Genomic DNA, 57,671 nt, shown 5'->3' on the forward strand with positions numbered 1-57,671 from the left:
GTACCCACCGGCGTGAAGTTCTTCAACTGGATCGGCACCATGTGGAAGGGGTCACTGAGCTTCGAGACCCCGATGCTCTGGGCGACCGGCTTCCTCGTGACGTTCCTCTTCGGTGGACTGACGGGCGTGATGCTCGCTTCGCCGCCCATCGACCTCCATCTCTCGGACTCGTACTTCGTCGTCGCGCACTTCCACTACGTCGTCTTCGGCACGGTCGTCTTCGCGATGTTCTCCGGATTCCACTTCTGGTGGCCCAAGTTCACCGGCAAGATGCTCGACGAGCGCCTCGGCAAAATGACGTTCTGGATGCTGTTCATCGGCTTCCACGGCACCTTCCTGGTCCAGCACTGGCTGGGCGCGAACGGTATGCAGCGGCGGATTCCCGACTACCTGGCGGCGGAGGGCCTGACGACACTCAACACCGTGTCGTCGATCTTCTCGTTCCTCCTCGGATCGTCGCTCCTCCCCTTCTTCTACAACGTCTGGAAGACCGCGAAGTACGGCAAGAAGGTCGAAGCCGACGACCCCTGGGGCTACGGCCGTTCGCTGGAGTGGGCGACGTCCTGCCCACCCCCGCGTCACAACTTCACGGCACTCCCCCGCATCCGCAGCGAGTCCCCGGCGTTCGACCTGCACCATCCACAAGTGGCCGCTTCGGAGCGGGAGTTGACGTCGACATGAGCAATGAGGACGCGCAGGTGCTCCTGACCGAGATCGAGGGGCACCTGCTGATCGCCGCCGCCCGCGAGGAGGGCCGCACGGCCGCCGCGCGGTTCAGCGCGCCGTTCGGCTGGCTCACCGAGGCTCAACGGGAGGAAGTGGAGCGCCGGTTCGAGACGGAGTACCTCGTACTCGCCCGCGTCTCGTGGCAGTACACGGCGGAGCGTGCCCGCGAGGTGCGGGGCGAGTACGAGGAGGTCTACCGCGGCCTGCGGCGGCGCTTGCTGGCCGGCTGGCTGCTGGCGTGCGCCGCGGTCGTGGCGGCCGGCGTCCTGCTGCTGCCGCTCGCCTAGGCCGGCGCTACGGCAGCGTCCACTTCTGGTTGGCCTGGCCGTTGCAGCTCCACAGCACCATGTCGGTTCCGTTGGCCGTGCCGTTGTCGTAGGCGTCCAGGCAGAGCCCGGCGTGGACGTTGGTGATCGTGCCGTCGCTGTTGACGTTCCACTTCTGGTTGTCCTGGCCGTTGCAGTCCCAGATGACGACCTTGGTGCCGTTCGCCGTGCCGAGGTTGTAGGCGTCGAGGCACTTGTCGCCGTAGACCACCAGCTCCTTGCGGGAGGTGTGCGTCCAGGTCTGGTTCTGGCCGCCGTTGCAGTCCCAGAGCTCGGCCTGGGTGCCGTTGGAGACGGTGTTGTCGTAGATGTCCAGGCAGCGGCCGGACTGGGTGCCGACGACCTGGTTGCCGTCGGCTCCCGGCAGCGGGCGGACCGTGATGCCGGCCAGGGTCGGCGCACCGGAGAAGGTCAGCGTGTTCGTGGAGCCCTTGGCCAGGCCGGCCATGACCGAGATCGTGCCCGGCGAGGAGCCGGTGGGCGGGAAGGAGACGGCCGTCGAGCCCTGCCCGTCGACCTTCAGGGTCGCGGTGCGGGCGCTGGAGGTGTCGTTGGTGTAGGTGACGTCCACGACCTTGACGCCGGTGCTGCCGGCGGCCACGCCGGAGAAGACCGACGTGCCGGTGTAGCTGCTGCCCGACACTTCGGTGCCGCCGGTGACCGTCAGCATGACCGAGCCGCCCGCCGGGACGCTCGTCGTGTAACCGGTGCCGTAGGAACCGATGTTGGAGCGTGTCCACAGGTCGCGCACGGTCGCCGGGGCGTTGGTCAGGCCGAGGTCGGACCAGCGGACGGTGATGTTCTGGGCGGAGGAGGTGCGGTTGAGCAGGACGACGGCACGGTTGCCGGTGCCGGACAGCACCTTGCCGTAGACCTGGAGTCCGCCGGCGTCCTCGGCGACCTTGACGCCCTGGAGGCCGCGCGGGTCCTGGTCGACGGCGACGACCTCGGGGTTCTTGAGGATGCCGGCGGTCTCGCTCGTCATCGTGGAGAGGTCGTTGCCTGCGAGGAGCGGTGCGCCGGAGATCGCCCACAGGTTCATGTGGGTGCGGTTCTGGGCCGCCGTGAAGCCGTTCATGCCGACCATCAGCATGTCCGGGTCGTTGTAGTAGCCGGTGTGCTGGGCGAGCGGGTGCAGGGTCTGGTCGAAGTTGGACAGCAGGTTCGTCATCGACGGCGAGTTGCCGTAGTAGATGATGTCCGTGCTGGTCCGCCACATCGGGGCCTGGCCGGGCGCCCAGTTCCACGGGTTCTGCTTGCCCCAGTTGCAGACGGAGAGCGTCAGCGGACGGCCGGTGGCGGCGGAGGCCTTCGCGACCGCGGCGCTGATCGACCCATAGGTCGTCGCCGCGTCGAGACCTTCGGCGTCGCCGCCGCACCAGTCGACCTTGACGAAGTCGAAGCCCCACTTCGAGAACTGGAGCATGTCCTGGTCGTAGTGGCCCTCGCTGCCGCTGCCCGGGGCGGCGGGGCGGCCGGTCGGGTAGTAGTAGCCGCAGCCGTCCTTGCCGGCGTCGGTGTAGATGCCGGCCTTGAGGCCCTTGCTGTGGATGTAGTCGGCGATGGCGCTCATGCCGCCGGGCCACTCACCCGTGTCGACGGTGATGTTGCCCGCGCTGTCGCGGGTGCCCTGCCACCAGCCCTCGTCGATGTTGATGTACTTGTATCCGGCCGCCGGCAGCCCGGCCGCGACGAACGCGTCGACCTGCTGCTTGATGACGCTGTAGTCGATCTTGGCGGCGAAGCTGTTCCATGAGGCCCAGCCCATGGGGGCCGTGGGCACGGCGATCTGACGGGTCGTCGTCGCCGCCTGTGCGGGGGCGGGCGTCGCGAAGAGGAACGCGGCCGCCGCGGTCAGGACGAGGGCGAGCAGACGTACGGCGGTGGCTCCGCAGTAGGGGGCGAGTCTTCTGCGAGGCAAGCGCGGAGGGGGGTTCATACGACTCCTTCATGGGGGGAACTCCCGCACGGACAGCGGCTGTTATTCGATATCCCGAACACAGATCGGTGAACCGAACACATCGCGCGCCGAAAGTAGAGCGCCCCGGAGAGGGAAGTCAACGGAAGCGACAGGCGCGAAGCGGCCGACGGTCAGGGGCGCGCCGCACGGTCGGCCCGGAGGCCGGGCCGTGGCGTCAGCGGCCGGTCACCTCTCCCCCCACCCCGCGGGCCGCATGATGGCCAGCAACTGCCGGACCAGTTCGTCCACCACTTCGTCCAGCGTCGCGTTCACCCACCCCGCGCTCCAGTCGTGCAGGAGGCCGTTGACACTGCCGATGAAGGCCGTCGCGGCGATGCGGTAGTCGCGGGGGGCCGCTTCGCCGCGGGCGGCTGCCGCGTCCGCCTCGGCGCATATGAGGTCCACCCAGCGGGAACGGCGGGCGAGGCGCTGTTCCTCGAGGCGGGCGCTCACACCGATGATCTCGACGAAGGTGATGCGGATCCGGCGCGTATCGCCCGCGACGTTGGCGGCGTAGGCGCGGAAGATGTCGGTGACGCGCTCGGCGAGCGGCCGGCCCTCCACCGCGGCGAAGGCGGTGAGGACGGCCTCCTCGGCCCAGTCGTTGACCTGGAGGTGCAGCGCGGCCAGCACGTCTTCGAGGGTGCGGAACTCCTCGTAGAACTGCCGGGTGGACAGACCGGCGGCCTCGCTCAGCGCGGCGACCGTGGTGGCCCGGTAGCCGGGGTCGGCGCCGAACAGTTCGAGCGCGGCGTCCAGGAACCTCCCGCGCCGCTCGGCCTGTCGTTCCGCGGCGGTCCTGCCCCCGTACCGCCCGGTCGGCGCCTTGAGCCTGCCCGCCACTGAACCTCCCTCGTCGCCCTCCGCCAATTTTGTCGTGTACGCAGTCTTGTGGAGAAGGGCGCCTCTTCCTTACTTTCCAGTAAGTAGGAATCTGAAGGCATCTCACTTCAGATTCGCGTTCTTCGTTTGGCATGCACCGATCACGTCAGCACGCGCACCTCCGCTTCCGCCTGCCCGCCCCACCTTCCAGAGGAGAGAGCACTCATGCCTGCCTTCAGACCCAGGCACCTTTGCTCCATGGCCGCCGCCCTCGTCCTGACCGTCACCGCTCCCGCGACCGCCGCCACTGCCACTGCCACTGCCACTGCCACCGACTCGGCCTCCGCCACCGCCCTGCGCGAGGTGATGTTCGTCGGCAACAACTGGGACGGCACCGCGGACGTCATCAAGTCCAGCGGCGACTTCGCGAAGGTCGGCCGTCTCAACGTCGTCCCGGACAAGGACCAGCGGATGGCCGAGATCAACGCCGACCCGGTCAAGTGGATCTACTTCATGGCGATCCGCAACGGCGTCGGCGAGGGCCACGACCAGTTCGTCGACGACATGTACTCCACGCCGGACGGCAGGTCGGTGGTGGTCTCGCGGCCGAGCTTCGCCGACGTCGTCTCGATCGACCTCGCCACCGGCAGCATCAACTGGCGCTTCCCCGTGTCGGGTTACCGCTCCGACCACATGGCCGTCTCCCCCGACGGCACCCGCGTGGCGGTGTCCGCCTCGACCTCGAACACCGTGCATGTGCTGGACATCGACACGGGAAAGCAGCTGGGCTCGTTCGCGACGGGCGACAAGCCGCACGAGAACATCTTCACCAAGGACGGCAAGTACATCTGGAACATGGCCATCGGGGACGTCAACACCTCCCTCGACGACCCGGCCTGGGACTGGACGAAGGGCGACCGGCACATCACGGTCGTGGACGCGACGACGTACAAGCAGGTCAGGACGATCGACATGCGGCAGCGGCTCGACGCGTTCGGTCTGAAGGACTTCTCCGACGCCGTCCGCCCGGCCGTCTTCTCACCCGACGAGTCGAAGCTCTACTTCCAGGTGTCCTTCTTCAACGGCTTCTTCGAGTACGACGTCGCCGCCGACAAGATCACCCGGATGAAGACGCTGCCGAAGAACCCGGCGACCAGCGAGGACCGCACCACCTGGGTCAACGACTCGCGCCACCACGGCATTTCGATGAACCCCGACGGCACCAAGCTGTGCGTCGCGGGCACGATGGACGACTACGCGACCGTCGTCGACCGCGCCACGCTCCAGGAGGGACCGCTGATCACCGCGTCCAAGCCCTACTGGGCCACGGTCAGCGGTGACGGCAAGGACTGCATCATCTCGGAGAGCGGCGCCGACCAGGTCACCGCCATCGACTTCGCGACCGGGCAGAAGGTCACGTCCGTCGCGGTCGGCGACCACCCCCAGCGGGTGCGGCTCGGACATGTGCAGGCCGACTGGACGGGGCCGTCCGGTCGCTGACCCCCTGCCGGACGGCGCCGGACCACAGTGTCCGGCGCCGTTCGCGCGGTCTCCCGGCGGGCCCGCCTCCGAGATGCGGACCCGCCGGGCACCGCAAATGATGAGGGGCGTCGTGGGAGATCGGACGGCCCCGGAGCCGCCGTCGGCCGCCGGGTGCCCGGCACGGCGAAGCTGGAGCATGCTCATGACCGGCCGCATCAGCGACCACAAGACCGCCCCGCAGTGATCCGGGAACCGCACCGGGCCGGCCGCCCGCCGCGGCCTGGCGCAACCTCGTGGTCGCGACCCTCGGCTTCACCCTCACCTTCTGGGCCTGGAACCTCGTCGCCCCGCCGGCCGGCAACTTCGACGAGCGCCTGCACATGAGCTCCTCCGCGCAGTCCCTGCTCGTCGCGGTCCCGGTGCTGGTCGGCTCGGTCGGGCGGGTACCGGTGGGCGCGCTCACCGACCGCTATGGGGCGCGGCTGATGTTCCCGCTGGTGAGCGCCCTGACCATCGTGCCGGTGCGGCTGCTCATCCCGGCGAAGGGTTCCTACGGCGCGCTGATCGTGGTGGGCTTCTTCCTCGGCCTCGGCGGAGAAGGTGCCGGGCTAGCGCGCTCCGGCGGTTCACGGCGGCCCAGCGCCCACGTCTCCACCCCTCGGTCGCGCCCTCCTCTCCGCCCCTCGGCCGCGCCCTCCTCTCCGCCCCTCGGCCGCGCCCTCGTATCCCCCCCGTCAGAAGTGCCCCGCCGCCCAGGCCGACAGCTCCGACCTGGCCGCGTTCAGCAGGGTGGCCGGCGGGGACGTCGCGCCGTTCGTCACCAGGGCGTAGTGCAGGACGCCCGAGTCCGAGTCGGTGAGCAGGAGACGGCGGCTGCCTGTGCCGCCCGGTTCGGGGGCCGCGGCGATCGGGGCCGACGGGGTGTAGGCGGGCGGGGCGTACGCCGTGCCGAGGTCGGAGACCACCGTGGTGGTCGAGGTCGGGAAGGAGGCGGGCAGGTGGAGTTCGGTGGGGGCTGAGCCTGAGCCCGAGCGCCAGACGAGCAGGCCGTACTGGCCGGAGCCGACCAGCTGCGACACGTTCGGCAGTGAACTCGGCACCGGGTTCCAGGTCAGGGTCGTGGAACCGTCGCGCGAGCGGTCCTCGTACGTGAAGGCGAGCGTCGTCCCGGCGGTGGCGCTCGGGTAGACGCGGTCCAGCAGCCGGGCGTCCTGACGCAGTGCCACCGCGCCGGAGTCGTCGAGCCGCACGGCGGAGAGGTCCTCGTCGTTCCAGGCGTCCCCCGACGTCCGCACCTTGTCGGGGTTGTCGTTCATCAGCTCGTGATGGCGCCCGCTGTAGATGTCCCACTGCCACTGGCTGCCGCTGAGCACCGGCCCGGAGGCCGACGGGCCGGTCCACCAACTCGCCCCGGGAACACGGGAGTCCAGTGCCTGGTACATGGCCTTGTCGACCGTCGGCGCCTTCCCGGAGACCGTACCGGACAGCGGGTGCCCGAACTCGCTCACGACCGCGGCCGTGCCGGCCGCCGAGGCGCGGTCGCGGATCGTCCCGAAGTCGGTGGCGTACTGGCCGTCTGAGGCGTTGCCCCACATCAGGATGCCGGAGATGGCTTTCTGGTCGTAGAAGTGTGTGTTGAAGACGTAGCGGGGGCCGAGCGTGCCCGCGTCGAGGAGGCCGCCCTCCTGCTTCTGCGTGTCGATGTTGGCGTTCCAGAAGAGGTTCGGCTCGACGAAGGCGGGCTTGTCCTGCCAGCCGGCCGCGTCCATCCGTGCCCGGAACCTCTCGTAGAACGGCCACAGCAGGCTCTGCTCCCAACTGCGGCTACCCTGGCCCGAGTCGTAGCTGCCGGCGTAGGGCTCGTTGTACGGGTCGAATCCGACGATGCCCGCGAACTCGGCCTCGCTCAGGTGCTGTCCGACGTACGCCATCGTCTTCTGCGCGGTGTCGAGGAAGGAGTCCTGAAGGCCGTAGGTGTTGTGCCAGAAGTCGTACTGGGCTTTGGTCACAGCCTGGTTCTGGGTGATGTTCTGGCCCCAGAACAGGCAGATCCCGCACGACTCCTGCGGATAACTGCCCAGCGCCACGGCCCACTTGGGGGCACCGTCACCCGTGTACCAGCTGCCCGGGTTGAAGAGGTGGCGTGAGTACAGGTCCTGATGGAAGTCGGGGTACACGCGAATGCCGGCGTCGAGGAAGGCGCGCATCTGGGCGGTGACGGCGGCCAGGTAGGCCGGGTCGACCGCTCCCCGGGTGGGCTCGGCATGGGCCCAGGAGAGCAGGAAGCGGACCGAGTTTCCGCCTCCCAGCGCGCGCAACGCGGTCGCCGACTTCTTCGCGTCGGTCACCGAGGCGAAGGGCAGGCCGCTGTTCTCCTCCAGCTTGGTCTCGCCGGAGACGTTGTAGCCGCGCAGCACGACCTCGCGGCCGTCGCCGTCGACGAATCGGCCGTTCCGCACGGTGAGCGGCGTTTCGTCGAACCAGAGGGAGCCGGGGAGAGTGGCGGCGGTGGCGGGCGGCGCACCCGCCACCGTCAGGGATCCGAGGAGGACAACCAGAACAACGAGCAGACGGGCCCGGATATTCGGCATGTCCACTACAGTCCGGCGATGTCCTGACACCGTCAATAGTTCTGACTCCTGAGTAAGTATCAGGATTTTGGCGGCATCCCCTACCGGTCCCGGCTCAACTCCCCACCCGGCGGGTGACGTTCAACAGATACTCCTTGCGGTTGAGGGGGTTGTGGTCGGTGCGCGGACGTTCGGGAACCACTCCGTGCGCGACCGGTGCGTAGTGATCGAAAGCGCTCTCCAACTCGCCCTCGCCGCGCGTCAGTCCGGGCAGCCGCTGCTCCAGTTCGTGCACCCGGCCCGCCGGGACCGCGCCCTCCAGCACACAGGCGGCGCCCCGCGTCTCGGTCGCCTGCGGCACCGCTCGCAGCGCTGCGAGCACCGGCAGCAGGGCGCCCAGCGTGTCGGCCGGGGCCTCCAGCCGGAAGCGGTGCATCGGCTCGTACACCTGGGTGCCCGCCCGCCGCAGCGCCTCGATCAGGACCAGCGGGGTCACCCCGCGGAAGTCCGCGCCCGTGCTGGACATGCTCTTGTCGAAACCCTGGTGGGCATGACTCTGCCGGGGCGAGTAACCCGAGTGGGTCATCGTGACGGTGCAGTCGGTGACCTGCCAGCCGTGCAGACCCTGCCCGAGGGCCTCCCTGACGGTGTCCTCGACGGCCTTGAAGAAGGCGTACGGCATGGCGCCCAGTTCCACCTCCAGGCGGAAGCCGACGCCGGAGCCGGCCGGGGCGGGGTCGACGCGCAGCCCGACGGTGGCCAGGAAGGGATTCTCGTCCTTCTTGTTGAACTCCGCCGCCGCTCCCGTCCCGGCCGGCCGCTCGATGCAGATCGTCGTGGTCTCACGGAAGGTGACGTCGAGCCCGAAGTCCTCGGCGAGGGTGGCCTCGATGACCTCCTTCTGCACCTCGCCGTACAGCGACACGGCCGTCTCCTGCCGCACCTCGTCGTGGCGCAGGTCGATCAGCGGGTCCTGTTCGGCGAGCCGGACCAGCGCGAGATGCAACTTCCGGCCGTCCACGCCCGGGCCAGGGACGACCACCGTCTCCAGTGTCGGCGGGGCGAAGAAGTGCTCGTACGCCTTACGCGGCTCGCCGATCGCGTCGCCGATCCTGATGTCGGTCAGGCCCCACAGCCGGGCGATCCGGCCCGCGGGCACCGCGTCGGCCCGGGCGTCGGCGCCCTGGTCGAAGACGCTGATCGCGGTGACCCTGCCTTCCTGGCGGGTCTCCCCGAACGGGATACGGTCACGGGTACGCAGCGTCCCGGAGAACATCCGCGCGTACGCCACCTTCTCCCCCGCCGGGCCCCGCTCGACCTTGAAGACGGTGCCCGAGACCGGCCCGTCGGGGTCACCGCCGGCCGGGGGCAGGAGCTCCTTGATCCCGGTGATCAGCTCCGCCACGCCGGCGCCCGTGATGGCGGAGCCGAAGTAGACGGGGTGGACGAGGGCCTGGCGGGTCTGGGGGATCAGGGCTGCGTGCAAGGCGTGAGGGGTGACACGGGATACCCCGCCCCCGGTGTCATGTGACATACCACTGGCGGCGCCATGTGACATACCACCCGCGTCCACCTGCACAAGCCCATCACCCCCTTGCACCCCACCGCCCGTGCCATGTGACCTACCACCACCCGTGGCATGTGACATACCACTGGCCTCCACCTGCGAGAGCCCATCTCCCCCCACCACCCCACCCCCCTCCACATACGCGGCCAACAGCTCATCGTCATGATCGGCCAGCACTTCCAGCGCCTGCGCCCCGAGCCCCGGCCGGAACCAGGCGCCGGCCGTGCCCAGCGCCCCCGTCGACCCCATCACCACGGCCGCCGGCGTGAGCCGCTCAGAGATCTGGCGCAGGACTCCCTCGTAGCGGGCGCCGCGGCGGTCGATCTTGTTGACGAACAGCAGGGTCGGGATGCGCAGCCGCTGGAGGGTCCGCATCAGGATGCGGGTCTGCGCCTGGACGCCCTCGACGGCCGAGACGACCAGGACGGCGCCGTCGAGCACGCCGAGCACCCGCTCCACCTCGGCGATGAAATCAGGGTGGCCGGGGGTGTCGATGAGGTTGACCGTGACGTCGTCGATCGCGAACGACACGACCGCGGACTTGATGGTGATGCCGCGCCGGCGCTCCAGCGCGAGGGTGTCGGTGCGGGTGCTGCCGGCGTCGACGCTGCCGATCTCGTCGGTGATGCCGACCGTGTGCAGCAGCCGCTCGGTGAGGCTGGTCTTACCTGCGTCTACGTGAGCGAGGATGCCGAGGTTGAGCATGTGCACGGAGCTTCATGTCCTTAAGAGAGGGGATCGTTCCTTCCTGGGTGGACATGAGCGGTGTGCGCATTGCTTCTCCTGGATCGCGTGACGGCGGGACTCGGGAAAGTCCAGCAGAGCCGGACCCACGGCGGCAATGGATTAACGCTCAACGAACTGCGCCACAGCACTCGCCGTCGTCCCTGCTCGGTCATAGAGTGACGAACATCACGTCCCCGTGGTCCTGGGAGGGCCAATGACCCACATCTCGGTGAAGGTGGACGGAACGACGTACGAGGACGACGTGGAACCTCGTCTCCTCCTGGTCCACTACCTGCGCGAACGCCTCGGTCTGACCGGCACCCCGATCGGGTGCGACACCTCCAACTGCGGGGCCTGCACGGTCGAACTGGACGGCATGAGCGTGAAGAGCTGCTCCGTCCTCGCCGTACAGGCCGACGGAGGCGAGGTGACCACCGTCCAGGGGCTCGCCCGCGACGGTGAGCTGACCACCCTCCAGCGTGCCTTCCACGAGAAACACGCCCTCCAGTGCGGCTACTGCACCCCGGGGATGCTGATGGCCGCCCGCGACCTGCTCCGCGAGCACCCGCACCCCACCGCGGACGAGATCCGCCACGCCCTGGAGGGCAACCTCTGCCGCTGCACCGGCTACCAGAACATCGTGCGGGCCGTACAGGCCGCCTCCGAAGAGGAGGTCCCGGCATGACCGACCAGGCCGTGGAACCCGAGGTCGGCCGCGCCCGGGCCCGCAAGGAGGACGCCCGGCTGATCACCGGCCAGACCAACTGGACCGACAACATCAGCGTCAACGGACTGCTCCACATGGCGATCCTGCGCAGCCCGATGGCGCACGCCCGCATCACCCGCGTCGACGTCTCGCCCGCGCTCGAACGCCCGGGCGTCATCGCGGCGTTCAGCGGCGCCGACCTCGCCGAGGGCCTGGGCTCGCTGCCCTGCGCCTGGCCGGTCACCGAGGACATCGTGCTGCCCGACCACCCGCCGATGGCCGTCGACGAGGTGCGCTACGCGGGAGACCCGGTCGCGCTCGTGGTGGCCCGTGACCGCTATGCGGCCGCCGACGCCCTCGAGGCGATCGAGGTCGACTACGAGCCGCTGCCCCCGGTCCTGGACCTGGAGGCCGCGCTCGCCGAGGGCTCCCCCCTGGTCCACTCGGACAAGGGCACCAACCGCAGCTACGTCTGGCCGCTGAAGACGGGCGAGGACTTCGACTCCGTACGGCAGCGCGCCGAGGTCACCCTCAAGCGGCGCTACCACCACCAGCGGCTCATCCCCAACGCGATGGAGCCGCGCGCGGTCGTCGCCACCCCGCTCGCCGCATCCGGCGAGTACACGCTGTACTCCGCCACCCAGATCCCGCACATCCTGCGCGTCATGATGGCCGTGGTCACCGGCATCCCCGAGCACAAGATCCGGGTGATCGCCCCCGACGTCGGCGGCGGCTTCGGCTCCAAGCTCCAGGTGTACGGCGAGGAGGCCCTCGCCCTCGCCGTCGCGCGGAAGATCGGCCGGCCGGTGAAGTGGACCGAGTCCCGTTCCGAGGGTTTCCTGGCCACCCACCACGGCCGCGGGATGATCCAGGACCTTGAGATCGCCGCGAACCGGGACGGCAAGCTGCTCGGCCTCAAGGTCGACCTGCTGACCGACATGGGCGCGTACCTGATGCTCGTCACCCCGGGCATCCCGATCCTGGGCGCCTTCATGTACCCGGCCATCTACAAGATGGACTCCTACGACTTCACCTGCACCGGCGTCTTCACCACGCGCACGCCCACCGACGCCTACCGCGGCGCCGGGCGCCCGGAGGCGACGTACGCCATCGAACGCATCATGGACGACCTGGCCGCGGAACTCGGCCTGGATCCGGTGGAGTTGCGGCGCCGGAACTGGATCGGGCACGAGGAGTTCCCGTACACCTCGATCGCGGGTCTGACGTACGACAGCGGGAACTACGAGGCCGCCACGGAGAAGTCCCTCGCGCTGTTCGACTACGACAAGCTGCGCGCGGAGCAGGCCGACCGCAATCGCCGGGGCGACGCCGTCCGCCTGGGGATCGGCGTGTCGACGTACACCGAGATGTGCGGGCTCGCACCGAGCCGGGTGCTGCGCGACCTCAGGTACGCGGCCGGCGGCTGGGAGGCGGCGAGCATCCGGATGCTGCCGACCGGCAAGGTCGAGGTCGTCACCGGCACCAGCCCGCACGGCCAGGGCCATGTGACCTGCTGGAGCCAGATCGCCGCCGACGTGCTGGGCGTGCCGTTCGAGGACGTCGAGGTGGTGCACGGCGACACCAAGGCGTCCCCGCAGGGCATGGACACCTACGGGTCGCGGTCGCTGGTCGTGGGCGGGTCCGCCGTCCACCACGCCGCGCAGAAGGTGGTCGACAAGGCGCGGAAGGTGGCCGCCCATCTCCTCGAGGCGAGCGAGCAGGACCTGGACTTCACGGACGGCGTGTTCTCCGTGAAGGGCTCCCCGGAGGCCCGCAAGACGATCCAGGAGATCGCCTTCGAGACCTTCACCTCGCACGACCTGCCGGACGGCATCGAACCCAGCATCAACGCCGAGCACCTGCTCGATCCGGACAACTTCTCCTACCCGCACGGCACCCATCTGTGCGCCGTGGAGGTCGACACCGAGACGGGGCAGACGCACATCCGCTCCTACGTCTGCGTCGACGACGTGGGCAAGGTCGTCAACCCGATGATCGTCGAGGGACAGGTGCACGGCGGTCTCGCGCAGGGCATCGCACAGGCGCTGTACGAGGAGGCCGTGTACGACGACGAGGGCAACCTGGTCTCCGGCACGATGGCGGACTACTTCGTGCCGTCGGCGGCGGACCTGCCCGAGTTCACCACCGACCGGACCGAGACGCCGGCCACCTCGAATCCCCTGGGCGTCAAGGGAGTCGGCGAGGCCGGGACCATCGCGTCGACGCCGGCCGTGGTCAACGCGATCGTGGACGCGCTGCGTCCCCTGGGGGTCGACGACATCAAGATGCCCTGCACCCCCGAGCGGGTCTGGCGAGCGGTGAGGGAGGCCCAGGCATGATTCCCCCGGCATTCGACTACACCCGGCCGGCCACGGTCGACGAGGCGGTGCGCACGCTCGCCGACGCCGGCGAGGAGGCGAAGGTACTGGCCGGCGGGCAGAGCCTGCTGCCGCTGATGAGGCTGCGGCTGGCCTTTCCCGAACTGGTCGTGGACGTCGGCCGCATCGCCGAGCTGCGCGGGGTGCGCGAGGACGGCGCCACGCTCGTCATCGGCGCGATGACCACGCACCACGACGTCATCCACGACCCGCTGGTGCGCCGGCACGCGGCCCTGCTGGCGTCCGCCACGGCGACCGTCGCGGATCCCGCCGTACGCCACCGGGGCACCCTCGGCGGCTCGCTCGCGCACGCCGACCCGGCCGCGGACCTGCCCGCGGTGGTGCTGGCTCTCGACGGCGAGCTGGTGGCGCAGGGACCGGGCGGCAGGCGCACGATCCCCGCACGTGAGTTCTTCGTCGACTACCTGCAGTCCGCGCTGGCGCCCGACGAACTCCTGGTGGAGGTGCGGGTGCCGAAGGCGGACGGCTGGGGCTTCCACTACGAGAAGTTCCACCGGGTGGCACAGGCCTACGCGATCGTCGGCGTGGCCGCGCTGGTACGGCGCGACGACGGGCACATCGCCGAGGCGCGGATCGGCCTGACCAACATGGGCTCGACTCCCGTGCGCGCCTCGGCCGCCGAGGAGGCCCTGACCGGAGCCGGGGACGCCGAGGCCGTGCAGCGGGCCACCGAGGCGGCCGCCGAGGGGACGCACCCGTCGCAGGACATGTCGGCCTCCCCCGAGTACCGCGAGCACCTGGCGCGGGTGCTCACCAGGCGGGCGGTGCTGACCGCCGCCGGAATGGGGTGAGGACCGATCACGCACAAGCACGACCCGAGCGCGGACATCGACGGCCCGGAGCAGGTCCGGGCCCGCCTGGAGGAGACGGGATACCTCGTCGACGACGGGCTGGCGACGGCCTGCTTCCTGGCCGTGCGGCTGCACCGGCCGATCTTCTGCGAGGGCGACGCGGGCGTGGGCAAGACCGCGCTGGCGTCCGCCCTCGCCGAGGCGCTCGGCGCGCCGCTGATCCGGTTGCAGTGCCACGAGGGCATCGACGCCTCACAGGCCCTGTACGACTGGGACTTCCCCCGTCAGCTGCTGCACCTGCGGGCCGCGGAGGCGGCAGGTGTCACGGACGCCGACCGTCTGGAGGGCGAGCTGTACGACCGGCGTTTCCTGGTCGCCCGGCCGCTGCTCAAGGCGCTGGAGACGCAGCCGTCGGTGCTGCTGGTCGACGAGATCGACCGTGCCGACGACGAGTTCGAGGCGTTCCTGCTGGAGCTGCTGTCGGAGTTCTCGGTCACGATCCCGGAGCTGGGCACCCTGCGCGCCGAGGTGCCCCCGGTGGTGGTGCTGACCTCCAACCGCACCCGCGAGGTGCACGACGCGCTGAAGCGGCGCTGCCTGTACCACTGGTTCGACCACCCGGGCTTCGCCCGCGAACTGGCCATCGTACGACGGCGGTTGCCCGGTGTGTCGGCGCGGCTGGCGGAGCAGGTGACCACGCTGGTGCAGGCGTTGCGCTCCCAGGACCTGCTCAAGCCGCCGGGGGTCGCCGAGACGATCGACTGGACGGAGGCTCTGGACGCGCTGGGCGCGACCGAGGTGGACGCCGAACTGGCCGTGGCGACGCTGGGTTCGGTCCTGAAGTACCGCGAGGACGCGGAGCGGGCCAAAGGGCTCGATCTGGCGGCGGTGCTCGCGGCGCGAGGGGCGTGAGCGTTGTGGCGCACGGCACCGGGTGGGTGGAGAGCGGGAGTCGGGGGCGCGGCGGCGGGCACGGTCCGGGCCGTGGGCAGGGTCCGGACAGCGGGCAGGTTCCGGACTGCGGGCACGCCGACGCCGTCCTGCTCGGCTTCGCGCGCGCCCTGCGGGCCGCCGGGGTCGATGCGAGCGCCGAGCGGGTGCACGCCTTCCTGCGGGCGGTGGACGAGTTGCGGCCCGGGATGCGGGCCGACGTGTACTGGGCGGGACGGCTCACGCTGTGCGGCGGACGGGACGACCTGGAGCGCTTCGAGCGGGTGTTCGCCGCCTACTTCGGGGGCGGGCTGCCGGCCGGGCGGACGGCGCCCGGCACTCCCCCGCCGCGGCTGCGGCTGGTCATGCGGGAGAGTCCCGAACCCGGAGCGGCCGACCGGGAGGAGGACCCGCAGGGACCGCCCGCGGCCGCGCTGGCCAGTGCCTCCGAGGTCCTGCGCCACCGTGACGTCGCCGACCTGGACTCCGCCGAACGTGAGCAACTGCGCCGTCTTTTGGCCGCGTTGGCGTTGCGCGGCGAGGTGCGGCGCACCGCGCGCCGGCGGCCGGCCCGGCGCGGGGACGTCGATCCGCACCGCACGGTGCGCGAACTGCTGCGGCTCGGCGGGGAGCCCGCCCGGCTGCGCCGGCACACCCGGGCCGATCGGCCGCGGCGGGTCGTGCTGCTCGTGGACATCAGCGGTTCGATGGCGCCGTACGCGGACGCGCTGCTGCGCTTCGCGCACGCGGCCGCCCGTGGCAGCCGTACGGAGGTCTTCACGATCGGCACCCGGCTGACCCGCGTGACCCGCGAACTGTCGCACCGCGACCCTGATTTGGCGATGACCGCCCTCGCGGCGGCCGTGCCCGACTGGCGCGGGGGCACCCGGCTCGGGGAGCTGCTGCGCGAGTTCCTGAACCGCTGGGGGCAGCGGGGCATGGCGCGCGGGGCGGTCGTGGTGCTGCTGTCCGACGGCTGGGAACGCGGCGACCCGGAGCTGCTCGGCATCCAGATGCGCCGCCTGCACCGGCTGGCGCACCGGGTGATCTGGGCCAACCCCCTCAAGGCACGCCCCGGTTACGCGCCCCTCGCCGCCGGGATGGCGGCGGCGCTGCCGAGCGTGGACGCCTTCGTCGCGGGCCACAGCCTGGCGGCGCTGGAACAGCTGGCAGCAGTGGTACGCGGGGCCGAGCGGGCCCTCGTGGAAGGAGCCGATCGTGCGTGACATCCTCCCGGCCCTCGGTCAGTGGTACACGGCGGGCGCTCCCTTCGGACTCGCCACCGTCGTCACCGTCAGCCGCAGCGCACCGCGCGATCCCGGCGCGGCCATGGCGGTGGGTCCCGGCGACGAGGTCGTGGGGAGTGTCTCGGGCGGCTGCGTCGAGGGCGCGGTGTTCGAGCTCGCCAAGGAGGTCGTGGAGAGCGGCGAGGCACGGCTGGAGACCTTCGGATACAGCGACGAGGACGCCTTCGCGGTCGGCCTCACCTGCGGAGGCGAGATCACGCTGCTGATCCGGCCCGTCACGGGGGCGACCGATCCGGGCTTCACGGAGGTCGCGGAGTCCGTCGCGGCGGGCCGCCCGGTGACCGTGGCGACGGTGACGGACGGGCCCGCGCCGATCGGGGCCACCCTCTCCGTCTGGCCCGACAAGGTCTCCGGCACGCTCGGGTCGACCGGCCTGGACGTGGCCGTCACCGCCGACGCGCGCGGCGAACTCGCCCTCGGCGCAACGGGCTTGCGCCACTACGGCCCTCACGGCGAGCGCCGCGAGGACGCGGTCACCGTCTTCCTGCACTCCTTCGCCCCGCCGCCGCGCATGCTGGTCTTCGGCGCGATCGACTACGCGGCCGCCGTCGCCCGCATCGGCACCTTCCTCGGCTACCGGGTCACGGTCTGCGACGCGCGCCCGGTGTTCGCCACGCCCAAGCGCTTCCCGGACGCCGTGGAGGTGATCGTCGACTGGCCGCACCGCTACCTCCGCGGGACCTACACCGACGAGCGCACGGTGATCTGCGTCCTGACCCACGACCCCAAGTTCGACGTGCCGCTGCTGGAGGAGGCGCTGCGCCGGCCGGCCGCCTACATCGGGGCGATGGGCAGCCGCCGTACGCACGACGACCGTATGAAACGCCTGGTCGAGGCGGGTCTCACCGAGGCCGAGCTGGCCGGGCTGCGCTCACCGGTCGGTCTCGACCTCGGCGCCCGTACGCCCGAGGAGGTCGCCGTGTCCGTCGCCGCGGAGATCATCTCGCTGCGCTGGGGCGGCACCGGAGCGCCGCTGGCGGCCACCGGTGGCGCCATCCATCCGTCGACGCAACGCCCGTAGGAGGCAAGTCATGGAACTGCACCACGAGTTCACCGTGCCGGTCCCGGTCGACGACGCCTGGGGGACGCTCCTCGACATCGAGCGCGTGGCGCCGTGCATGCCCGGGGCGACCGTCGAGGACTACGACGGCAAGACCGTCACCGGCTCGGTGAAGGTCAAGGTGGGTCCGGTGACCGTCACCTACAAGGGCACCGCGGTCTTCGACGAGCAGGACGAGGCGGCGCGCCGGATGGTGCTGACCGCCAGTGGCCGGGAGACCCGCGGTCAGGGCACCGCGCGCGCCAGGGTGACCGCCACGATGGCCGAGCGCGACGGCGGTACGGCCGTGTCGGTGCAGACCGATCTGACGGTGACCGGGCGGCCGGCGCAGTTCGGGCGCGGTGTGATGGCGGAGGTCGGCGACCGGATCATCGGTCAGTTCGCCGACTGCCTGTCGGAGCGGATCGGCGCACCCGCGGCGGAGGAGGAGCCCGCGGCGGGCGAGCAGACGGCAGAGGGCGGGAAGGCGGCCCCGGTCAGGCAGCCGCCCGCGGAGGCGGAGCCCATCGACCTGCTCCGTACGGCCGGACTGCCGGTGGCCAAACGGGCGGCGGTCGGAGCCGTGGCTGCTCTCGTGGTGGCGGTGGTTGTCCTGGGGCTGCGGCGGAGGCGGCGGCACTGACGGCCGGCGGGCCGGTATGTCAGGGGGCGCTCCCCCGATGGTCGGCGATGATCTGCTCCAGGTGGTGCAGAGCCGCGGTGGTCCGCGCCGGGTGATCCCGGAAGTAGGGATCGTCCGGCACCGGCAGCGAACCGGCGAGCGCCCAGCCGCGGCCCCGTGCCCAGGTCGCGTCGTCCGCGCCGACCCGTTCGCGGAAGACGTCCCGTGCCTGTGCGGGCAGCACCTTCCAGGCCGGGACCAGATCCACGGCGGGGTCGGCCACGGCCAGCGTGCCGAAGTCGATGACCGCGCTGAGCCTGCCGTTCCGGGTCAGGAAGTTGCCCGCGTCCAGGTCGCCGTGGATCCATACCGGCGGCTTCTCCCAGGCGGGCGCCGCGAGTGCCTCCTCCCACACCTCGGTGACCGCGTCGGTGTCGACGAGTCCCGTGCCCTTCAGCGCCTCGATCTTGGGCCGGACGCGGGCCTCCACGGCGATCGAGTCACGAGAGTCGCCGAGGGGCACGCCCCGGAAGGCGTTGCTCTGCTCCGGGCCGGGCCCGCCGGCGGCGTCGACGGCCTGCAGCGCGGTGAGAAATCCGGCGAGGTCGAGGGCGGTGCGGACCGGGTCCGCCAGGCCGTCGGGCGTCATCGTCGTGCCGTCCAGCCACCGGTAGACGGACCAGGGGTACGGGTAGCCCTCGCCGGGCTCGCCCTTGGCCAGCGGCCGGGAGACGGGCAGCGGCAGGTGCGGGGCCAGGCGCGGCAGCCAGCGGTGCTCGCGCTCCACCTGGCCGGCCCAGTGGGCGTAGCGCGGCAGACGGACGGACAGTTCTTCGCCGAGCCGGAAGGTGGCGTTGTCCATGCCGGACTGCGGCACCGGGGCGACCGGAAGGTGGGCCCATTGCGGGAACTGGGAAGCGAGCAGACGGCGTACGAGCGTTTCGTCGATCAGCACGCGGTCCAGTTCACCGGGACCGCGGGCTCAGATCCACCGAATTTCGATGTGTGAGCCGTAGGGAAAGGGGTAGTCGCCGCTCAACGGAGGCGAAAGGGACTCCGCGCACACAGCACCTTCTGCGGGAAGGAGGTCCGTGACAACGCACACTCGCAGCGCCCGGGCCGCTTCCATTCGCATGAAGCGGCCCGGATCCTGCTGAGTCGTAGCGTCCGGATCACCTCTCGCCGCCGCCCGGGAAGAGCACTCCGGGCAGGATGACCAGCGCGAGCACCGCGGCGGCCGCGTAAAGGCCCGCGGCTCCCAGCGCCACCGTGTGGAATCCCCGTACGAAACGCGCCCCGTCGCCGGGCTCACCCGCGACCGCGCCCGCCACCGCGATGCCTATCGCGCCGCCCGTCTGACGTGCGGTGTTGTTCATCGCGGAGGCCAGTCCCGCGCGCTCGGCGGGGACGGCCCCGATGGCCGCGGCGACGACCGCCGGGGTCAGGAGGCCCATGCCCGCGCCCCACAGCAGGAAGGCGGGCAGCAGGACCGGATACGACGAGTGCGGTCCGGCCAGGACCAGGAGCGCGAGCCCCGCCGTGCCCATGAGCAGCCCCACGGTGGCCGGCAGACGTGCCCCGATCCGGCTCGTGATGCGCCCGCCGAACGGCGCGACGACGGCGAGCGGGGCGAACAGCGGTATCACCGTCGCGCCCGCGAGCAGCGCGGAGCGGCCCTGTACCGACTGAAGGAACAGCATCAGCACGAACAGCGTTCCGAGCGTGCCCAGGTTCATGATCCCGGCCACCACGTTCGCCGTGTCGAAGACCGGGCGCCGCAGCAGCGCCACGGGCAGCATCGCGTCGTCCCCGCGGCGCAGTTCGACCGCGGCCAGCGCGGGCACGGCGAGGATCGCGACCACGGCCGCCACGAGCACCTGCGGCGCGCCGGCGCCCGCGCGGCCGCCCTCGATGAAGGCGTACGTCGTCGCCAGCAGCAGCACACCGGCGAGCAGCAGTCCGGGCACGTCGGGTCGGCGGGCGTTTTTGTCCCTGCTCTCGCGCACGATCGCCGCGGCCCACACCAGGGCCACCAGCACGATCGGCACGTTCAGCAGGAAGATCGCCCGCCAGCCCAGGGCCTCGACGAGCGCGCCCCCGAGCAGCGGTCCCGCGGGCAGGGCGAGGCTCCCGATGCCGGCCCAGACGCCGATGGCCCGTGCCCGTGCGGCATCGCCCGGGAACGCGCGGCTGATGATGGCCAGGGTGCCCGGGAGCAGCAGTGCCGCGCCGACGCCCTGGATCACGCGGGCCGCGACGAGGACCGGGACGTCCGGCGCGATTCCGCAGGCGAGCGAGCCGGCGCCGAAGACGACGAGTCCGGCGAGCACCACCCTGCGGTGCCCGTAGAGATCTCCGGCCGTCCCGCTGGTCAGCATCAGCGCGGCCAGCGCCAGCGCGTAGCCGTCCACCACCCACTGCAGGCCGCCGACGTCGGTGCCCAGGCCCGAACCTATGTCGGGCAGCGCGACGTTGACGATGGTGACGTCGAGCAGCACCAGGAAGTACCCGGTGCACATGACGAGCAGGACGGTGCGCGGCGAGCCCTGGTGCCGTACCGGGTTCACTGCGCGCCGCAGGAGCGTTGCCGGTGATCCAGTCATGGTTCCTTGGTAACAGGCGGGTCTGACAACGCCACCGCGCACCGGCGGCCACGTGCGGGCGCCGCTGCCGGGTGCCCCCGCTGCCGCGCGCCGGAACAGGCGGCTAACCGCGGGGCAGCCGGTGCAGTTCCACGTCCGTGAGCAGGCCGTCGGCGACGGTGGCGGTCATGTACGTGCAGTGGGGCTGGCGGCGGCGGTCCGTCGGTGAGCCGGGGTTGAGCAGCCGCAGGCCGCCCGGGGCGGTGGTGTCCCACGGGATGTGGCTGTGCCCGAAGACCAGGACGTCGAGGTCCGGGAACCGGGCGGCGCAGCGCGCCTCGCGGCCCTGCGCCGCGCCCGTCTCGTGCACGCATCCGAAGCGCAGGCCGCCGAGTTCGGCGTACGCCACCTCGGGCAACCGGGCCCGCAGCGCCGGACCGTCGTTGTTGCCGTGGACGCCGACGAGTCTGCGGCAGCGGGCCTCCAGCAGGTCGAGGGTGTCGGTGTCGACCCAGTCCCCGGCGTGGAACACGACGTCGGCGCGCGGTAGTTCGGCCAGGAGCGGGGCAGGCAGCTCCTTGGCGCGCTTGGGGAGGTGGGTGTCGGTCGTCAGCAGAAGGCGCACGACGGCAGCCTAGGCAGGGCGCCGGCGCCGCGGGGTGAGCCGGCCCTCCGGTGCGTCGGCCGAACCCAAGTTGAGGGCACTTCCGGAAATCTACAGGTGAAACTGTTCAGGCTGGGCTGGACAGTTTTGCTGCACGGTTTTACGGTGGACCCATGAACGGAAAGGCCGCCGACCCCGCCGAGGGCATCTCCGACTCCGCCGCCCGTGCCGCGCGCGATCTGCGGGTCGTGTTCAGCCGGCTGCGCCGCCGCATCAGGGAGGTCGCGGAGAGCGAGGAGCTGACACCGCCCCAGGTCTCCGCCCTCACCCTGGTCGCCAAGCACGGCGCCGCGACGGCGAGCGCGCTGGCCGTCGCCGAGGGCGTACGGCCGCAGTCGATGGCCACCACGCTCGCCGCACTCGACCGGCACGGGCTGATCCGGCGCAGTCCCGACCCGGACGACGGCCGCCGCCAGCTCGTCACGCTGACCGACGCGGGGCGGCAACGGGTCGAGGGCGACCGGCAGGCGCGCGAGGAGTGGCTGGCCCGCGCCCTCCAGGACCGTTTCACCGAGGAAGAGCGGCAGGCGGTGCTGGAGGGGCTGACACTGCTGGAGCGGCTCACCCGGCCCTGACACTCCCCCGCTCCCGGCTCCCGGCTCTCGCCTCCCGGCGTCTGCGGACCGACCGTTCACCGAGCAGCACACCCGCACCCTTCGAAAGGCCCCCCATGACCGTCACCGCCCTCGACCCGCGCACCGCCCTCGTCGTGATCGACCTCCAGGCCGGCATCGTCGCCGCGCCCGCCCAGCCGTACACCACCACCGAGGTCGTCACGCGTACGGCCGGGCTCGCCGACGCCTTCCGCGCCCGGGACCTGCCCGTCGTCCTGGTGCGGGTCTCCTTCGCCGACGACGGCGCGGACGCCGTCCCCGGCCGCAACGAGGCGTCCCGCCCGGGCGGGACCCGCCCCGACGGCTGGGACGCCATAGTCGGCGAACTGGCCGGTCACCCCGGCGACATCACCGTCACCAAGCGCAACTGGGGTGCCTTCCACGGCACCGACCTCGACGTCCAGCTGCGGCGCCGCGGTGTCACGCAGATCGTCCTGACGGGTGTCGCCACCAGCATCGGCGTGGAGTCCACCGCCCGCGCGGCCCACGAGCACGGCTACCACGTCACCCTCGCCACCGACGCCATGACCGACCTGGACCCCGAGGCCCACCGCAACAGCGTCGAGCGGATCTTCCCGCGCCTGGGCGAGCGGGGCACCACGGCGGAGATCCTGGAACTTCTCGCCAAGACGCACACCTGACCGACCCGCCGAGACGCGGCGGAAGGCCCCGGAGTGGGACGAAGCCCCCGGCGGAGATAGCATCTGGCCACCCGCATCCACACGGCGAGCGACCCGAGGGGGCCCGGAGCACGATGCCGGTAAAGGTCAGCGTCATCGTCCCCGTCTACAATCCGGGGCCGTACATCGAGGACTGCATCGCCTCGCTGCTCAGGCAGTCCCTCCCGCCCGACGAGTACGAAGTGATCTTCGTCGACGACGGATCCACCGACGAGACCCCGGCCCGGCTCGACGCGCTGGCAGCGGACGAGCCCCGGGTCAGGGTGATCCACCAGGAGAACTCCGGCTGGTCGGGCAAGCCCCGCAACGTCGGAATCGCCGCCGCACAGGGCGAGTTCGTCATGTTCGTCGACAACGACGACCACCTCGGCGACGAGGCCCTGGAGCGGATGTACGGCTACGGCGTGGCGAACGGCGCCGACGTCGTCGTCGGCAAGATGGCCGGCCAGGGCCGCCAGGTGCCCGTGGAGCTGTTCCGCAGCAACCGGCCGCGCGCGAGCGTCGAGGACGCCCCGCTCATCGACAGCCTCACCCCGCACAAGATGTTCCGCCGGGCCTTCCTCGACGAGATCGGCCTGCGCTTCCCCGAGGGCAGAAGGCGGCTCGAGGACCATGTCTTCGTGGTGGAGGCCTATCTGCGCGCCGCCAACGTCTCCGTCATCGGCGACTACGTCTGCTACTACCACGTCCGCCGCGACGACTCCTCCAACGCGGGCTTCCAACGCTTCGATCCCGTCGGGTACTTCAAGAACTTGCGGGAGGCGCTCGACGTCGTCGAGCGGTACACCGAGCCGGGCCCGCTCCGCGACAGCCTCTTCCGGCGCTGGCTGCGCGTCGAGATGGTCGAGCGGATGCGCGCCAAGCGCTTCCTCGCCATGCCCGACGACTACCGGCGCAAGCAGTTCGAGGAGATCCACCACGTCGTCACCGAGCGCTTCGGCCCCGCCGTCGCCGCCGGACTGCCGCCCACGCAGCAGGTCGTGGCCTCACTGATCAGCGCCTACCGGTACGACGACCTCGTGGCCTTCGCCGAGTGGGAGGCCGGGCTCACGCTGCGCGCCCGGCCCGGCGCGCTCGAGTGGCGGGAGGGCAGGCTGAAGTTCGACTACGCCGCCGAACTCACCTCTGGCGGCGCGCCGTTGACGTTCCCCGGCAGCAGTGTCCCCACCCCGCTGGACGGCCCGCCCGCAAGCGCCGACGAGGCGATCGCCTGGGTGGGCGCCGACACCGTCGCCCAGTTCGGGCAGGCGACGTTGGACCTGCTGGTGCGCGAACGCTCCAGCGGCGCCCAGTACTTCCAGCCGGTCGAGGTCACCCGCGAGATCGTGCCGGTGGAGGACAGCGGGCGCGTCCGCCTGGTGCTGCGCGCGACGGTCACCTTCGACCCCGCCGGCGCGGTGGAAGGCGCACCGCTGCGCATCGGGCTGTGGGACACCTACGCCCGTGCCAGGGTGGGCGGTTGGAGCAAGGAGGCCCGCATCGGACCGGGCCCGCGCAAGGCCCGCGCCGCCACCTCCGCCGCCGTCGTGGCCGGGCACGTGGTCCTGCCGTACTGGACGGACCAGCACGGTCATCTCTCCCTGGACGTCGACCGCGCGAGCAAGCGGCTGGGGCTGGCCGGCGTCTCGCCCGACGCCGTGGACCTGTCGGGGAACCGGTTGCGCGTGCCGCTGCCGCTGCACGTGCCGGCCGGCACGGCGGTGCTGCTGCGGCTCACCTCGCCCGCCCGGTCGGTCGAGACGCCCGGCACGCTCTCCCCGGCCGGGGACGGAGCCGTGCTGGAGGCCGGCCTGCCCGTCGCCGACCTCAGCGGCGCGACCTGGCGGACCGCCCTGTGCGCGGCCCCCGACGCCGCCGAACGGCGCTTCCTGCCGCTGCCGCTCTCCCTGCGCGCGAACTCCCACTCGGTCGCGGTGGCACGGGCTCCACAGCCCTCGGCCCTGCGACGGCTGGCCCGCAGGGTGCGGCGGAAGCTCGCCGTGGTACTCGGCCGACGCACCGATTCGAAGACCAAAGCCGGAAAGGCGTGACAGAGTGCGATCACTGGGGATTGAGGGCGCCTGGGCGCTCGAGCCGAAGGCCTTCCCGGACGAGCGGGGCAGCTTCCACGAGTGGTACCGCGGCACGGAGTTCCGCGAGGCCACCGGGTACGACCTGGCGCTGAAGCAGGCCAACTGCTCGGTCTCCCGATGGGGCGTCGTGCGCGGGCTGCACTTCGCCGACGTGCCGCCCGGGCAGGCCAAGTACGTCACCTGCGTGCGCGGCGCGATCCTCGACGTGGTGGTCGACCTGCGCGTCGGCTCGCCCACGTTCGCGCAGTGGGAGGCGGTGCGCCTCGACGACGACAACCGGCACGCGCTGTTCATCGCGGAGGGGCTCGGGCACGCCTTCATGGCCCTGACCGACGACGCCACCGTGGTGTACCTGACGTCGGAGGGCTACGCGCCCGAGCGCGAGCGCTGTGTGCATGCCCTGGACCCGGAGCTGGGGATCACCTGGCCCGAGGGCATCCGCCCGCTGCTGTCGCCGAAGGACGCCGAGGCCCCGTCGCTGGCCGAGGCGCAGCGGGACGGACTGCTGCCGTCGTACGGGGCCTGCACCGCCTACTACGAGAAGCTGCGCAGCGGGGTCAGCGACTGACCGCGTACGGCTCCAGGGCCGAGCTCAGCGCCTTCCAGCCGCGGGCCCTGCTCAGGCCGAGATTGCGGGCACGGACCATGGCCTTCCAGAAGTCGGCGCCCATCAGCTCCTCGGGCTTGACCGCCTTGACCCGCTCCAGGACCGCCTCGGGCACCTTCTGCGGGTCCGGCACGTCGAACTCGGCCATGATCTCGTCGTACTTGTCCGTCAGCACGGTGTTCTTGGGGTCCGCGCCGAAGATGACGAGCTGGCCGGTGGGCTGGGTGTCGACGAGGACCAGCTTGAGGTCCGGCCGGTAGCGGGTCAGGATCTCGATGACCTTGTAGACGTCGCCGGTCCACGCCGTGGTGTGCCGGTCGCGGGCCGCCTCGTCGATGCTGCGCGGCAGCATGTCGTCGAAGACGATCACGCTTCCCCAGTCGGCGTACTTCTCGATGTTCATGAAGTCGCGCAGCGCGAACTCGAAGAGGTGCATGCCGTCGATGAACGCCAGGTCCAGCGTGGTGCGCCGCCAGTACCCGACGGGGCTGCGGCCCCGGCGCAGGTTGCGCACGGGGTGCCGGCCGCCGCGCAGGTACTGCAGCGGGTTTTCGCGGGCGAAGAAGTCGTCACTGGTGGCCTTCACCAGGTGGACGTCGCACTTGATCTCCGTGACCACCTTGAAGGCGGGGTCGACCGCGACACTGGGGACGCGCGACAACGTGAGGCTGCGGCCGTCGTTGACTCCGATCTCCAGGTAGTTGCGGTTTGCGGTGACCTTGTGCAGTTCCCGCAGGAACTCATGGCGTTTCACGAAGGGACTCCTTGCGGATCAGTGGAAGAGCTTCGTGCAGGGCGGCCTGCCAGTCGCGCAGAGGCGGCAGGCCGAGCTCCTGCCAGCGGCCGTGGGCCAGGACGCTGTAGGCGGGCCGGGGCGCGGGCCGGACAAAGGCCTCACTGCCCACGGGCCGCACCCGGTCGGGATCGGCGCCCAGGCCCCTGAAGACCTCGCGGGCCAGCTCGTACCAGCTGGCCTCGCCGGAGCTGGTGGCATGGAAGACACCGCTCGCGCCGCGCCCCAGGTGCGGGCCCAGGTCGGCGAGGCGTGCGGCGACGTCCGCGCTCCACGTGGGCTGTCCGCGCTGGTCTTCGACGACGTCGAGGGTGTCGCGGCGTGACTCCAGATCGATCATCGTGCGGACGAAACTACGCCCGTGGACCCCGTAGAGCCAAGCGGTTCGCACGATTGCGCTCGATGTGGGGAGCTCCTTCGCCACGGCCTGCTCCCCGGCGAGCTTCGTACGGCCGTAGGCGGTGTGCGGCGCGGTGGGGTGGTCCTCCGGGTACGGGGTGCCTGCGTCGCCCGCGAAGACGTAGTCGGTGGAGACGTGGATCATGCGGGCGCCGTTCGCCGCGCAGGCGCGGGCGAGGTGGCGGGGGCCGTCGCCGTTGATCAGCAGGGCCCGTTCCTCGTCGGTCTCGGCGTCGTCCACCGCCGTGTACGCGGCGCAGTTGACCACCAGGTCGGGGCGCTGTTCGGCCAACACCTCGTCGACAGCCGCCTGTTGGGTGATGTCGAGGGCGGCGCGGTCCAGGCCCACCACGTCCTCGCCGCGCCGGGCCAGCTCGTCGACCGTGTCCCGGCCGAGCATGCCGCCGGCCCCCGTCACCAGCCACCTCATGCCGACCGCCCCTTCAGGGGCTCCCACCAGGCGCGGTTGTCCCTGTACCAGGCGACGGTGTCGGCGAGGCCGGTGGTGAAGTCGTGGCGCGGGCGGTAGCCCAGCTCGTCCCGGGCCTTGCTCCAGTCGACCGAGTAGCGCAGGTCGTGGCCCTTGCGGTCCTCGACGTACTCCACGCGGTCCCAGCCCGCCCCGCAGGCTTCCAGCAGCAGGCCGGTGAGCTCCTTGTTGCTGAGCTCGGTGCCGCCGCCGATGTTGTACACCTCCCCCGGCCGGCCCTTGGTGCGGACGAGTTCGATGCCCCGGCAGTGGTCCTCGACGTGCAGCCAGTCGCGGACGTTGAGGCCCTCGCCGTAGAGCGGGACCTTCTTGCCGTCCAGGAGGTTGCTGACGAACAGCGGGATGACCTTCTCGGGGTACTGGTGCGGCCCGTAGTTGTTGGAGCAGCGGGTCACGCGCACGTCCAGGCCGTGGGTGCGGTGGTAGGCCAGGGCGAGGAGGTCGGAGGACGCCTTGGAGGCGGAGTACGGCGAGTTGGGGCTCAGCGGATGGTCCTCCGGCCAGGAGCCCGACTCGATCGAGCCGTAGACCTCGTCGGTGGAGATGTGCACGAAGGGGCCCACCCGGTGGCGCAGGGCCGCGTCCAGCAGGATCTGGGTGCCCACGACGTTGGTCAGCACGAAGTCGGTCGCGCCGGCGATCGAGCGGTCCACATGGGACTCGGCGGCGAAGTGCACCACCTGGTCCGCCTCGCCCATCAGCTTGTCGACGAGTTCGGCGTCGCGGATGTCGCCCTGGACGAACTGGAGTTGGGGGTGTTCGAGATCGAGGTTGTCGAGGTTCCCGGCGTAGGTGAGCTTGTCCAGCACGGTGATCCGGAGCCCCTCGGGCGCGCCGGAGGCCAGCAGGGTGCGGACGTAGCAGGAGCCGATGAATCCGGCGGCGCCGGTGACGAGGAGGTTCATGTATGGATCTGCACCTTGCTGTGGTCTCCGAGGACGAGGCGGTGGGCGCTGGGCACGTTGGGCGCCGGTGTCACCTCGGCGTGCCTGCCGATCAGGGAGTTCTCGATCCGGCCCACTCCGAGGATCGAGGAGTCGCGCAGGACGATGGAGAACTCGAGCTCGCTGTCGGTGATCCGGCAGTTCTCCGCGACGGAGGTGAACGGGCCGACGTAGGAGTCCTGCACCACCGTGCCCGCGCCGATCACGACGGGACCGACGACGCGTGAGCGCACGATGCGCGCGCCCTCCTCCAGGACCACGCGCCCGATCGCCTCGGAGGCCTCGTCGATCTCACCGTCGATGCGGCGGTCGAGGGTCTCCAGGACCGTGCGGTTGACCTCCAGCATGTCGACGACGTTGCCGGTGTCCTTCCAGTAGCCCTTGATGACGGTGCAGCGCACGTCGGCATGCTCGTCGATCAGCTGCTGGATGGCGTGGGTGATCTCCAGCTCGCCCCGCCAGGACGGCCGGATGGCGCGCACCGCGTCGTGGATGCGGGGCGTGAACAGGTAGACGCCCACCAGGGCCAGGTCGCTCTTGGGGTCCTTCGGCTTCTCCTCGAGGCCGACGACCTGGCCTTCGGCGTCGAGCTCGGCGACGCCGAAGGCGCGCGGGTCCGCCACCTTGGTGAGCAGGATCTGGGCGTCGGGCCGGTTGCGGCGGAACTCGTCGACGAGGGGGCTGATGCCGCCGACGATGAAGTTGTCGCCGAGATACATGACGAAGTCGTCGTCACCCAGCCAGTCCCGCGCGATCAGCACCGCGTGGGCCAGCCCGAGGGGCCGCTCCTGTGGAATGTAGGTGATCTCCAGCCCGAACTTCGATCCGTCGCCGACAGATTCCTGGATCTCCTCAGCGGTGTCACCCACGATGACGCCCACCTCGGTGATACCGGCCTCCGCGATGGATTCCAGTCCATAGAAGAGCACGGCCTTGTTGGCCACGGGGACTAGTTGCTTGGCCGATGTGTGTGTGATCGGCCTCAATCGGGTACCGGCACCGCCGGACAGCACGAGAGCCTTCATCTGCTTCACCCTAGCGTCGATCACGGTAAGGCGAACGTTTACTAGGTGGCTTCTTGGTAAGGACTGAGCCGTCCCACGGGCCGGTCATGCGCCCGGTTTCAGTCCTCGCCCCGCACGATGTTCTCCTCCGGGCCGTACTGGTCCGTCCGGGTCGCGTCGCTCTCGGGGACGGCCGGGATGCAGGTCCGCACGACGCCCTTGCCCCGCAGGCGCCGCGCCTTCGACCAGCCGGACTCGGGCCGGCGTATCACGAGCTTGTCAGTGGTCTGCGCGGTCACGGTGACTCATCCTCTTCCTACGTCGACGCCCGCTTTCGGGTCCCCCGCGGCGGCCGGACGAAACGCCGCTCGCCGCCAGGGACCGCGCGACCGGGCCACGGCCGCCGCCCGGGCCCGGCGGGCCCGGGCGGCCACCGAGGCTCGACGGTCAGGCGGTGCCCAGTGCCCCGCGCAGGGTGGTGACGGCCTGGGCGATGGCGGCCTCGGCCGCGTGGGTCTCCCGCAGGGCGTTGAGCATGACGAAGTCGTGGATGACGCCCTGGTGGCGGATCGCGGTGACCGGGACGCCGGCCTCGCGCAGCTTGTTCGCGTACGCCTCGCCCTCGTCGCGCAGGACGTCGGCCTCGCCGGTGATGACGAGGGCCGGCGGCAGGCCGGTGAGCTGCTCGGTGGTGGCGCGCAGTGGGGAGGCGGTGATCTGGGCGCGCTCCGCCTCGTCGGTCGTGTACTGGTCCCAGAACCACTGCATGGCGTCCCGGCGCAGGAAGTAGCCCTCCGCGAACTGGTGGTAGGAGGGCGTGTCGAAGTTCGCGTCGGTCACCGGGTAGAACAGCACCTGCTGGACCAGCCGCACATCGCCGCGCTGTTTGGCCATCAGGGTCAGGGCGGCGGTCATGTTACCGCCGACCGAGTCGCCGGCCACGGCCATGCGGGAGGCGTCGAGGTTCTTCGACGCGCCCTGTTCGACGACCCACTGCGCGACGGCGTAATTCTGCTCGATGGCGACCGGGTAGCGGGCCTCGGGCGAGAGGTCGTACTCGGGGAAGACGACCGCGGCACCGGCGCCGACGGCCAGTTCGCGCACCAGCCGGTCGTGGGTGTGGGCGTTGCCGAAGACCCAGCCCGCGCCGTGGATGTAGAGGATCACCGGGAGGGTGCCGGCGGCGCCGGCCGGGCGGACGACGCGGGCGCGGACCTGGCCGGTGGGGCCGCCGGCCACGGTGATCCACTCCTCGTCGACCGCCGGCTTGGCGATGTCGCCGGACTGCACCTCGTCGACGGCCTTGCGGCCCTCGACCGGTCCGAGGTCGAACAGGTACGGCGGGTTCGCGGTGGCCTCGGCGAAGGCCTGGGCGGCGGCCTCGAGAACGGGGCGGGGTGCGGTGGACATGGCGCCTCCTCGGATGAGCTGCCGCGGGCTGCGGCACGGCTTGAACAGTAGTCCACGATTAAGTCGTGCACAACTAATAAGGGCAGTATCAGTTTGTGCTCGATACAATCGAACGGACCCGAACGATAGGGTGTGACCGCCGTGAACAGCACTCCAACCGGGAGCCACGTCGTGAGCCCAGCCGCAGCGGAACCGAGCGAGGGCTCGCTGCTCCTCGACGACCAGCTCTGCTTCGCCCTGTACGCCGCCTCCCGCGCCGTCACCGCGCGCTATCGCCCGCTGCTCGACGAACTCGGCCTGACCTACCCGCAGTACCTGGTCATGCTCGTGCTCTGGGAGCAGGACTCGATCTCCGTACGGGAACTGGGCGCCTCGCTCCAGCTCGAGTCCAGCACCCTGTCCCCGCTGCTGAAACGGCTGGAGGCGAACGGGCTGCTGCGCCGGGAACGCCGTACGGAGGACGAGCGGTCGGTCGCCATCCGGCTCACTGCGGCCGGATCACAGCTGCGGGAGGCGGCGGCCGCCGTACCCCTCGCCATCGGTCACGCCATGGGCCTGACGCCTGAGCAGGACGCCCTGGCCAAGCAGCTGCTGCGGCTGATCACGGCCAACGTCACGGCGCGTTGAACGAGGCGGGCCTACCAGGGCCGGCCAAGCAGAGCAGGCCGATCAGAGCCGGCCGATCGGGAGTTCGGCCCACACCTGCTTGCCCCCGCTGACCGGCACCGTCCCCCAGGTGTCCGACATGGCCTCCACGAGGAGGATGCCCCGGCCGCCGGTGGCCTCCCAGCCGATGCTGGTCGGCTTGACGGGGGTGCGGGGCGAGGAGTCGGCGACCGAGACGCGCAGCCGGTTCTCCAGCAGCGTGAGGTCGAGGCGGACCTGGCCGTCGGTGTGCACGAGGGCGTTGGTGACGAGCTCGGACACGATGAGCAGCACGGCGTCGGCGTCGTCCCGTGACACGCCCCAGGCGCGCAGCGTGCGCCGGGTGAAGCGGCGGGTGTGCCCGACCGCCTCGGGGACGCGCCACACCGTCCAGCTCTCGCGCTGCGGGCGCAGCGTCATGCCGTCGTAGCGCAGCAGGAGCAGGGCGACGTCGTCGCTGCGGTGGGCGTTGCCGAGCAGGGCGTCGGCGACCTGGCCGAGGTGGGCGGGGTCGGCCAGCGACAGTTCGTGGGCCAGGCGGTCGAGGCCGACGTCGATGTCGGCCCCGGCCGACTCGACCAGGCCGTCGGTGGTCAGCGCTATCACCGTGCCGGGCTGGAGCCGCAGCACGCTCATCGGGAAGTCGGCCTGTGCGACCACGCCGAGCGGCGGTCCGCCCTCCGCCTCGGGCATGTGGGTGCTGCCGTCCGGGTGGCGCAGCACGGGCGGCAGGTGCCCCGCGCGGACGTACCAGGCGGAGCCCTCCTCCATGTCGACGTCGACGTAGCAGCAGGTGGCGAAGAGGTCGGTCTCCAGGTCGACCAGGAGCCGGTTGGCGTGCGAGACGACGACGTCCGGCGGGTGGCCCTCCACGGCGTAGGCGCGCAGTGCGGTGCGCATCTGGCCCATGAGGGTGGCGGCCGCCGCGCTGTGGCCCTGGACGTCGCCGATGACGAGGGCGACGTGGTTGTCGGGCAGCGGGATCACGTCGTACCAGTCGCCGCCGACCTCCAGGCCGGCCGTGGTGGGCAGATAGCGGGCGACGGCGACCGCGCCGGGCAGCTCGGGCAGGCGGCGCGGCAGCAACTGGCGCTGGAGCATGCCGACGAGTTCGTGCTCGGCGTCGAAGGCGTGGGCGCGCATCAGGGCCTGGCCCGCGAGGCCGGCGGAGGCGGTGAGCAGGGCGCGTTCGTCGGGGCCGAAGTCGTGCGGAGCGTCCCAGCCGATCAGACAGGCGCCGGCCATACGGTTGCCGGCGGGCAGCGGCAGGACGGCGAGTCCGCCGGGGCCGACGTCGGCGAGCGCGGGTTCGAGGGGCGTGCCGGCGGGCCAGATGTGTGCGCGGCCCTCCCGCAGGGCGGCGGCGAGGGTGGGCATGGCGCGCACGGACGCGTCGGGCCATTCGGAGCGCCACTCCAGGCGCCACAGCTCGGGCCAGGACTCGGGTTCGGGCGGGTCGAGGACCGTCACGACGAGCCGGTCGCCCTCCAGCTCGGCGAGGGCGATCCGGTCGGCCTGCAACGGCTTGCGCAGGGCGGAGACCACGGCCTGGCTGACGTCGAGGACCGTGCCCGCGGTGGCCAGCATGGCCGCGAGGCGCTGCACGCGGGCCACGTCGGTGACGTCGGAACGCAGTTTGGAGGCGTCGGCGACCGTGCCCTCGAGCCGGGCGGGCTGCCCGTCGCCGCCGGGCACCAGACGTCCGCGCAGCCGCAGCCACATCGGCGGGCCGGAGGGCTGCAGGACCCGGAACTCCAGGTCGCGGTCGCCGAGGGCCGCGTGGTCGGCCTCGACCACGGACATCAGCGAGGGCAGGTCCTCGGGCACGGTCAGGCCCAGCAGCGTCTCCACCTTGCCGTCGAACTCGGCGCGGGTGAGGGCGAACAGTTCCAGGATGTCGTCACCGACCGCGACCCGGCCGCTGTCCATGGCCAGGCTGAACGCGTTGGCCGGCAGCTCGCCGCCCTCGGGGGCCCGGGCCGGGGTGGGACAGCCGACGGCGTCGGCGATCAGCTCCAGGCACTTGCGGTCCTCGGTGTCGAAGCCGTCGGGCCGCTCGCTGACGGCCAGCAGACAGGCGCCGCCGCCGTCGCCGTCCCCGGGCACGGGAAGCACCGTGAGGAAGAAGTCCCGCGCCTGCGCGCCGGCGCCCGCGTCCTCCGGCCCGAGCGCCACCGGGCTTCCGGAGCGGTGCGTCTGGGCCACGGGGGAGCTGCCGGCGCGGGGATAGGTCTCCCGCAGGCCGAACAGTGTCCTCGGCACACCCGCCGCATCGGCGAGACACAGCAGGTCGGCGTCCTCGCCCGGCGCGTACACGGCGACGAAGGCCGCTCCGGCGAAGATGAGCGCCTGTTCCAGGACACGGCGCACCCGATCGGGTGAGGCGGGACCGGAGGTGAGCGCTTTCAGGGCGTCTTCGGCACGCAGCGTTCCAGTTCTGCGTCCCTCAGCGCCCTCACTGACCACGTCCGTATTACAGCGCGTATGCGACGCGCGCGCAGCCCCTGTGCGCATTCCGTGCGGCTTGCCGGACCCGCCCGGTCGAAACCCGCCGAACATGTGTTGACGCATGCGTATCGCACGGTGTTCTGGTGACACCCGTGACTGTCCCGCGCCACCTCCCGGCTGGAAATCTCGATGCCGGACCACAGAGGGGGACGTATGGACAAGCGGTACGAGGTGTACGCGCTCGCCGACAGACACTTCTACGAGACGCCGGACCGGCTCGGCGCACCCGGACAGCAGGACGCGACCTGGTTCGGGACCGCGCGCCGCCGGGTGCCGGAGGGCTGGGCGTCGGCGCGGATCGGCGACTGGCTGATGCTGCAGCCGATCGGTGCGGACGGGAGCCCGGTGCCGGGCCCGGCCCAGGGCTGGAAGATCCACGCCTCGGCCACGCGGGCCGACGCGGAGCGTATCGCCGCGGCCGTGTGGGACTACTGCGTACCGCGCCGCATCCCGTTCAAGTTCGTGCCGGCCCCGCATCTGCTGCATCTGCGCAACACCAAGTACGCGGGCCGCGACACCAGCGGCAAGTTCGTCACCGTCTACCCGGCCGACGAGGACCAGCTCCAGCAGGTGCTGCGCGAGCTGGGCTCGCTGCTGGAGGGTCTGGAAGGCCCGTACATCCTCACCGACCTGCGCTGGAACGACGGTCCGCTCTACGTCCGCTACGGCGCCTTCGCCCGCACCTTCACCGTCGACGAGCGGGGCTCGCTCGTGCCCGCGGTGCGCGACGGCGAGGGTCGGCTGGTGCCGGACCGGCGGGCGCCGTCCTTCCAGGTACCGGAGTGGGTGACCCTGCCCGCGTTCCTGGAGCCGCAGCTGGCGGCCCGCAACACCACGACGGTGGGCGACCTGCCGTACCGCATCGAGAAGGCCCTGCACTTCTCCAACGGCGGTGGGGTGTACGCGGGCACCGACACCCGTGACGGGCGCAAGGTCGTCCTCAAGGAGGGCCGGCCGCACGCGGGGCTGGCCTCCGACGGTGCGGACGCGATCGCCCGGCTGGAGCGCGAGAAGCAGGCCCTGGAACAGGTGGCGGGGACCGGTGTGGTGCCGGAGGTGCGGGACTGGTTCACCCTCGGTGACCACCGGTTCCTGGTCATGGACTTCCTCGAGGGGCGCCCGCTCAACTCCTACTTCGCGGAACGGCATCCACTGCTCACGCCGGACCCGGATCCCGACGCCGTGGCGCGCTACACCAAGTGGGCGGTACGCATCCACGGGGCGGTGGAGCGCGCGGTGGAGGCGGTGCACGCGCGTGGCATCGTCTTCAACGACCTGCACGTCTTCAACATCATGGTCGCCCCCGACGACGAGTCGGTGTTCCTGCTCGACTTCGAGGCGGCGGCCCCGGTGGCGGAGAACGGCCGCCAAGTCGTCGCCCACCCGGGCTTCTTCGCCCCGCCCGACCGCACCGGCACCGCCGTCGACCGCTATGCGCTCGCCTGCCTGCGGCTCGCGCTGTTCCTGCCGATCACCACCCTGTTCGTGGTCGACCGGGGCAAGGCGGCGCATCTGGCCGAGGTGATCGCGGAGCAATTCCCGGACGTGCCGCGGCAGTTCCTGGACGAGGCGGTCGAGGAGATCACCCGGGGCGCCGGCCCGGCCGCCCCGGCGTACGTGCGGCCCGCCGACCGGCCGCACAGCCGTGACTCGATGGTCAAGGCGATCCTCGCCTCGGCCACCCCGGAGCGCGACGACCGGCTCTTCCCGGGCGACATCGCCCAGTTCTCCGACGGCGGCGGCCTCGGACTCGCGTACGGCGCGGCCGGAGTGCTGTACGCGCTGGCCGAGAGCGGGGCCGAGCGGTACGAGGAGGGCGAGCGCTGGCTGCTGGCCCACACGGACCCGCCGCCGGCCGGCACACCGCTCGGCCTGTACGACGGACTCGCGGGCGTGGCCCACGTACTCGACCGCCTCGGCCACCGGCAGCCGGCCCTGGACCTGATCGAGGTCGTCCTCGCGGAGAGGTGGCAGAACCTCTCCTCCGACCTCCAGGGCGGCCTGGCCGGCCTGGGCCTGGTCCTCAGCGAACTGGCCGACCGCACGGGCGAGCCGGAGCTGCGCGAGCGGTCGTCCGAGGCCGCGGACCTTCTCGTACGGCGCCTCGCCGAGCCGCGTCCCGAGACGCGCAGGCGGCGGGCCGGACTGCTGCGGGGAGCGGCCGGTCCCGCGCTGTTCCTGCTGCGCCAGTACGAACGCACCGGTGAGTCACGGCTGTTGGAGGCGGCCCGTGAGGCGCTGAGCCGGGACCTGGAGTGCTGCGTCGTACAGCCGAGCGGCGGGGGTCTGGAGGTCGACGAGGGCTGGCGCACGCTGCCCTACCTCGGGGACGGCAGCGCCGGACTGGGCATGGTCCTGGACGACTTCCTGGAGCACACCGACGACGCGGAGTTCGACAAGGCGCGCGCCGGCATCCTCGTCTCCGCCACCTCCCGCTTCTACGCGCAGCCCGGGCTCTTCCAGGGCCGCGCCGGGTTGATCCTGCACCTCGCCCGCACCACGCAGCCGGACGCGACGGCCCGGCGGCTCGCCGAGCAGATCGACGGACTCGGCTGGTACGCGATGGCGTACGAAGGCCAACTGGCCTTCCCCGGCCACCAGATGATGCGGCTCTCCATGGACCTCGCCACCGGAACGGCAGGCTGCCTGCTCGCGCTCGAGGCGGCCTGCGAAGGCAGCGCCCACCTGCCGTTCCTGCCGCCGCTGCGGCGGCTCCCACGACTCGGCTCCGCGACCTGACGGAGTCGTGACCCAACCCCGTCCCCACGGATGGAAACCGAAGGAAGGACACCACCATGGCACTTCTCGACCTGCAGACGATGGAATCCGACGAGCACACGGGCGGCGGAGGCGGCGGCAGCACCGTCAGCCTGCTTTCCTGTGTCAGCGCGGCGAGCGTCATCCTCTGCGTCTGACGCTCACCGAACGCCCATGGCTCCGGGCGGTCCGCTCCCGCGAGGGACGGTCCGCCCGGGGCCCTGCGCACCCCCTGCGACCTCCCCCTGCGACCCCCGGATGCGAGGCAGCGGTCGTATGGCGACCATGACGACTCGTGCCGCAGATCCCGCCGGGTTGCTGAACTCCGCCACCCGGCACAGCGGGGCCCGAAGTGTGGCCCTGGGCCTGGTGAGTGTGGCGTCGACCGCTGCCGCTCTGCTTCTGCCGGCCACGCTCGGCCGCACCCTCGACCTGCTGCTGGCCCACGCCCCCGCGACCCGCTGGGTGCTGTGCTGCGCGGGCCTCGTGCTGCTGGCCGTGCTGCTCGACGCGTGCGAGACCGTGCTCGGCGGCACCGTCGACGCACGGACGACGGCGTGGCTGCGGCGACGGCTGACGGAGCATGTGCTGGCCGTCGGCCCGCGCGCGGCGGCCCGCTTCGGGCCCGGTGACCTCGTCGCCCGGCTCGTCGGCAACGCCTCCCAGGCGGGAACGGCTCCGGCCGCCCGCGCCGCCCTCCTCGCCGCGCTCGCCGGACCCCTCGGGGGCATGGTCGCGCTCGGCCTCATCGACCTGTGGCTGGCGGCCGTGTTCCTGGCCGGGGCACCGGTACTGACCCTGCTGCTGCGCGCCTTCACCCGTGACACGACCCGCTGCGTGGCCGACTACCAGCAGGTGCAGGGGCGGATCGCGGGCGCGCTGGCGGAGGCGGCCGCCGGTCACCGCACCATCGAGGCGGCGGGCACGGCGGACAAGGAGGCGGCGCGGATCCTGCGGCCGCTGCCTGAACTGTCCCGCGCGGGACACCGCATGTGGCGGGTGCAGGGGCGGGCCGCGGCGCAGGCGAGCACCGTGGCGCCGCTGCTGCAGCTCGGGGTCGTCGCCGTGGCCGGGCTGCTCCTGGCCCGGCATCGGCTGTCGGTCGGCGAGGTGCTGGCGGCGTCCCGGTACGCGGTGCTCGCGACCGGAGTCGGCGTGCTGGTCGGCCAGTTCGCGAGCCTGGCCCGGGCCAGGGCGGCCGCCGGGCGCCTGGCCGAGGTCCTCTCGGAGCCGGCCACCGCCCACGGCGACCGCCGGCTGCCGCCGGGCCCGGGGCGCTTGGAGCTGCGCGGTGTGACGGCCCGGCGCGGCGGGCGCACCGTGCTCGACGGCGTCGACCTCGTCGTCCCCGGTGGCACCACGCTCGCTCTGGTCGGCCGCTCCGGGGCGGGCAAGTCGCTGCTCGCCGCGCTCGCCGGCCGCCTGGCCGACCCGGACGCCGGCGAGATCCTGCTCGACGGCGTCCCCCTGCGCGACCTGAGCCACGGCGAACTGCGCCGGGCCGTCGGCTACGCCTTCGAACGTCCCGCCCTGCTCGGCACGACCGTCGAGGACGCGATCGCTCTCGGCCCGCGGCCCCTCTCCCCGGCGACCGTCCGCGAAGCGACCCGCCTCGCGTGCGCGGACGACTTCGTACGGCGCCTGCCGGACGGCTACGCCACCCCGTGCGCCGACGCCCCGCGCTCCGGCGGCGAGTCCCAACGCCTCGGCCTGGCACGCGCGTTCGCCCACGGCGGCCGCCTGCTCATCCTCGACGACGCGCTCTCCAGCCTCGACACGGTGACGGAAGCCCGGATCACCGGCTCCCTCCTCACCCACGGCACCCACGACACCCGCCTCCTCATCGCCCACCGGGCGGCCACGGCGGCCCGGGCGGACGCGGTGGCGTGGCTGGACGGCGGGCGGGTGCGGGCGGTGGGGACGCATGCGGAGCTGTGGCGGACGGACGGGTACCGGGCGGTGTTCGGGGACGGGGGGCCGGGATGAGGGACAAGGTCCGGCGGCAGGAGCCTCGCGACGGCCTCCGCGCGCGTGGCCTTCGTTTCCTGTGGTCCCGCCGTGGGGTCCTCCTGCGGCTCGCAGGCTGGTCCGTACTGGAGGCCGGGCAGACGTTCCTCACCGGGTACGCCCCCGCGCGCGCCCTCGACGCGGGGTTCCTGGCCGGGCGGGTGGACGTCGGGCTCGCCTGGCTCGGGGTGGCCGGGCTCGGGGTCGTCGTGGGGGCGTACGGGACCGGGCGGGTCTACGCGGCCGTCGCCGCGCTCGTCGAACCCCTGCGGGACCGGCTCGTGGAACGGGTGGTCGGCCGCGGGGTGCGGGAGGCCGGCGGCGGGGCGCTGTCGGGGCTCACCCAGCAGGTGGAGATCGCGCGGGAGACCTTCGCCGGGCTGGTGATGGTGTCGCGCTCGTTCGTGTTCACGGCGGTGGGGGCGCTGGCCGGGCTCTGCTCGCTGGCACCGATGCTGCTGCTGGCCGTAGGGCCGCCGCTGGTGGCCGGAGTCGCCCTGTTCGCGGCCTCGCTGCGGCCGCTGGCCCGTCGGCAGGAGGAGTTCCTCGTCGCCGACGAGGCTCTGGCCGAAAGCCTCGGTTCCGTGTGTCCGGGGCTGCGGGACATCACCGCCACCGGTGCCGAGGAACGAATCGCCGCCGACACGGGAGAGCGTGTCGACGCCGAGCTGCGCGCCGCCCGTTCCCTCGCCCGCTGGGGCGTCGTACGGGTGGCCGCGCTCGCGATCGGCGGCCACGTCCCGATCGTGCTCCTGCTCGCCGCCGCCCCCTGGCTCCTGGCCCACGGCGTCACGGCGGGCGCCCTGGTCGGCGCCCTCGCCTACGTCACCCAGTCCCTCCTCCCGGCCCTGGGCAACCTGGTCCACGGCCTCGGCACGAGCGGATCACGCCTGACGGTGGTCCTGCGGCGCCTCACCTCGGCGCCCGCGCCCCATGCGCCGGCGCCCGCGCGAGGACGCCCCGAGGAGCACTCCCCCGCCCTCTCCCTCACTTCCGTCACCTTCGCCTACGGCCCGGCCGCGACCCCCGTGCTGAAGGACCTCGACCTCAGCCTCGCCCCCGGCTCCCACCTGGCCGTCGTCGGCCCCAGCGGCATCGGGAAGTCCACGCTCACCGCGCTGGTCGCGGGGGTGCTGGAGCCGCGTCACGGCACGATCCGGGTCGGCGGGCTGCCGGTGCCCTCCGCGGCGGCCGCGCGGTATCGCGTCCTCATCCCGCAGGAGGCGTACGTCTTCACCGGCACCGTCGCCGAGAACCTCGCCCACCTCCGGCCGGACCCGGTGCCCGAGGCCGAACTGCTCGACGCGGCCGACGCCGTGGGGCTCCGTCCGCTGCTCGACGCGCTCGGCGGGCCCGGCGCCCAGATCGACCCGGCGGCGCTCTCCGCCGGCGAACGGCAGCTGATCGCGCTGACCCGGGCCTATCTGTCGGATGCCCCGCTCGCGCTGCTCGACGAGGCGACCTGTCATCTGGACCCGCAGGCCGAGGAAACCGCCGAGCGTGCGTTCGCGCGGCGGCCGGGAGGCACCCTCGTCGTCGTCGCCCACCGCATCAGCTCGGCCCGGCGCGCGGACCGGGTGCTGGTCATGGACGGGCGGGGCACGGCCTACGGCACCCACGACGAGCTGCTGGAGACGTCGCCGCAGTACCGGGAGCTCGTCGGCAGCTGGGCGCCCGTGCCACCGGGCGCGGCCCTCCCCAGGACGGCGTCACAGCCAGCCCTCCCCCTGCGAGATGCGGATCGCGTCGATGCGGTTGCGGGCTCCGGTCTTGCGGGTGATGGCCGCCATGTAGTTGCGCACGGTCCCGTGGGACAGGTGGAGGCTCCCCGCGATCTCCGCGACGGAGGCGCCCTCGGCGGCCAGGGACAACACGCTCAGTTCGCGCCGGGTCAGCGGCATCTCGGCGGCCTTGAGGAAGCCGTAGCCGAGCGAGTCGTCGACGAATCGTTCCCCCGAGGCGACCCGCCGGATCCCGCGCACCAGGTGATCCGGTGAGCCCGCCTTGTCGACATAGCCGGTCGCCCCGGCCTCGATGGCCCGCTTCAGCAGGCCGGGCCGGTGCGCACTCGCCAGGACGAGAAGTCTCGGCCGTATCTCGTCCTGGCCGCGTAAGCACAGGTCACCGAGTGGTGGAACGCCGTATGTGTCCGCGGCCTCCAGATCCGCCGCACACACATCGGGGCGCAGCAGCCGTGCCCGGCCGTGCGCCCCTCGCCATGGTGTGTCCTCCACGCGGAAGTCCGGTTCCCTTCGCAGCCACTCCGCCAGGACCGATCGCACCAGACACGCATCGTGCACCAGTAATACCCGGATCACAGCCCGCCCCTCGTTTTCGTCCGCGGTCGGAATTAGTGGTGAACGCGTGCCCATTCTTCGCGCCCGCGACCACGCCAGGGGCGCGAAGTTCCGGCCATTACGGGGCGCGGGGGCGCGGGCACGGCGTTCACGCACCACCACGCGCAACGAGTGAGAGGGAATGATTCCGGGCCGAGGGGGTACGGGGCCGTTCTTCACCGTTGCGGGGGAGTTCCTGCGTCCGTGTGCCGGACCGCGCGGCGCCCGCAGAACCGCTCGCCGTGCGCGAGCGGCCGTCACGGGGCAGATTTGGTCCCTGGGACCCGTCGCGCGGCCGGGCGAGGAGGTGGTCGGCGTGTCCGACGGGCAGAGGTCCGTACAGGCGCCGGCGGCCGCGAGGACGCGAGTGGGCCGGCCGCTGCTGTCGCTGGCGCTCGCGTCGATGATGGACGAGGTCCACGCGCACTCCGGCGCGGTGTATCTGCTGGCGCCGGGCGAACCCGTGCTGGAGATGGCCGTGATGGCCGGGCTGCCCCGCGCCTTCGCCGCCCCCTGGGAGCGGGTCGGGCTCAGCGCGCCGATCCCGGTGGCCGACGCGGTGCGGGAGCGGCGGCTGGTGTGGGTGGGCGGTGAGGAGCAGATGGCGCGCAGCTATCCCCGGATCTCCGTCGTGCTGCCGTACCACTTCTCGCTGGCCGCGCTCCCGGTGGCGACGGAGTCGAAAGCGTACGGCGCGGTCTTCGTGACCTGGCCCGGCGCCCATCCGCCCGAACTGTCCGACCGCGAGCGCGAGCATCTGACCGCGGCGTGCGGCCGGCTCGCGCTGCGGCTGGAGCGAGCCGTGGAGGACAGCCGTCCCGTACTGCAGGAGCCCGATCTGCTCGGCGCGCCGCAGGTGGGCGGTGCGGCGGGCTCACTCGGCTCGGTGGAGGCGGCCCGGATGGTGTCGCGGCTGCCGTACGGGCTGTGCTCGCTCGATCTGCACGGCCGGGTCAGCTTCGCCAACGCTGCGGCGGCCGAGCTGATCGGGCTCCCGGTCAGCCGGCTGCTGGGCACCCAGCTGTGGGCGTCGGTGCCCTGGCTGAACGACCCCGTCTACGAGGACCGCTACCGGGCCGCGCTGCTCAGCCAGCAGACCACGTCGTTCGTGGCGCTGCGCCCGCCCGGCGACTGGCTGTCGTTCCGGCTGTATCCGAGCACGTCCGGGCTGAGCGTCCGGGTCACCCGGGCGCGGGCGGTGGCGGAGATGCACAGGGCCGCCCCGCAGCCCGGCAACGCCCCGTCCCGGCTGGTCACCATCTCCCAGGTGCTGACCCTGGCCGGGGCGCTCACCGAGGCGGCGGGCGTGCAGGACGTGGTGCAACTCGTCGCGGACGAGATCGCGCCGGCCGTCGGCAGCCGGGCGCTCGTGATGCTCGGCTCACGGGCGGGACGGCTGCATGTGCTCGGGCACCGCGGCTACGAGGACCCGCAGGTCGTGGAGCGGTTCAACGGGCTGCCGCTGGCGGAGCCGACGCCGGGGACGCACGCCCTCAACACCGGGGTGCCCGCGTTCTTCGACTCGCGGGAGCAGCTGGAGCGCCTGTATCCGTCGCGGCACGCCACGCCCGACGGCTTCGCGGCCTGGGCCTATCTGCCGCTGGTCGCCTCGGGCCGGCCGGTGGGCACGTGCGTGCTCGCCTACTCGGAACCGCACGCGTTTCCCGCCGACGAGCGGGCCGTGCTGACGAGTCTGGGCGGCCTGATCGCGCAGGCCCTGGAGCGGGCCCTGCTCTACGACGCCAAGCACCAGCTGGCGCACGGCCTCCAGGAGGCGCTGCTGCCGCACTCGTTGCCGCCGCTGCCCGGCCTGGAGGCGGCCTCCCGCTATCTGCCCGCCACGCACGGCATGGAGATCGGCGGCGACTTCTACGACCTGGTGCCCTCGCAGGGCGTGGCCGCGGCGGTGATCGGGGACGTGCAGGGCCACAACGTGACCGCGGCCGGCCTGATGGGGCAGATCCGCACCGCGGTGCGCGCCTACACCACGGTCGGTCAGGCTCCGGAGGAGGTCATGCGCAGCACCAACCGGCTGCTGATCGACCTCGGCACCGACCTGTTCGCGAGCTGTCTGTATCTGCGGCTCGATCCGGCGCGTGGGCGGGCGGTGATGGCCCGGGCGGGACATCCGCCGCCGCTGCTGCGCCGCCCTGACGGACGGGTGCGGGTGCTGGACCTGGCCGGCGGCCCGCTGCTCGGCATAGACGACACCGCCGTGTACCCGACGACGGAGGTCGACCTCGCGCCCGGCTCCGTACTCGCCCTCTACACCGACGGGTTGATCGAGTCCCCCGGCATGGACATCGAGGACGCGCTCGCCGGGCTCGGCGAGCGTCTGGCGGAGGCCGGGGAACTGCCCCTGGACGAGCTCGCCGACCATCTCGTACGGCACAGCCCGGCCGCACGCGAACGCCTCGACGACGTGGCGCTGCTGCTCCTCAGGGCCCGGGCGCAGGACTGAGGGGCGGGCACCGGCACGACGGACGGTCCGGCCCTCGTGCGGGAGGGCCGGACCGTCCGTCGTGGACCCGGAATGCGGATCTGGCCGATCAGTGGATCGAGACGTGGGACGACTCAGTTGGTCCCGGTGAAGGACGACTCAGTTGGTCCCGGTGAGGGACGACGAACCGTCGCCCGCGCCGGCACCGCTCTGGTCGCCCGTGCCGGTGCCGGACTGGTCACCGGTGCCCGCGCCGGACTGGTCACCCGCGCCGGCCCCGGACTGGTCACCGGTCCCGTCGCTCGCCGTGGCGGACGGGTCGGCCGTGCCGCCACCGCCGACCGCGTCGCCGCCACCGGCCGCGTCGCTCGCGGAGGCGGACGGGTCGGCGGAGCCGGCCTGGCCGGCGGCGCCCGCACCGCCGTCGCCGAGCGTGGCGCCGGTGGCCTGCAGGGCGGCGGTGACCGGCTGGAAGAAGGTCTCGCCGCCGCTGGTGCAGTCGCCGCTGCCGCCGGAGGTCATGCCGACCGCGCTGCCGTCCTGGGTGAACAGGGAGCCGCCGCTGTCGCCGGCCTCGGCGCAGACGTCGGTCTGGATGAGGCCGGTGACGGTGTCGACGCCGTTCGGGTCGGTCTCGCTCTGGAAGTTGACCGTGGCGTCGAGACCGGTGACCGTGCCGTCGTGCAGACCGGTGGTGCTGCCCATACGGAAGACCTGCTCACCGACGGTGGCGTCGGCGGCCTGGGTGATCTGGACGGGCTGGCCCTCGCCGGTGTTGACCTCGCTCGGCGCCTGGGTGTTGGGGTCGTCGTACTTGATGAGCGAGAAGTCGCCGTTGCCGGGGAAGGTGGCCTGGTCGACCGTGGCGATGGGCTGTCCGGTCTCGGAGTCGGACCACTGCTTGGCGGCCACGCCGCAGTGACCGGCGGTCAGGAAGGCCGGACTGCCGTCGCTGGCCTTGACGTTGAAGCCGAGGGAGCAGCGGACGGTGCCGCCCTGCACCTGGGAGAAGATGGCGTCGCCGCCCGACACGAGCGTCTTGAAGGTGCCCGAGGAGCGCTTCACGGTGGCCATGCCGTCGCCGAGGCTCTTGACCGTGGAGGTCAGTCTGTTCCAGTCGGCGCCGGTGACCGTGGAGTCGGCCGAGACCGCGAGCTTGTTGGTCTTCGGGTCGACCGCCCAGGCCGTGCCCGGGATGGTCGCCTTGGCCTTCAGGGTCTGCGCGCCCGTCTTCAGCGCGGCGAGGCTGTTGCTGACCTCGCGGACCTTCGCGCCCGCCTTCTTCGCCTGGACGACCACGTTGTTGTTGTCGCCCGGTATGACGTTGACGACCAGCTGCTTGGCGGCGGCGTCGTAGTACGACCCGGCGAAGGCCTGACCGAGAAGGCTCTGAAGCTGCGAGGCGAGATCCGAGGCGTCGGTCGCCTTCATGGTCTTGGGGGCGGCGTCGGTCGACGAGCCGCCCTGCGACGCGTTGGCGTGAGGCAGCAGGATTGCGGCCGCGCCGAGCGCCACGACGCTGCCCGCCGCGATCGCGGCCTTGCGCTTCGGAATTCGCTTGTGACTCAAACTTCTCGACCTCCTGGGGGGACCGGAGTCTTTGTGCCGCCGTACGGCAGCTGTTCTGTTCGGGCGCCTGGATGGCTGTTGGTACGCACGGGCCGCACGGTGCGTTCAATTCCGTTTGCCAACTCGCTTTGCCCGATGCCGAATCGGCCATGACGCGCGCCCGGCGAACCGACGCGGGGAACAATCGCCCATATGACGATGACCATCGCCGAAGCCGACAAGATCCTCTCCGCCAACTTCGCCCCCTGGGTCCTGGAACTGGGCCTGACCGTGGAGGCGTTGGGTGCCGACCGGGCCACACTGCGCCTTCCCTGGTCGGACCGGCTGTCGCGGGAGGGCGGCGGGCTGTCGGGGCAGGCCCTGATGGCCGCCGCCGACACGGCCACCGTGATCGCGGTGTCGGCCGCGCGCGGGGCGTTCGTCCCGATGACGACGGTGCAGCAGTCCACGTCGTTCCAGCGCGCGGTGACCGGCGCGGATGTCCTGATCGAGGCGGTGCTCACCAAGCTCGGCCGCCGGATGGCGTTCGCGGACATCACGATGACCGACGCGGCGTCAGGGGAACTGGCCGCCCGCGCGAGCACGGTCTACGCACTGCTGGGCTGACACGCTCCGCAGTCGAACGGCGACCGTCCGTTCAGAACACGCATCTGAATCCAAGCTTCAACCAATCTGCACAGCCAATACGCAACGGGGGCACCGCGCACGAAGGATCTGCACACGCCCGCGCCTTGCGCCGGGCCGTTGTGACGGGAGTGTCGGATTCGTCGATCCGGCGGCAAGACCCCGGGCGAACCAATGCCGTGACGCATGTGAAGAAGTCGCCACCGATTCGTGCGCAGCCCTGCACCGATCGGTACCCCTGCGGTCCAAGTTGCCTGGTGAGACGCATGGTTGATTGGAAGCCCGGCCCCGCACCGTGCTTTGATCCATCGCACCGCGGGGGCCGCGAAGGGTTCCCGGCAACGGGCGCCCGGCGCTCGCGGTCGCGGCCGTCGCTCTGTCCCCCAGAGGGGGGCCGCTCCCCCCTTGTGAAATATCCATACGAAGGGAAGTTCCATCATGAACTCCACCCCCCGCGTTGAGACCGTCGAGATCTCCGACGCCGAGCTGGACAACGTCTCCGGCGGCCTTTCCGTGAACGCGGTCAACACCGTCACCGGTGCCCTGGACGGCGTTGCCCCGGTTTCCGGCGTTCTGAACACCGCCATCGGCACCGTCGAGGGTGTGACCGGCCTGAGCACCGCTCCGGTCACCAACCTGGTCGCCGGTCTCTGATCGCACCTTTTGTGATCGTTGAGTCCCGGAGTCGTATCGCGGCTCCGGGGCCTTCGGTTGTCGTGAACCAGCCGGCTCGCGCGAGCCGGTCCTCTCTCGTTTTCAGGTGAGGGAAGTTCCGTGCAGTTCCGCCAACAGGCCCTCGCCAAGCTCCAGTCGCCGGAGGAGCTGGACCTTCCGGTGCGCTTCGCCCGCCCCCAGGGCTGGCTCGTGCTGTCCGTGACGGTGGTCGCCGTGGCCGCCGCCTCCGTGTGGGCGGTGACCGGCTCGGTGACCTCCACCGTCGGCGCGCCCGCCATCCTCACCCACGGCGAAGGCAGTTACATCCTGCAGAGCCCGGTCGCGGGTCAGGTCACAGCGGTCCTCGCCGAGCAGGGCGAGCGCCTGCCGGCCGACGCCCCGGTCCTGAAGGTGAAGACGGCCCAGGGCGACACCGTCGTCCGTACGGTCGCCGCGGGCCGGATCACCGGCCTCGCCGCCACCATCGGCCAGATCATCCAGACCGGCGCGAACGTCGCCGCGGTGGAGAAGGTCGCCAAGGCCGACGACCCGCTCTACGCCACGGTCTACGTCCCGGCGGAGAACGCGGCCTCCATACCCGCGAACGCCGGCGTGGACCTGACGGTCTCCTCGGTGCCCACCCAGACGTACGGCGTGCTGCACGGCCATGTGAAGTCGGTCGACCGCTCCGCGCAGTCGTCCCAGCAGATCGCCGCGTTCCTCGGGGACAGCCAGCTCGGTGAGCAGTTCACCAAGAAGGGCCGCCCGGTGGCCGTACTGGTCAAACTGGACAAGTCGTCGAGCACGAAGAGCGGCTACCGGTGGTCGTCCAAGGACGGGCCGCCCTTCCGCCTCTCCTCCATGACCATGGCCTCGGGCTCGATCCGGCTGGCCGATCAGCGTCCCGTCGATTGGCTGCTGCCGTGAGCACCGCACAGGAGACGCGGAGCAGGCGACGCGCCGCTCCGCCCAAGCGCCCCGTGCCCACGGGGAAGTCGAAGACCGTCCGCACCCCCACCGTCCTGCAGATGGAGGCCGTGGAGTGCGGCGCCGCCTCCCTCGCGATGGTCCTCGGCCACTACGGCAAGCACGTACCGCTGGAGGAGCTGCGCATCGCCTGCGGCGTCTCCCGCGACGGCTCGCGCGCCAGCAACCTGCTGAAGGCGGCGCGCAGTTACGGCCTGACGGCCAAGGGCATGCAGATGGACACGGCCGCCCTCGCCGAGGTGAAGACGCCGGCCGTCCTGTTCTGGGAGTTCAACCACTACGTCGTCTACGACGGCATGGGGCGCCGCTTCGGCCGCCGCGGGGTCTACATCAACGACCCCGGCAAGGGCCGCCGTTTCGTGCCCATGGAGGACTTCGACGGCAGCTTCACCGGCGTCGTGCTGGTGATGGAGCCCGGCGACGGCTTCACCAAGGGCGGCCGTAAGCCCGGCATCCTGGGCGCGATGCCCGCCCGGCTGCGCGGTACCGCGGGCACCATGCCCGCCGCGGTGCTGGCGAGCCTGCTGCTGGTCCTGGTCGGTGCGGCGGTGCCGGCGCTCAGCCGCACCTACATCGACGAGTTCCTCATCGGCGGCCAGACCTCGCTGCTGACCGTGCTGTTCGCGTCGATGGGCGCGTGCGTACTGCTGACCGTGGTCCTGACCTGGCTCCAGCAGTCGAACCTGCTGCACGGCCGGATCATCTCCTCCACCCTCTCCAGCGCCCGCTTTCTGCGCCATCTGCTGCGGCTGCCGGTGACCTTCTTCTCGCAGCGCAGCCCGGCCGACCTGGTGCAGCGGCTGCAGTCCAACGACCAGGTGGCCGAGACCCTGGCCCGCGACCTCGCGGCGGCGGGCGTGGACTGCGTGGTCGTCGTGCTGTACGCGATCCTGCTCTACACCTACGACCCGCAGCTGACCTTCGTCGGCATCGGCGTCGCCCTGCTCAACATCGTCGCGATGCGGGTGGTCGTACGGCTGCGTGCGACCCGGACGGCCAAGCTGCGCGCGGACAGCGCACGGCTGACCAACACCGCGTACACCGGTCTTCAGCTGATCGAGACGATGAAGGCGACCGGCGGCGAGGACGGCTACTTCCGCAAGTGGGCCGGGCAGCACGCCACCACGCTGGAGGAGCAGCAGCGGCTCGGTGTGCCGAGCGCCTGGCTGGGCGTGGTCGCGCCGACGCTCGCCTCGCTGAACAGTGCGGTGATCCTGTGGATCGGCGGCATGCGGGCGGTCGAGGGCGGCATCTCGGTCGGCCTGCTGGTCGCCTTCCAGTCGCTGGTCACCCGCTTCACCGCCCCGATCACCCGCCTCAACGGCGTCGCGGGCCGCATCCAGGACTTCGCCGCCGACGTGGCCCGTCTGAAGGACGTCGAGAACTTCCAGGCCGACCCGCTCTACGGCCGCAACGGTGCCGGCGACTCCACGCGCCGCCTGCACGGCCACGTCGAGCTGCAGAACATCAGCTTCGGCTACAACCCGCTCGACAAGCCGCTGCTCACCGGCTTCGACCTGACCGTGGGCCCAGGCCAGCAGGTCGCCCTCGTCGGCGGTTCCGGCAGCGGCAAGTCCACCGTCTCCCGGCTGATCTCGGGCCTGTACACCCCGTGGGAGGGCGTGATCCGCATCGACGGACGGCGCCTGGACGACATCCCGCGCGGCGCGCTCGCCGCCTCGGTCTCCTTCGTCGACCAGGAGGTCTTCCTCTTCGAGGGCTCGGTCCGCGACAACGTGGCGCTGTGGGATCCGTCGATCCCGGACGACGCCGTGGTGGACGCCCTGCGGGACGCGGCCCTGTACGACGTCGTCACGCGCCGCCCCGGCGGCATCCACAGCAAGGTCGAGCAGGACGGCCGCAACTTCTCCGGCGGGCAGCGACAGCGCCTGGAGATCGCCCGCGCGCTGGTGCGCCGGCCCAGCATCCTGGTCCTCGACGAGGTGACCAGCGCCCTGGACGCGGAGACCGAACTGGTCGTGATGGACAACCTGCGCCGGCGCGGCTGCGCCTGCGTGGTGATCGCGCACCGGCTGAGCACCGTGCGCGACAGCGACGAGATCGTCGTGCTCGAGCACGGCACGATCGTGGAACGCGGACGGCACGAGGACCTGGTGGCGCGCGGCGGCGCGTACGCCGCGCTGGTCAGGGAACGGTGAGATGACGACCTCTCAGGAAGGCGACCTGGTCCTCGGCGCGCTCGGGTCCATGGGCTCGCGCGTCGACTGCACCGGCCTGACCCGGCTCGACCTCGAAGGCCCGCAGGTCCTGTGGCTGGTCGCGTCCGGCAGTCTCGACCTGTTCGCGGTGGACGCCGTGCAGCAGGGCCACTGGCACCACCTCGGCCGCCTGGAGGCGGGGTCGCTGCTGCTCGGCCCGGTCCCGGGGCCCCAGCACACCCTGGTGGCGCGCCCGTTGCGCGACTGCGTGGTGCACCGCATAGGACTGCGCGAGCTGTACCAGCCGGCCAACACCCAGACCTGGTCCTACGACGACTACGGCAACCCCCAGTACGTCCCGCCGCAGACCAGCCCCCTGGAGTACGCCCTCGCGCTCGGTGTGGGCCGCAGCCTGTCCATCCTCTTCCAGGCCCCGATGGCGACCGAGCGCGCCGCCGAGATGACGGACGACGACGTCTTCTGGATGCAGGTGCCGCCGGGCAGCGTCCAGTACGGCTCCCTCTACGGCGCCGAGGCGGCTGCCGACCTGCTGATGGACCCGGGCGTCTGGCAGAGCATGGTCGACCAGCAGTACCGGCTGCTGACCACGCTGGACCGCTGGATCGAGCAGCTGGAGCGTACGCACGAGACCCGGACGGCGGCAGGCATCAAGGCGGGCGAGGCGGTCCGGGCCCAGGCCGACCGCACCCTGCTGGCCTCCATCGGCAAGTCCTCGGGCAAGCGCACCACGGCCGCCGACGCCGACGCCTCGTACGCGGTGTGCAGGCTGGTCGCGGACGCGGCCGGGATCACGCTGGCCGAACCCGCGCAGAGCGGCACCGAGAACGACCGGCTGGACCCGGTGGAACTCGTGGCCATCGCCTCCCGTGTCCGGACCCGGGCGGTACGCCTGGACGGCAGCTGGTGGCGGGACAACGTCGGCCCGCTGGTGGGCCACCGGGCGCTGTCGGGTGCGCCGGTCGCGCTGCTGTGGCGGCGCGGCGGCTACGTAGCCGTACACCCCGCGACCGGGCGTGAGACCCCGATCGAGAAGGCCAACGCGGAGGAGTTCGAGCCGCGCGCGGTCATGTTCTACCGCCCGCTCCCGGACCGCGCGCTCAGCCCGCTGCGGCTGCTGCGGTTCAGCATGCAGGGAACCGGCGGCGACCTGACCAACCTGCTGGTCAGCGGACTGGTCACGGTGGCGATCGGCGCGCTGGTGCCGATCGCGACCGGCAAGGTGCTCGGCGAGTTCGTGCCGAAGGCCGAGACGAACCTGATCGTCCAGGTCTGCCTGGCCGTGATGCTCACCAGCCTGGTGGCGGCGGCCTTCATGCTGCTGGAGAACCTGACCATCCTCCGTATGGAGGGCCGGATCGAGGCCACCCTCCAACCGGCCGTCTGGGACCGGCTGCTGAGACTGCCGACCAAGTTCTTCACGGAACGCTCGACGGGCGAGCTGGCCAGCGCGGCCATGGGCATCAGCGCGATGCGCCGGCTGATGGCGGGCGTCGGGCCCGTCGTCGCCCAGTCGGTGACCATCGGCGCGATGAACCTGGCCCTGCTGTTCTGGTACAGCGCCTCGATGGCCTTCGCGGCGATCGGCATGCTCGTCGTCATCGGCGCCGTCTTCCTCGGGCTCGGCCTGTGGCAGGTGCGCTGGCAGCGCAAGCTGGTCGTGCTCGGCAACAAGCTGAACAACCAGGCGTTCCAGACGCTGCGCGGGCTGCCCAAGCTCCGGGTGGCGGCGGCCGAGAACTACGCGTACGCGGCCTGGGCCTCGGAGTTCGCGCACAGCCGAGAACTGCAGCAGAAGGTGGGGCGGATCAAGAACCTCACCACGGTGCTGGGCGCGGTGTATCTGCCGCTGTGCACCCTGCTGATGTTCATGCTGCTGGCGGGTCCGGCGCGCGGGGTGATGTCGGCGGCCGCGTTCCTCACCTTCAACACCTCGGTGACGATGGTGCTGACCTCGGTGACCCAGCTGACCGGCGCGTTCGTCTCCACGGTGGCCGCGCTGCCGCTGTTCGAGGAGATCAAGCCGGTGCTGGACGCCACCCCGGAGGTGCGCACCGGCTCCACCCGGCCCGGCCCGCTGACCGGTGCCATCGAGGCGCGGCGCCTGTCGTTCCGGTACTCCGACGACGGCCCGCTCGTCCTCGACGACCTGTCGTTCGAGGTGCGTCCCGGCGAGTTCGTAGCGGTCGTCGGCCCCAGCGGCTGCGGCAAGTCGACCCTGCTGAGGCTGCTGATCGGCTTCGACAAGCCGGTCTCGGGCAGCGTCCTGTACGACGGCCAGGACCTGGCCGCGCTCGACCAGTCGGCGGTGCGCCGGCAGTGCGGTGTGGTGCTGCAGCACGCGCAGCCGTTCACCGGCTCCATCCTGGACGTCATCTGCGGGACCGAGCCGTACACTCCGGAGGAGGCGATGGCGGCGGCCGAGATGGCGGGTCTCGCCGAGGACATCAAGCGGATGCCCATGGGCCTGCACACCATCGTGTCGGGCAGCGGTGCCGTCTCCGGCGGCCAGCGTCAGCGCCTGATGATCGCGCAGGCGCTGATCCGCAGGCCGCGCATCCTCTTCTTCGACGAGGCGACCAGCGCCCTCGACAACGAGACGCAGCGCACGGTGATCGAGTCGACCAAGGCCCTCCAGGCCACCCGCATCGTCATCGCGCACCGTCTGTCCACCGTCCTGGACGCCGACCGCGTGATCGTGATGGAGGACGGGAAGATCGCCCAGCAGGGCCCGCCCGCACAGCTGCTCGCGGACACGGGCGGGCGGCTGCACGAGCTGGTGCGGCGCCAGATGGCGTGAGGGGTCAGTCGAGGCCGGGCACCGGTGCCCCGCTGGGCACACCGGCCTCGATGTAGCGGTCGTAGAACTCCTTCCACGGTGTGCTCGCCCCGGCGTGCGGTCCCTCGATCCGCTCGCCGCGCGCCTTCGCGTCGAGCGCGGCCAGGCACACCTCCCAGCCGGCGCCGTTGCGGGACGCGGTGTCGGCCGCCTGCAGGACGTTGGTGAGGGTGAAGCGGGTGCGCCCCTCGTCCAGGGCCTCCAGGTCGAAGTGGAGCTCGTCGCCGCCCCATTCGAAGGAGAGGTGGCGCGGCTCGTCGAGGCCGAGCACCCGGCCCGTGGACTCGGGCATGTTCGGGTCGCCGGCGAAGGTGATCGTGCCGCCCGGGCGCGGGTCGATCTCGGCGCGGGAGGGGAACCACTGGGCGAGTTCCCCGGCATCGGTCACGAACTGCCAGACGCGCTCGATCGGATGGTCGTAGACGCGGCTGAAGCGGACGGCCGGGCGGCCGTCGTCCAGGGTCAGATAGGTGCCGGTGAGATCAGCGGCCATGGTGGATCAGTCCTTCGGGGCGGGTTCCTCGGGATCGTCCGGCGCCGTCTCGTCGAGGCGCCGGCCCAGCTTGTCCAGGCTGCGGTTCCACAGCTCGCGGTAGGGCGCGAGCCACGCGTCGAGCTCGGCGATCGGCGCCGGGTCCAGGGCGTAGACGCGACGCTGCGCGTCCTGCCGGACCCGGACCAGGCCGGCCTCGCGCAGCACCTTCAAGTGCTTGGAGGTGCTCGGCTGGCTCAGACCGCACGCTTCCACGATCTCGCCCACGGGCCGCGGCCGCTCCAGGAGCAGCACGACGATGGCCCTGCGGTGAGGGTCGGCGAGAGCGGTCCAGAGAGCGCTGTCGGACATGGCTCCAATATGCCGCCACGGTTATATTCCTGTCAAGGAATACATGGCGCTCGTCACGTCCAGCGAAACGTTGCCGTTTCGTTCGGGGTGGTCTAATCTCGACGTGTACGAAACCGTTTCGTTTAGAAACTGCTCGAACGACTTCCCTGGAGTGGTTCTCCCATGTCCCAGAAGACCTTGACCGACGGCACCCAGCAGGGTGCGGTCGAGGCGCCGCCCGAGGCGTCGCCCAAGCGGTGGTGGATCCTCGCGGTCATCGCCGTAGCGCAGCTGATGGTGGTGCTCGACGCCACCATCGTGAACATCGCCCTGCCCTCGGCCCAGGCCGACCTCGGCTTCTCCGACGGCAACCGGCAGTGGATCGTCACCGCCTACGCCCTGGCCTTCGCGTCCCTGCTGCTGCTCGGCGGCCGTATCGCCGACCTGTTCGGCCGCAAGACCGCCTTCCTCATAGGCGTGGTCGGCTTCGCCGGCGTCTCCGCGCTCGGCGGTGCGGCGAACGGATTCGGGATGCTGGTCACCGCGCGCGCCCTGCAGGGCGCCTTCGGCGCACTGCTCGCCCCGGCCGCGCTCTCCCTGCTCAACACGACGTTCACCGACGCCAAGGAGCGCGCGCGGGCGTTCAGCGTCTACGGCGCCATCGCCGGTGCCGGCGGTGCGGTGGGCCTGCTGCTCGGCGGCGTCCTGACCGACGCGTTCGACTGGCGCTGGACGCTGTACGTGAACGTGCTGATCGCCGTCGTCGCCTTCATCGGCGGCTGGGTGCTGCTGACCAACCACCGCGACGACGCGAGCGCCAAGCTGGACGTGCCGGGCACGGTGCTCGTCGCCGCCGGTCTGTTCTCCCTCGTCTACGGCTTCTCCAACGCCGAGACGCACGACTGGGGTTCGCCGCTCACCTGGGGCTTCCTGTTCGCCGGTGGCCTGCTGCTGGCCGCCTTCGCCTGGTGGCAGACCCGGGCCCGGCACCCGCTGCTGCCGCTGCGCATCCTGCTCGACCGCAACCGGGCCGCCTCGTTCCTCGCCGTGCTGATCTCCGCCGGCGGCATGTTCGGCGTCTTCCTCTTCCTCACCTACTACCTCCAGCTCAACCTCGGCTTCAGCCCGACCAAGACGGGCGTGGCGTTCCTGCCGATGGTCGGGGCGCTGATGGTGGCGGCACAGCTCGGCACCACGGTCCTGGTGCCGCGGATCGGGCCGAAGGCCGTCGTGCCGCTGGGCTTCGCGATCGCAGCAGCGGGCATGGCCTGGCTGTCCGCGATCGACATCGGCTCGAGCTACGCCGGCGCGGTGCTGCCGCAGCTGATCATCACCGGTGCCGGACTCGGCCTGGTGATGCCGGCGGCCATGCAGCTGGCCACCGGCGGGGTGGCGGCCGAGGACGCGGGCGTCGCCTCGGCCACCGTCAACGCCATGCAGCAGGTAGGCGGTTCGATCGGTACGGCCCTGCTGAACACGCTGGCCGCGAGCGCCGCCACCAACTACCTGGTCGGCAAGAACCCGGCCGACAAGCTGGTCCGGGCCCAGGCGACGATCGAGAGCTACACCACCGCCTTCTGGTGGTCGGCGGGCCTGTTCGCCGCCGGCGCGGTGATCGCGTTCCTGCTCTACCGCCGCGGGGTTCCGGAGCAGCACGAGGACGCGGCACCCGTCGTCCACATGTGATCCGGGGGACCTGAGCCGCACCGGTCCGAGGGGCCGCCGTCCGCAGGGAGACGGCGGCCCCTCTCCAAGTCCCGCGCCCTCGCGCGGCTTTGCGATTCGCTTACGGCTCCCCCCGGCGTGCGTGTGCGCGTCCGGACCGGGGTACCCACCGGGCCATGAGAATCAGCGTGGTGGATGTGGGATCGAACACGGTCCGGCTGGTGGTGGCGGACGCCGAGGGCGGGGTGCCGCTGCCGGTGCACACCGCAAAGTGGCGGCTGCGGCTGAGCGAGCAGGTGAAGCCGGGCAGCGACATCCCCGAAGAGGCGGTGGAGCGGCTGGTCACGGCGGTCGCGGAGGCGAGCCGGACCGCGACCCGCTGGGGTGCCGCCGGTCCGCTGGCCTTCGCGACCGCCGTGGTGCGGGCCGCCCCCAACCGCCAGGAGGTGCTGCGCGCCGTCCGGTCGCGGACCGGGGTCGCGCTGTGCACCCTGCCGGGCGAGCTGGAGGCCGAGCTGACGTTCCTGGGAGCGCGGCGCTGGATGGGCTGGCGGTCGGGACCGCTGGCCCTGCTGGACATCGGCGGCGGTTCCCTCGAGGTGGCCTTCGGACGGGGCCGACTGCCGGACTTCGTGGCCTCGCTGCCGCTCGGTGCGGGACGGCTGACCCATGAGTTCTTCCCGGACGACGAGCCGCCCGCGCCGGACCAGATGCGCGCGCTGCGCCGCAAGGTCCGGCACCAGCTGCGGGACGTGGCGGCGCGGATCCGCTGGGAGGGGCCCCGCACCGCGGTGGTCACCTCACGTACGTTCCAGCAGCTGGGCCGGTTGTGCGGGGCGGCGCCGGGGCGCCACGGCCCGTTCGAGGAGCGGCAGTTGCACCGCGCGGACCTGCGGGAGGCGGTCGGCCGGCTGGCGGCTCTGCCGGTCGCCCAGCGCGCCGGGCTGCCCGGCATCTCCGCGCCGCGCGCCCGGCAGAGCCTGGCCGGGGCCGTGGTCGGGCACACCGCGCTGAAGCTGACGGGCCTGAAGACGGTCAGCATCTGCCCGTGGGCGATCCGCGAGGGCGTGCTGCTGCGCCACATCGAGGACGGCGCGTCCTGGTGGGCGGAGATCACCCGCGTCGCCGAGGCGCCCACTCCCCCGGACCCGGTGCGGCTGCACCTCGCGGCCGCGACGACCTGAACCGGGGCCCGGGAACTTCCTGGTCCGAGGGGGAGCGATCGAGTGCCTCCGGGCAGGTCGGGCAGACGCCGGCCCGGAGGCACCCCGGCACCCCGGAGTGCCCGCTTCCCGTCCCGCCCCACGCCGTGGATGGCCCGCCGCCGCCCGGGTACCCGGCCCGCATGACGCACGACCACGCGGGCCCACGGCTGCCGATCCCCCGGGGACCGGTATCGGCCGCCGTGAAGGGCCATCTGCTCGACGCCGGACCGCTGCCGCGCCCCGAAGAGGTCGCGGTGGCGGACGCCTACGGCGACGACCTCCAGCTCGCCCTCTACCTCTGCTACGAACTGCACTACCGCGGCTTCGCGGGCGTCAGCCCCGACCACGAGTGGGACCCCGACCTGCTGCGCACCCGGGCGGCGCTGGAGCACCGCTTCCTGACCGCCCTGCGCGCGGACACCCCGGTGCACGACACCGTCGACGACGCGATCGCCGAGCTGCTCGTCGAGCCCGTCGACGGTGACGGCGTCTCCCATTTCCTGCGCGACGAGGGTGAGTTGTGGCACCTGCGCGAGTACGCCGCGCAGCGCTCGCTGTACCACCTCAAGGAGGCCGACCCGCACGCCTGGGTGCTGCCGCGGCTCGCGGGCCGGGCCAAGGCGGCCATGGCGGCGGTGGAGTTCGACGAGTTCGGCGGCGGCCGTGCCGAACGGGTGCACGCGCGCCTGTTCGCCGACCTGATGACGGACCTCGGCCTCGACACGGCGTACGGCCGCCATCTCGACGTGGCGAGCGCGGAGATGCTGGCCACGGTCAATCTGATGTCCCTGTTCGGCCTCCACCGATCCCTGCGGGGCGCGCTGGTGGGCCACTTCGCGGCCGTCGAGATCACCTCGTCGCCCGGATCCCGGCGGCTCGCCGAAGCGATGCGCCGCACCGGCGCGGGACCGGCCGCGGAGCACTTCTACGACGAGCATGTCGAGGCCGACGCCGTCCACGAGCAGGTCGTCCGCCATGAAGTCATCGAGGGCCTGCTGGCCGACGAGCCGCACCTGGCCTCCGACGTGGTGTTCGGCATCGGCGCCACCGGGTACACCGAGGACCGCCTGGCGGCCCGGCTGCTCGGGGACTGGCGCGCGGGCAGGTCGTCCCTGCGAACGCCCGTCTCTTCCGATATCTCCTTTATTTCGTGAATGCCGGGGTACTTGTGCCGGGTGAAACCACTGGTGACGCCGGGCGTGTACGCCCCGCAGGACGACACAGACCTCTTGGCCGGAGCCCTGTCCGAGGAGCCGCTGTCGCCGGGCGCGGACGTTCTCGACGTGGGCACCGGGTCCGGCGCGCTGGCCCTCGCGGCCGCGCGGCGCGGTACCCGCGTGACCGCGGTCGACCTCTCGTGGCGGGCGGTGTGGACCGCCCGCATGAACGCCTACCTGGCCGGACTTCCCCTGCACACCCGGCAGGGGAACCTGTTCGCGCCGGTGCGGGGCCAGTCGTTCGACCTGATCCTGTCCAACCCGCCGTACGTACCGGCTCCCACCGCCCGCATCCGCCCGCACAGCGCGGCCCGGGCCTGGGACGCCGGCCATGACGGCCGCCTCCTGCTGGACCGGATCTGCCGGGAGGCCCCGGACCTGCTGCGCCCGGGCGGCGTCCTGCTGATGGTCCACTCCGCGCTCAGCGATCCCGACCGCACGCTCGGCCATCTGCACGACGCCGGGCTCAAGGCGGCCGTGACCCGCCGCCGCCACATCGCGTTCGGCCCGGTACTGCGCTCGCGGGCCGGCTGGCTGCGCGGGCGGGGCCTGATGTCCGCCGAGGACCAGAAGGAAGAGCTGGTGGTCGTCCGTGCCGAACTCCCCGTCTGAACCCGCACGCCGCGTCAAGGTCCAGCGCCGGGGCCCGCTCCTCGTGGAGGGGCCGGTCGAGGTGGCGCTTGAGGACGGCAGCACGGTCCGCTCCGACCGCTTCCAGGTCGCGCTGTGCACCTGCCGCCGCAGCCGTCGCTTCCCGTGGTGCGACACGAGTCACCGCGACCGCAAATAGGGGCGTAATCAACCGAGTTGTCAAGCGATCTCACTCGCGTTCACCAGGTCGAGTGAACCGAGACGGAGGGATCTTCCGGCAGGGATGGCGCGCGCCGCGCCGGGGTAGCTACCGAGATCGAGCGTGCCCCTTGGCTTGGTGGAGCGGCCATGACTCCGGATGCTGACGACCACGCCTGCGAACCACCCGCTGCGAA

48 protein-coding genes and 2 pseudogenes (1 of these 50 running past the window's edge) are annotated in these 57,671 nt (G+C 71.8%); 32 read left to right on the forward strand and 18 right to left on the reverse strand.

From position 1 onward, the window contains the following. Together ACIBN2_RS45040 and ACIBN2_RS45045 are read left to right on the forward strand one after the other, a co-directional pair. Positions 1–681: cbb3-type cytochrome c oxidase subunit I (locus ACIBN2_RS45040; protein WP_399143593.1), on the forward strand; the 681-nt coding region annotated here is incomplete at its 5' end. Continuing rightward, positions 678–1,013 carry a hypothetical protein gene (locus ACIBN2_RS45045; RefSeq protein WP_399143594.1) on the forward strand — a complete coding sequence of 112 codons (336 nt, stop codon included), beginning with the start codon at positions 678–680 and terminating at the stop codon, positions 1,011–1,013. The genes ACIBN2_RS45040 and ACIBN2_RS45045, both read left to right, overlap by 4 nt. Before the next feature lie 7 nt (positions 1,014–1,020). On the opposite strand, the gene ACIBN2_RS45050 is transcribed toward ACIBN2_RS45045, so the two are convergent. Continuing rightward, positions 1,021–2,991 (reverse strand): RICIN domain-containing protein, encoded by a 1,971-nt coding sequence (locus ACIBN2_RS45050; protein WP_399143595.1) that lies wholly within the window; start codon positions 2,989–2,991, stop codon positions 1,021–1,023. 207 nt (positions 2,992–3,198) lie between these two features. After that, entirely contained in the window at positions 3,199–3,855 is a 657-nt protein-coding gene (locus tag ACIBN2_RS45055; RefSeq protein ID WP_399143596.1) for a TetR/AcrR family transcriptional regulator, read from the reverse strand. Between the two features lie 204 nt (positions 3,856–4,059). On the opposite strand from ACIBN2_RS45055, the gene ACIBN2_RS45060 reads away from it, so the two are divergent. Next, entirely contained in the window at positions 4,060–5,334 is a 1,275-nt protein-coding gene (locus ACIBN2_RS45060) for a YncE family protein (protein ID WP_399143597.1), read from the forward strand. Between the two features lie 242 nt (positions 5,335–5,576). Further along, positions 5,577–5,912, forward strand: a pseudogene (locus ACIBN2_RS45065) (MFS transporter); the annotation flags it as partial. Between the two features lie 138 nt (positions 5,913–6,050). Here ACIBN2_RS45065 and ACIBN2_RS45070 read toward each other — a convergent pair. Both ACIBN2_RS45070 and ACIBN2_RS45075 read right to left on the reverse strand, forming a co-directional pair. After that, a complete protein-coding gene (locus tag ACIBN2_RS45070; protein ID WP_399143598.1) occupies positions 6,051–7,907 on the reverse strand; it encodes a cellulase family glycosylhydrolase in 1,857 nt (618 codons plus the stop codon). 94 nt (positions 7,908–8,001) lie between these two features. Beyond that, entirely contained in the window at positions 8,002–10,164 is a 2,163-nt protein-coding gene (locus ACIBN2_RS45075) for a GTP-binding protein (RefSeq protein WP_399143599.1), read from the reverse strand. Positions 10,165–10,393: 229 nt separating this feature from the next. On the opposite strand from ACIBN2_RS45075, the gene ACIBN2_RS45080 reads away from it, so the two are divergent. The 7 genes from ACIBN2_RS45080 to ACIBN2_RS45110 are packed head-to-tail and all read left to right on the forward strand — an operon-like array spanning position 10,394 to position 17,994. After that, complete coding sequence (locus ACIBN2_RS45080; RefSeq protein WP_399143600.1) at positions 10,394–10,864, forward strand: (2Fe-2S)-binding protein; 471 nt, start codon at positions 10,394–10,396, stop codon at positions 10,862–10,864. After that, entirely contained in the window at positions 10,861–13,224 is a 2,364-nt protein-coding gene (locus tag ACIBN2_RS45085; protein WP_399143601.1) for a xanthine dehydrogenase family protein molybdopterin-binding subunit, read from the forward strand. The genes ACIBN2_RS45080 and ACIBN2_RS45085 overlap by 4 nt, the downstream gene beginning before the upstream one ends. Further along, positions 13,221–14,075 (forward strand): FAD binding domain-containing protein, encoded by an 855-nt coding sequence (locus ACIBN2_RS45090; protein ID WP_399143602.1) that lies wholly within the window; start codon positions 13,221–13,223, stop codon positions 14,073–14,075. The genes ACIBN2_RS45085 and ACIBN2_RS45090 overlap by 4 nt, the downstream gene beginning before the upstream one ends. Before the next feature lie 6 nt (positions 14,076–14,081). Beyond that, positions 14,082–14,987 carry an AAA family ATPase gene (locus tag ACIBN2_RS45095; RefSeq protein WP_399143650.1) on the forward strand — a complete coding sequence of 302 codons (906 nt, stop codon included), beginning with the start codon at positions 14,082–14,084 and terminating at the stop codon, positions 14,985–14,987. Continuing rightward, on the forward strand, positions 14,984–16,231 hold the full coding sequence (locus ACIBN2_RS45100) for a VWA domain-containing protein (RefSeq protein WP_399143603.1): 1,248 nt from the start codon (positions 14,984–14,986) through the stop codon (positions 16,229–16,231). The genes ACIBN2_RS45095 and ACIBN2_RS45100 overlap by 4 nt, the downstream gene beginning before the upstream one ends. Further along, positions 16,224–17,333: an XdhC family protein gene (locus ACIBN2_RS45105; RefSeq protein ID WP_399143604.1), complete on the forward strand. Its 1,110-nt coding sequence runs from the start codon at positions 16,224–16,226 to the stop codon at positions 17,331–17,333. Before ACIBN2_RS45100 ends, ACIBN2_RS45105 begins: the two co-directional genes overlap by 8 nt. A gap of 10 nt (positions 17,334–17,343) precedes the next feature. Continuing rightward, a complete protein-coding gene (locus ACIBN2_RS45110; RefSeq protein WP_399143605.1) occupies positions 17,344–17,994 on the forward strand; it encodes an SRPBCC family protein in 651 nt (216 codons plus the stop codon). A gap of 19 nt (positions 17,995–18,013) precedes the next feature. On the opposite strand, the gene ACIBN2_RS45115 is transcribed toward ACIBN2_RS45110, so the two are convergent. From ACIBN2_RS45115 to ACIBN2_RS45125, 3 genes are all read right to left on the reverse strand, one after another. Continuing rightward, positions 18,014–18,928: an aminoglycoside phosphotransferase family protein gene (locus tag ACIBN2_RS45115; protein ID WP_399143606.1), complete on the reverse strand. Its 915-nt coding sequence runs from the start codon at positions 18,926–18,928 to the stop codon at positions 18,014–18,016. 217 nt (positions 18,929–19,145) lie between these two features. Next, the gene (locus ACIBN2_RS45120; RefSeq protein ID WP_399143607.1) at positions 19,146–20,576 is read right to left on the reverse strand and encodes an MFS transporter; all 1,431 of its coding nucleotides are present in this window, start codon (positions 20,574–20,576) and stop codon (positions 19,146–19,148) included. A 103-nt stretch (positions 20,577–20,679) separates the two neighbouring features. Beyond that, entirely contained in the window at positions 20,680–21,180 is a 501-nt protein-coding gene (locus ACIBN2_RS45125) for a metallophosphoesterase family protein (RefSeq protein WP_399143608.1), read from the reverse strand. Between the two features lie 152 nt (positions 21,181–21,332). On the opposite strand from ACIBN2_RS45125, the gene ACIBN2_RS45130 reads away from it, so the two are divergent. The 4 genes from ACIBN2_RS45130 (at position 21,333) to rfbC (ending at position 25,153) form a co-directional block, all read left to right on the forward strand. Further along, a complete protein-coding gene (locus tag ACIBN2_RS45130; RefSeq protein WP_399143609.1) occupies positions 21,333–21,794 on the forward strand; it encodes a MarR family winged helix-turn-helix transcriptional regulator in 462 nt (153 codons plus the stop codon). 95 nt (positions 21,795–21,889) lie between these two features. Continuing rightward, complete coding sequence (locus ACIBN2_RS45135; RefSeq protein ID WP_399143610.1) at positions 21,890–22,474, forward strand: hydrolase; 585 nt, start codon at positions 21,890–21,892, stop codon at positions 22,472–22,474. Positions 22,475–22,587: 113 nt separating this feature from the next. Beyond that, positions 22,588–24,543 (forward strand): glycosyltransferase family 2 protein, encoded by a 1,956-nt coding sequence (locus tag ACIBN2_RS45140; RefSeq protein WP_399143611.1) that lies wholly within the window; start codon positions 22,588–22,590, stop codon positions 24,541–24,543. A 4-nt stretch (positions 24,544–24,547) separates the two neighbouring features. Then, complete coding sequence (gene rfbC, locus ACIBN2_RS45145) at positions 24,548–25,153, forward strand: dTDP-4-dehydrorhamnose 3,5-epimerase (protein ID WP_399143612.1); 606 nt, start codon at positions 24,548–24,550, stop codon at positions 25,151–25,153. Here rfbC and ACIBN2_RS45150 read toward each other — a convergent pair. From ACIBN2_RS45150 to ACIBN2_RS45175, 6 genes are all read right to left on the reverse strand, one after another. After that, positions 25,143–25,946, reverse strand: coding sequence for a class I SAM-dependent methyltransferase (locus tag ACIBN2_RS45150; RefSeq protein WP_399143613.1), 804 nt, complete (start codon positions 25,944–25,946; stop codon positions 25,143–25,145). The genes rfbC and ACIBN2_RS45150 overlap by 11 nt on opposite strands. Further along, positions 25,933–26,814 (reverse strand): dTDP-4-dehydrorhamnose reductase, encoded by an 882-nt coding sequence (gene rfbD, locus ACIBN2_RS45155; RefSeq protein WP_399143614.1) that lies wholly within the window; start codon positions 26,812–26,814, stop codon positions 25,933–25,935. The genes ACIBN2_RS45150 and rfbD overlap by 14 nt, the downstream gene beginning before the upstream one ends. Continuing rightward, the gene (gene rfbB / locus ACIBN2_RS45160; protein ID WP_399143615.1) at positions 26,811–27,779 is read right to left on the reverse strand and encodes a dTDP-glucose 4,6-dehydratase; all 969 of its coding nucleotides are present in this window, start codon (positions 27,777–27,779) and stop codon (positions 26,811–26,813) included. Before rfbB ends, rfbD begins: the two co-directional genes overlap by 4 nt. Next, positions 27,776–28,843, reverse strand: a complete 1,068-nt coding sequence (locus ACIBN2_RS45165; protein WP_399143616.1) for a glucose-1-phosphate thymidylyltransferase — start codon at positions 28,841–28,843, stop codon at positions 27,776–27,778. The genes rfbB and ACIBN2_RS45165 overlap by 4 nt, the downstream gene beginning before the upstream one ends. A gap of 98 nt (positions 28,844–28,941) precedes the next feature. Next, the gene (locus ACIBN2_RS45170; RefSeq protein WP_399143617.1) at positions 28,942–29,121 is read right to left on the reverse strand and encodes a hypothetical protein; all 180 of its coding nucleotides are present in this window, start codon (positions 29,119–29,121) and stop codon (positions 28,942–28,944) included. 148 nt (positions 29,122–29,269) lie between these two features. After that, the gene (locus ACIBN2_RS45175; RefSeq protein ID WP_399143618.1) at positions 29,270–30,232 is read right to left on the reverse strand and encodes an alpha/beta hydrolase; all 963 of its coding nucleotides are present in this window, start codon (positions 30,230–30,232) and stop codon (positions 29,270–29,272) included. Positions 30,233–30,403: 171 nt separating this feature from the next. On the opposite strand from ACIBN2_RS45175, the gene ACIBN2_RS45180 reads away from it, so the two are divergent. After that, positions 30,404–30,859: a MarR family winged helix-turn-helix transcriptional regulator gene (locus tag ACIBN2_RS45180; RefSeq protein ID WP_399143619.1), complete on the forward strand. Its 456-nt coding sequence runs from the start codon at positions 30,404–30,406 to the stop codon at positions 30,857–30,859. 42 nt (positions 30,860–30,901) lie between these two features. Here the strand turns inward: ACIBN2_RS45180 and ACIBN2_RS45185 are convergent, their stop codons facing one another. Beyond that, positions 30,902–33,391, reverse strand: a complete 2,490-nt coding sequence (locus ACIBN2_RS45185; protein ID WP_399143651.1) for a SpoIIE family protein phosphatase — start codon at positions 33,389–33,391, stop codon at positions 30,902–30,904. A 147-nt stretch (positions 33,392–33,538) separates the two neighbouring features. Here ACIBN2_RS45185 and lanKC point away from each other — a divergent pair, with 147 nt between their 5' ends. The 4 genes and pseudogenes from lanKC to ACIBN2_RS45205 form a co-directional block, all read left to right on the forward strand. Then, positions 33,539–36,124, forward strand: coding sequence for a class III lanthionine synthetase LanKC (gene lanKC, locus ACIBN2_RS45190; RefSeq protein WP_399143620.1), 2,586 nt, complete (start codon positions 33,539–33,541; stop codon positions 36,122–36,124). Between the two features lie 56 nt (positions 36,125–36,180). Beyond that, a complete protein-coding gene (locus ACIBN2_RS45195) occupies positions 36,181–36,300 on the forward strand; it encodes a SapB/AmfS family lanthipeptide (protein ID WP_399143621.1) in 120 nt (39 codons plus the stop codon). Positions 36,301–36,427: 127 nt separating this feature from the next. Continuing rightward, a complete protein-coding gene (locus ACIBN2_RS45200; RefSeq protein WP_399143622.1) occupies positions 36,428–38,128 on the forward strand; it encodes an ATP-binding cassette domain-containing protein in 1,701 nt (566 codons plus the stop codon). A gap of 473 nt (positions 38,129–38,601) precedes the next feature. After that, positions 38,602–39,552, forward strand: a pseudogene (locus ACIBN2_RS45205) (ATP-binding cassette domain-containing protein); the annotation flags it as partial. Between the two features lie 306 nt (positions 39,553–39,858). Here the strand turns inward: ACIBN2_RS45205 and ACIBN2_RS45210 are convergent. After that, positions 39,859–40,467 (reverse strand): LuxR C-terminal-related transcriptional regulator, encoded by a 609-nt coding sequence (locus tag ACIBN2_RS45210; RefSeq protein ID WP_399143623.1) that lies wholly within the window; start codon positions 40,465–40,467, stop codon positions 39,859–39,861. Between the two features lie 334 nt (positions 40,468–40,801). On the opposite strand from ACIBN2_RS45210, the gene ACIBN2_RS45215 reads away from it, so the two are divergent. Continuing rightward, a complete protein-coding gene (locus ACIBN2_RS45215) occupies positions 40,802–42,946 on the forward strand; it encodes a SpoIIE family protein phosphatase (RefSeq protein WP_399143624.1) in 2,145 nt (714 codons plus the stop codon). Between the two features lie 138 nt (positions 42,947–43,084). On the opposite strand, the gene ACIBN2_RS45220 is transcribed toward ACIBN2_RS45215, so the two are convergent. After that, positions 43,085–44,494, reverse strand: a complete 1,410-nt coding sequence (locus ACIBN2_RS45220; protein WP_399143625.1) for a S1 family peptidase — start codon at positions 44,492–44,494, stop codon at positions 43,085–43,087. A gap of 192 nt (positions 44,495–44,686) precedes the next feature. Here ACIBN2_RS45220 and ACIBN2_RS45225 point away from each other — a divergent pair, with 192 nt between their 5' ends. From ACIBN2_RS45225 to ACIBN2_RS45245, 5 genes are all read left to right on the forward strand, one after another. Beyond that, the gene (locus ACIBN2_RS45225; protein ID WP_399143626.1) at positions 44,687–45,100 is read left to right on the forward strand and encodes a PaaI family thioesterase; all 414 of its coding nucleotides are present in this window, start codon (positions 44,687–44,689) and stop codon (positions 45,098–45,100) included. Between the two features lie 456 nt (positions 45,101–45,556). Further along, positions 45,557–45,772 (forward strand): type A2 lantipeptide, encoded by a 216-nt coding sequence (locus ACIBN2_RS45230; protein WP_393870490.1) that lies wholly within the window; start codon positions 45,557–45,559, stop codon positions 45,770–45,772. Positions 45,773–45,892: 120 nt separating this feature from the next. After that, positions 45,893–46,699: an HlyD family efflux transporter periplasmic adaptor subunit gene (locus tag ACIBN2_RS45235; RefSeq protein ID WP_399143627.1), complete on the forward strand. Its 807-nt coding sequence runs from the start codon at positions 45,893–45,895 to the stop codon at positions 46,697–46,699. After that, positions 46,696–48,918, forward strand: coding sequence for an NHLP family bacteriocin export ABC transporter peptidase/permease/ATPase subunit (locus tag ACIBN2_RS45240; protein ID WP_399143628.1), 2,223 nt, complete (start codon positions 46,696–46,698; stop codon positions 48,916–48,918). Before ACIBN2_RS45235 ends, ACIBN2_RS45240 begins: the two co-directional genes overlap by 4 nt. Position 48,919: 1 nt before the next feature. Further along, the gene (locus ACIBN2_RS45245; RefSeq protein ID WP_399143629.1) at positions 48,920–51,736 is read left to right on the forward strand and encodes an NHLP bacteriocin export ABC transporter permease/ATPase subunit; all 2,817 of its coding nucleotides are present in this window, start codon (positions 48,920–48,922) and stop codon (positions 51,734–51,736) included. A gap of 4 nt (positions 51,737–51,740) precedes the next feature. On the opposite strand, the gene ACIBN2_RS45250 is transcribed toward ACIBN2_RS45245, so the two are convergent. Together ACIBN2_RS45250 and ACIBN2_RS45255 are read right to left on the reverse strand one after the other, a co-directional pair. Continuing rightward, positions 51,741–52,268, reverse strand: a complete 528-nt coding sequence (locus tag ACIBN2_RS45250) for an SRPBCC family protein (protein WP_399143630.1) — start codon at positions 52,266–52,268, stop codon at positions 51,741–51,743. 6 nt (positions 52,269–52,274) lie between these two features. Next, complete coding sequence (locus ACIBN2_RS45255; RefSeq protein ID WP_399143631.1) at positions 52,275–52,619, reverse strand: ArsR/SmtB family transcription factor; 345 nt, start codon at positions 52,617–52,619, stop codon at positions 52,275–52,277. 162 nt (positions 52,620–52,781) lie between these two features. Between ACIBN2_RS45255 and ACIBN2_RS45260 the strand changes: the two genes are divergently transcribed. From ACIBN2_RS45260 to ACIBN2_RS45285, 6 genes are all read left to right on the forward strand, one after another. Next, complete coding sequence (locus ACIBN2_RS45260; protein WP_399143632.1) at positions 52,782–54,284, forward strand: MFS transporter; 1,503 nt, start codon at positions 52,782–52,784, stop codon at positions 54,282–54,284. A gap of 155 nt (positions 54,285–54,439) precedes the next feature. Then, the gene (locus tag ACIBN2_RS45265) at positions 54,440–55,447 is read left to right on the forward strand and encodes a Ppx/GppA family phosphatase (protein ID WP_399143633.1); all 1,008 of its coding nucleotides are present in this window, start codon (positions 54,440–54,442) and stop codon (positions 55,445–55,447) included. Between the two features lie 161 nt (positions 55,448–55,608). After that, the gene (locus ACIBN2_RS45270) at positions 55,609–56,622 is read left to right on the forward strand and encodes an iron-containing redox enzyme family protein (protein ID WP_399143634.1); all 1,014 of its coding nucleotides are present in this window, start codon (positions 55,609–55,611) and stop codon (positions 56,620–56,622) included. Next, on the forward strand, positions 56,623–57,297 hold the full coding sequence (locus ACIBN2_RS45275) for a HemK2/MTQ2 family protein methyltransferase (RefSeq protein ID WP_399143635.1): 675 nt from the start codon (positions 56,623–56,625) through the stop codon (positions 57,295–57,297). Next, on the forward strand, positions 57,278–57,475 hold the full coding sequence (locus tag ACIBN2_RS45280) for a CDGSH iron-sulfur domain-containing protein (RefSeq protein ID WP_399143636.1): 198 nt from the start codon (positions 57,278–57,280) through the stop codon (positions 57,473–57,475). Before ACIBN2_RS45275 ends, ACIBN2_RS45280 begins: the two co-directional genes overlap by 20 nt. A gap of 149 nt (positions 57,476–57,624) precedes the next feature. After that, on the forward strand, positions 57,625–57,671 hold the beginning of the coding sequence (locus ACIBN2_RS45285) for an STAS domain-containing protein (protein WP_399143637.1). Its footprint extends 571 nt past the window's final position; the window shows 47 of its 618 coding nt (coding positions 1–47); the start codon lies at positions 57,625–57,627; its stop codon lies off the right edge, out of view.

The organism is Streptomyces sp. NPDC050534 (genome assembly GCF_044457745.1).
GTDB lineage: Bacteria > Actinomycetota > Actinomycetes > Streptomycetales > Streptomycetaceae > Streptomyces.

Bases quoted from the DNA above. Each gene is read 5' to 3' on its own strand.
- ACIBN2_RS45045 (WP_399143594.1), top strand. From the start codon at position 678: ATGAGCAATGAGGACGCGCAGGTGCTCCTGACCGAGATCGAGGGGCAC.
- ACIBN2_RS45050 (WP_399143595.1), bottom strand. From the start codon at position 2,991: ATGAACCCCCCTCCGCGCTTGCCTCGCAGAAGACTCGCCCCCTACTGC.
- ACIBN2_RS45060 (WP_399143597.1), top strand. From the start codon at position 4,060: ATGCCTGCCTTCAGACCCAGGCACCTTTGCTCCATGGCCGCCGCCCTC.
- ACIBN2_RS45070 (WP_399143598.1), bottom strand. From the start codon at position 7,907: ATGCCGAATATCCGGGCCCGTCTGCTCGTTGTTCTGGTTGTCCTCCTC.
- ACIBN2_RS45080 (WP_399143600.1), top strand. From the start codon at position 10,394: ATGACCCACATCTCGGTGAAGGTGGACGGAACGACGTACGAGGACGAC.
- ACIBN2_RS45085 (WP_399143601.1), top strand. From the start codon at position 10,861: ATGACCGACCAGGCCGTGGAACCCGAGGTCGGCCGCGCCCGGGCCCGC.
- ACIBN2_RS45090 (WP_399143602.1), top strand. From the start codon at position 13,221: ATGATTCCCCCGGCATTCGACTACACCCGGCCGGCCACGGTCGACGAG.
- ACIBN2_RS45110 (WP_399143605.1), top strand. From the start codon at position 17,344: ATGGAACTGCACCACGAGTTCACCGTGCCGGTCCCGGTCGACGACGCC.
- ACIBN2_RS45120 (WP_399143607.1), bottom strand. From the start codon at position 20,576: ATGACTGGATCACCGGCAACGCTCCTGCGGCGCGCAGTGAACCCGGTA.
- ACIBN2_RS45130 (WP_399143609.1), top strand. From the start codon at position 21,333: ATGAACGGAAAGGCCGCCGACCCCGCCGAGGGCATCTCCGACTCCGCC.
- ACIBN2_RS45135 (WP_399143610.1), top strand. From the start codon at position 21,890: ATGACCGTCACCGCCCTCGACCCGCGCACCGCCCTCGTCGTGATCGAC.
- ACIBN2_RS45140 (WP_399143611.1), top strand. From the start codon at position 22,588: ATGCCGGTAAAGGTCAGCGTCATCGTCCCCGTCTACAATCCGGGGCCG.
- rfbD (WP_399143614.1), bottom strand. From the start codon at position 26,814: ATGAGGTGGCTGGTGACGGGGGCCGGCGGCATGCTCGGCCGGGACACG.
- rfbB (WP_399143615.1), bottom strand. From the start codon at position 27,779: ATGAACCTCCTCGTCACCGGCGCCGCCGGATTCATCGGCTCCTGCTAC.
- ACIBN2_RS45165 (WP_399143616.1), bottom strand. From the start codon at position 28,843: ATGAAGGCTCTCGTGCTGTCCGGCGGTGCCGGTACCCGATTGAGGCCG.
- ACIBN2_RS45175 (WP_399143618.1), bottom strand. From the start codon at position 30,232: ATGTCCACCGCACCCCGCCCCGTTCTCGAGGCCGCCGCCCAGGCCTTC.
- ACIBN2_RS45185 (WP_399143651.1), bottom strand. From the start codon at position 33,391: ATGCGCACAGGGGCTGCGCGCGCGTCGCATACGCGCTGTAATACGGAC.
- lanKC (WP_399143620.1), top strand. From the start codon at position 33,539: ATGGACAAGCGGTACGAGGTGTACGCGCTCGCCGACAGACACTTCTAC.
- ACIBN2_RS45195 (WP_399143621.1), top strand. From the start codon at position 36,181: ATGGCACTTCTCGACCTGCAGACGATGGAATCCGACGAGCACACGGGC.
- ACIBN2_RS45200 (WP_399143622.1), top strand. From the start codon at position 36,428: ATGACGACTCGTGCCGCAGATCCCGCCGGGTTGCTGAACTCCGCCACC.
- ACIBN2_RS45225 (WP_399143626.1), top strand. From the start codon at position 44,687: ATGACGATGACCATCGCCGAAGCCGACAAGATCCTCTCCGCCAACTTC.
- ACIBN2_RS45230 (WP_393870490.1), top strand. From the start codon at position 45,557: ATGAACTCCACCCCCCGCGTTGAGACCGTCGAGATCTCCGACGCCGAG.
- ACIBN2_RS45245 (WP_399143629.1), top strand. From the start codon at position 48,920: ATGACGACCTCTCAGGAAGGCGACCTGGTCCTCGGCGCGCTCGGGTCC.
- ACIBN2_RS45250 (WP_399143630.1), bottom strand. From the start codon at position 52,268: ATGGCCGCTGATCTCACCGGCACCTATCTGACCCTGGACGACGGCCGC.
- ACIBN2_RS45255 (WP_399143631.1), bottom strand. From the start codon at position 52,619: ATGTCCGACAGCGCTCTCTGGACCGCTCTCGCCGACCCTCACCGCAGG.
- ACIBN2_RS45260 (WP_399143632.1), top strand. From the start codon at position 52,782: ATGTCCCAGAAGACCTTGACCGACGGCACCCAGCAGGGTGCGGTCGAG.
- ACIBN2_RS45265 (WP_399143633.1), top strand. From the start codon at position 54,440: ATGAGAATCAGCGTGGTGGATGTGGGATCGAACACGGTCCGGCTGGTG.
- ACIBN2_RS45270 (WP_399143634.1), top strand. From the start codon at position 55,609: ATGACGCACGACCACGCGGGCCCACGGCTGCCGATCCCCCGGGGACCG.
- ACIBN2_RS45275 (WP_399143635.1), top strand. From the start codon at position 56,623: ATGCCGGGGTACTTGTGCCGGGTGAAACCACTGGTGACGCCGGGCGTG.